This window comes from Edaphobacter aggregans DSM 19364 (assembly GCF_000745965.1).
Taxonomy (GTDB): domain Bacteria; phylum Acidobacteriota; class Terriglobia; order Terriglobales; family Acidobacteriaceae; genus Edaphobacter; species Edaphobacter aggregans.
Genome location: NZ_KN050792.1, coordinates 7308 through 59694, shown reverse-complemented (window position 1 = coordinate 59694; position 52387 = coordinate 7308). Strand labels below are relative to the sequence as shown.

Sequence of the window (52387 nt, the reverse complement as noted above, 5' to 3'; positions counted from 1 at the left end):
GGCCGCCGTGCGACCTCGTCGCGGATGCGACCTGCAACTTCCGCAGTCACCCGCCGCTCGGGTCCATGCCGCCGTTGACGCACTCGCTCCAGCCGCCCGCTCCGTAGTTGCTGTTTGCGAATCTTCCGCACATACTCGAAGCTCACCGCGTAGCGCTCGGCCAGCAGTCGCAGCGACACCCCACCCCGCGCATACGCCTCTAGAATCCGGCAGCGCAAATCGTCGGAAAACGCTCGCCCCATCGTCTCGTGTCGCAGAAAACTCGCCAATACCACTCTGCCCTACGACACTACTCCCTGGGTATAACTACCTTGGAACTGCTCTAAACCTTTCCTAACGGAGCAGAACTCTACAAGCCAATAACATTCATCAAGGAGAAGCGCAATGAAGAAACGTTTAATGATTGCGGCATTGTGCGGCGTGTTCATGGCGTTTCCGGTCTCGCCGGAAGTCCATGCCAAAGGGTGAACCTCACCGGAACTTGGAAGGTAAAAAGTGATAAGGACCCCGGAGTAACAATCTTAAAGTTGAGCCAGTCAGGGGATTCTGTCTCGGGCACGTGGCAACCAGCTCAGGGCGATCCATCCGAGATCGAGAATGGCAAGGTCGTAGGCGAAACACTGACCTTCTCGTTCAGCCGCAACACCCATCCTATCAATGTGACGGGCCGGCTGAGCGGCGACACCATATCCTTCGATATCACTGGGCATAAGTGGGGCATGTGCAAAACGGTCCATCGCACCGCCACTCGAATAGCCTTGAACTAGGCTTCGAATGTTGTGGGCGAAGCTGCATGAAGCTATCGAGGCGGCGCTGACACGGATTCAATCACGAGAGGAGAATACCAGCATGCCGATTGAGAAACAGAACCAAAGCAAACCACGGGTCTGATTTTAGGAGCGACAGGGCGTACCGGGAGCAAAGTCATTGCCGAGCTTAAGCGAATTAATACCGTTCAGTTTGTCTACTCGTCCCGCAAACTGGAGCAGGTGGAAGCCCGGCGCCACGATGGGAGAGATCCACACGCGAGGAGCACAGCGAGCAACGCTCGGTCACGCTTTCCTTTCAGACGCTGACAACCGGGTGCTTGCCAAAGCGCGTGACCTTGCTCTGCCGTTAATCAGTTCCCGAGGCGCATACCTAACTTCTTCACCCCCCCCAAATCGGCGCTGAGAAGGCCGCAGTCAGCCGCTTCGTATGCGAGCCGACGCACGGCGCCCAGACGGAGATTGACGGTGCCTGGTGCGAGTTGACGAGATTCGAGATGAGAGCGGTCGCGCAAGACAACTATGCTGTTGAACGCCAATCGCGGTTCCGAGCAATACCAATCAACGAACTCATCGATGGCGTGACGATAGCCCCTCTTTGCGTCCGTGGAGTTAAGGCTGTTCAACACCGCGGCCTTGGCGTGTTCCAGGTCCGGCAGACGAAGGACGGACTTGGTGCTGCTGCGCTTTCTTCGCGAGCTGGGCTTCTGCTTCATGATCCGTGGCCTCCAAACCACCGATCAATGATCAGCGCAGCGCCAGACCTGTTAGATCAGGTTTGAACGTCACTCGGGAGCTAGATTCCGAGCCACTGCGAGTCAGCGATCTTGCAGCAGTCTCTTAGCTAATCTGGTCTCTTTACGACGTCGATCAGCGTCATAGGTCTCTTGCGCGGTTCGCACGGCAGCAGAGTATTGGCGGGTCCAGTTGTACAAGGCCGTGACCGGAGCTTCGAGCGTATCCCCTAACGGCGTAAAGGAGTATTCGACGCCGAGAGGAGAATCGGTAAGGACCCGTCGTGCGACAAGGCCGCTGCGCTCAAGCTGGCGCAGACACTGCGTAAGAGTCTTCTGGGAGATGCCGGGAACGGAGCGCTTCAAAGCATTGAATCGCGCCTTGCCTTCGTGATCGCAAAGTGCGCAGAGGATCAGAAGATGCCAGCGTCCGGCGATCTGGTCCACAAGCACACGGTCTAGTCGAACACTCATCTCGATTGCTTTACCCATGGCCAGTTACCTCGGTTCTCCTTAGTGTAGTTCAGGTGCGTAATTGACACTAGGTATTGTGCAGATACCATTATGGAGTGGTCAGAGCATGACGCGTGGAAACGATGAGGAAAGAAAATGGGCGTTTTAGACGGTAAGGTTGCACTCGTCACGGGAGCTTCAAAGGGTATAGGCGCAGGAATAGCAAAGGGATTGGCGGCAGCAGGCGCCTCCGTCGTGGTGAACTATGGCTCCAGCAAAGAGGACGCAAACCGGGTTGTGTCGGTGATTGCAGAACAGGGCGGCAAGGCGTTTGCGGCGCAAGGGGACGTCTCGAAGAGCGGCGATGTGAAACGACTCTTTGCGGAGGTAGTGCGCGAGTTCGGCGGACTGGATGTGCTGGTCAACAACGCCGGTGTGTATTCGTTCGGTCGGTTGGAGTCGGTCAGGGAGACGGAGTTTCACCGCCAGTACAACACGAATGTATTAGGAACGCTACTGGCGACGCAGGAAGCAGTGAAATTGTTTGGAGAGAAGGGCGGCAGCATTATCAACATTGGAACCGCGGGCACGCATAATCCTGGTCCAGCGATGGTTCTGTATTTGTCAACGAAGGGTTCAATCGACATAATCACCCAGGTTTTGGCGAAGGAGCTCGGGCCTAAGAAGATCCGCGTAAACTCGATCAATCCGGGCGGCACGGAGACCGAGGGTGCTCATGCGCTCGGCGTGATCGGCAGCGATTTTGAGAAGCACCTCATCTCGCAGACACCACTAGGTCGATTCGGGCAGCCCGAAGATATAGCGCCGGTTGCAGTTTTCCTATCTTCTGAAGCGTCGCGCTGGATCACAGGCGAGATCCTCCTCGCTTCAGGCGGCATGCGCTAGAAATTCAAAGAGCCTGCCTGATCGGAGTTACCTGGCACTGTTCGACGCCGGACTCGCGCGAGAGGAGACCGAGAACAGTTTCCTTAGGACGGGCGGTTGGAGATGGCGTTAGACAGAACATAGGAGAGTAAACGTGGATGAACTTCTTGATGTCGTCACCCGTGCTTACGAGTATCAACGTGTACGCCCCGCCGTAGTTGGAACGACGAGCGGCCTTGAGACGGTGCAGCTTACTTTGGAGGGTAAGCTACCGACTCCACCGATCATCGCCACGTTGGGCATCTCGCTTGTTGAGGCGGCCGAGGGCCGCGCGGTCCTTGAGGGTTCGCCGGCCGAGTGGCAATACAATCAGCTCGCAACCGTGCATGGAGGATGGCTCTCCGCGCTACTCGACTCAGCGCTCGGTACGCGGCCCAAAGCGTGCTGCCCGCAGGTCGCGGCTTCACCACCCTCGATTTGCATGTTCGGTTCGTGCGCGCCGTAACCGAGGCAGTATCTCGATTACGCACGGAGGCACATGTAACCCACGCAGGAAACCGAACTGTAACCGCCGAGGGTCGCATCGTTGGCCCGGATGGGAAGGTCTACGCCACCGGAACCACATCGTGCCTCGTGCTGAAGATGGAGCAATGAAGGGGACTTACCGCAAATATCTCCCACGGTGTTGTGTTCAGTAAAGAGTGAACAAATATGTCATGGAATCACGACGGAGTAAGCCAGGCCGACTCGATGGGCATCGAGTATCTCGACGGATTGTACAGCTACGCGCTGGTCTTGACCCGCAATCATGCAGATGCAGAGGACTTGGTACAGGAAACCTTTGTTCGTGCGTTGCAGGCGATGGGGAAGCTGCGAGCGGGCAGCAACATGAAGGGCTGGCTCTTCACGATCCTGAGGAATATATGGTTCAACCAACTGAGAAAGTTGCGCAATGGTCCTCAAATGATTGAGATCGAGATTGGTGACGGTGTTTCCAACAGTATTGCAGAGCCATCCAAAAACTCACATGATCTTTACGTGAGCAAGATGGAGACACAGCAGGTGCAGGCGGCGATTCAGGAACTGCCAATGCAATTTCGCGAGATTATCTTGCTGCGAGACTATGAAGAGCTCTCGTATCAGGAGATTGCAAGTATCTTGGACTGTCCTGCCGGAACCGTGATGTCACGTTTGTGGAGAGCACGCGCAAAACTTCGTGCGTCGCTGTCAGCAACGTTGAAGGAGTCGAATTCGTCGTCGGTGAGAGGTTCACAATGAAGGGTTGCAACGACTACGGCGCGAACATCCAGCTTTATCTTGACAAGGAATTAACTGGTCAGGATCTTGAAGAATTTCACGCTCATGTAGAAGAATGCTCCGCCTGCCGGCTGGAGCTTGAGGCGGAAGAGGAGTTATCAGGTCTCCTGCATCGATCACGGCCGTTGTACTCAGCTCCGGATGCTCTGCGCAAGCGAGTCATACGAGCGGCACAGCTGTTTCCCTCGGCCGCGACACATGCGCCTGTCCGCCTCCGAAAGCGTATCGCAAAGGTTTTAACACGACCATTGCAATCTGCTACACGTCCCTCTTGGCCGGCGCTAATCGCAGCAATTCTTCTGGTTGCTGTAGGGCTTCTCGTTGCGCCGGGAATTCTGCGGCAGTCGCGTGCAAATAGCTACATCGAAACCGCGATTGCGGCTCACCGCAGTTTTCTGAGCGGCAGTCTCCCCCTTGAGGTCCAGTCCGAATCGCCTGGCGTAGTCACCGCATGGTTTGCCGGTAAAGTGCCTCTCAATTTTCGTCTTCCCAATTCCGCAGAGGAATCGGGACATGAGCAAGTCTACCGACTAGTGGGTGGGCGTCTGGTGAACTACAAAGGTGAGTACGCTGCCTTGGTTGCTTATCAGGTGCAGCAACAAAAGATCAGTCTTCTCGTATCTTCGAATAGATCTGCGGTGGCTGCTGGAGGGGAGGAGGTCCCTTCCGGCGGGATCGTATTTCATTACAGCAAAAAAGCAAGCTTCAATGTCATTACTTGGAGCATTCACGGACTCACGTATGCTCTTGTCTCATCTTTACCTGGTTCTGGGCGGGAGTCCTGCTTGGTGTGCCACCAAAATATGGCGAATAGCGGCCACTTCAGCGCTCACCGATGAAACGCATTTAGTGATAAGTGTTGATAACCGCTCTGCCTAACAAGCACTGGCTCTCATAAACATGAGTAGAATAGTAGGAGAAACAACTTGTTAGTGACTACAACCACAATCAGGGAACGAAGGCCGAATTCGGGGATGGGGTTTGGATCGAGGTACAGGTCGCGCGCTGATTGTGAACGCTCGCGTGTGTGACCCACGCGAGAGAACCTCTTCCGTTGCGCTCGCGCTGAATCGAGAACTGGTCGTTGACGAGTCTGCAGCAACGGCTGGTGAAGACCGGAGGACGGCTGGTCAAACATGCGCGCTACGACTGGCTACTTTCAAAGGGAGGCCATTCTCGACCTCCTTCGAAAGCAACAATGCGCATAAAGGCAGACCAGCAGATGTTGAATGTGAACTGTAATGACACAGGTCTTACGGTTCAGAAATAACTGTAGTTAAAACCTGAAAGTTAAAGCAAGAACAACAGTCGGGTCGGTCCAGCCTGCATTGAAAATATATGTTGTGTAATTCAATGAACGGTAAGAGAAACCCACGGAGAATCCTCGCTGGACGTCGAGCGGTGTCTGGTATGCCTTTGTACGTTGTGCGACCAAGCCTACGTTGCACCAGTCCGTCAGCGAAAACGTTGCCTCATTCCACGAATAATAGAAGCTGTTATTACCCGGCCTATATCGGGGGTCCTATGAAACCTTCGGCTGCATTTGCACTTTTTCAGTCCTCGGCCAAGATTGAAAAAGCTGCGAACATCTTCGGTGGTGTTTATTTGATCTCCGACAAAGGCGTCTTCGAAAAAACAATTTCGGCCCGGCCTGACCCTAACGTTTTTCACGTTTACCTGGGATAGGTGTAGTGGCCACATCCAGCCGAAAACCTCCGTTAGCGTAGAGGCGCTTCTGCGAGGCGCTTCTGCAAATCATTGATTTTGTTGAGGGGCAATCAAGCAATTAAGGCAGCTCACGATCGATTCAATTGCTGATATTGAATACGAGAGCGGCGGGCGCGGCCCTTTCTGCAGCCCTTAGAATCAGAGGCTTACAAATTTTCGCAGTTCCCGGGAATGACCAAATGGAAGTTTTCGGCCGGATGTGTGACAGTACCCCATTACGTGCGCAGTAACAAAGAGCCATCTGCTTTTTGGAGCTAGTTCTAGGCTTCTGACGGAGTTTGAAATCTCCCCGCCCCGCCTGGCCTGAGGATGGACGCTCAAAGGGGAGCTGCATAAAATCAGCGTGATGAACATGGATGAAGATCTAAAGAATGGAAGGCCTGCGGCTTCCCGAGGTCGTCCACGCCAGTTCGACGCGCAGAATGCGCTGACCGCAGCTTTGAAGGTTTTTTGGCGGAAAGGTTTCGAAGGTACGTCATTAAGCGATCTCACAGAGGCGATGGGCATCAATCGAACAAGCATGTATGCCTCGTTCGGCAACAAGGAAGAATTGTTTCGCAAGGCTCTGGACCTCTACGAGAGGGAGAAGCAGGCGTTCATTCGCTCAGCCCTCGAATTGCCGACTGCGCGAGCAGTGGCCGAAGCGCTTCTGCGTGGCTCGCTCGATATCCAGACCAGCAGATCCGACCCTCACGGTTGCCTGAAGGTAATGAGCAGCGTGGCCTGTTCGGAGCAGTCTAAGTCGGTCCGCAAGGAGATCGTCGCCCGCAGGCTGGACGACGAGACCGCTTTGACCGCACGACTTCAACGCGCGCAGGCCGAAGGAGATTTGCCGGACGGGGTCGACCCGGCAGGTTTGTCACGATGCCTCTACGCAATCATCCAAGGCATGGCTGTTCAAGCTGCGAGTGGTGCCTCGCGCCACGATCTTGAACGTCTTGTGGAAACCGGTCTTTGGATGTGGCCGAGCCGATAATTACACCGATCGGTAAGAAATCAATTGACGCCCGATCTCGCCGGGGAGTATTAATGTACTGTTCGGTAAGAAATCCACAGATGGGAAACGTATCTTGAAGGGCAACATCCCACAAACACCACAAATCCTTATCGTTGGCGCGGGGGCCATGGGCTTGGTGGTCGGCTATCACTTGCAGCTTGCGGGAGCGGCCGTGGACTTCCTGGTTCGGCCCGCGAGGGTGCCAGAGATGTCCCGTTCACAGGTTTTTTACTCATACGACGACGTTTGCAGACTATAGGCTCATATCAGACGTCGCCGAGATATCGCGCAAATCCCACGACTATGTGATCGTTACGCTGGATGGTTTCACCACGCGCAGCCTTGAGGGAACAGCGCTCCTCAAATCCATCGGCGATGCGATCCGGGATTCTTCGACCGAGATTATCATCGGCGGAATCGGTGTTGGTCTGCACGACTATTATGTGCGCACCATGGCGCTTCCAGCGCGCCGCATCCTCAATGGGGCGCTGGGCTTGCTCTGCCACCAAGTTGCCAACTTCAGAGCGCTCCTACACGCTCCAACCGATCCAGTTTTGTTGTCGAGAGCGGATGTTGCGTATCGTCACGTCCACAAGTCCAGCTTCCTGCTAGACGACCGGTTCCCCGAAGCCGCGCAACGGTTTGCCGCAATCTACAATGCGTCCGAAGTATCCTCCTGCCAGATCATGAAGCGGCAGGAATTCGCAATGATGACGCTGTTCATGTTTCCGATCCTTGCGGCCAGCGAGCTGCTCAAATGGCCGCACGCGAAGGATCTGGGTAACAACAAAGAACTATGGGCCTTGACAATTCTATCGGTGCAGGAAATCCAGGGCTTTGAGGAGCATGGCGCGGCGGGCACGGCCGCCCGTGCTGCCACGACCGGAGACGGACTTCTGGAGATGTGGACGTCGCTGGAACAAGCGGCGTTTCCACTGGATTTTGCCGGGTTCAACAAATTCCATCATGGCGGCAAGGTCAGGGCACAAGATATCGAGTTGCTCAAGGACTGCGTGAAAGTCGGAGAACGGGAAGGCCAACCTATGTCCGCCTTAAAGGAGCTCTTAGACAGAGTGCAAACACAGTATTTGCGAGGCATCGTCGGTGATTTGCGGAGAATATTCCAATCTCATTACCCTTACTCCAGAAATACGGGCCGTTGCAAAACATCAGTTTTTGAGTTGCGAGCGCATTGCACGCGGCCTTCCTCCAACAAGCTGGCTTTTTGAATCTAATGTACAACTTTCGGAAGTGGTGTATTACCTCAGGCTTAGAAGCTGTTAATGACTTCAGTTGAGGATTTTGAAGATTCTGCTGAGCATGAGGCAGGCGAAGGCGAAGTAGTGAAAGGCGGCGAGGGTTTGCGAGAGGCGTTCGTAGTCTCTGGCCAGGCGGCGGAATCGTGCGGCCCAAGCGAAGCTTCTCTCGACGACCCATCGGCGCGGCAGCAGGACGAAGCCGCGTTTGGCCTCCGTGTGCTTGACGACCTCCAGTTGAATGCCGTGCCGGGCGGCCGCGCTGTCAGTGGCTTCTCCGGTGTAGCCCTGGTCGACGTAGGCAAGTTCCACATGGTCTCCGGTGATCTGCTGCACCGCTTCGGCGAGCTTCTCCACCTGGGCGCGGTCCTGCTCGTTGGCGGCGGTGACATGCAATGCGAGCAGGTTGCCCAGGGTGTCTACCGCAGCGTGCATCTTGGCTCCTTTGCGCCGCTTGGCGCCATCATATCCGGCCCGCGCACCCGACTCCGGCGTGGACTGCAGCGTCCGGCTGTCCACCACCATCGCCGTGGGCTGCGGCTTGCGCTCGGCAAACTCACGCAACAGAGAGCGCAGGTCTTCCACCATGATCTCGAAGCATCCGGCACCGATCCAGCGCCGCGTCTGCTGGTACACCGCCGGCCACGGCGGAAGATCGTTCGGCATCATCCGCCAGTGCGCCCCCGTCTTCACCAGCCAGCGCAGAGCGTTGAACACCGCACGCAAACTGTGCGACCGCTGCGCAGCGTCCTCCCGGCACAACGCCAGGTAGGGCGCCACAAACGCCCACTCCTCATCGCTCACATCGCTCGGATAACCAACCTGACCCTTATTCCCCATCCAAACTATGCTGCGCGATGACAACAACACAATCGCCGCCTTTCTACAGATGGGAATTAAAGTCATTAACAGCCTCTAGGGTCACTCACTGGGCCTTTCACGGCTATTTCATTTTTTGAGCGACGGGGGCAAGCCTATGCAGGATCGCACGCAAGATGCTTTCGGCCTGCACGGGAATTTAGGCACGTCTTCCGTGTTCTTACCAGTAAGGCGCGAACTCATTGTGAATATGGCTCGCTATGAAGAAAGAAGATTTCGAGTTAGAGATCACTCCGTTCCAGACTCGATTCTATTTGACAAGGTTTTTTATGCAATACAAAACACTGGGAAATGCCGGCTTACTGGATTCGAGGATAGGTTTGGGCACCATGACGTTCGGACATGGGCAAGATCAAATGGCCAATTTTGTCTCGAATCGTTGCCGTAACCCCTTTTCTTGTTACATCAATCCCTTTGTAGCTTCTATTCGGCGAAATTGTTGGAATATTTCAATAGATGGATTTTAGGCGCATAGGCAGGAAAAACCGGGGTTAGCGATCGTCATGAGTTGGCCCAGACCTAGAGCAATTGCAACAACGCTGATATCGGGGAAGGTGAGGACTTAGATGCCGCGAGGCTGTTGCAGTCGGCGAGGTTTCGGTCTTCGGCCGGATTTGGGAGTTTCGACAACAGCGTTGAGAGACTGAGAATCAGTTTATGCCCAGTTGTAATAATCGCACCACAGCGCACTATTTCGATCAAGATGACCTAGATAGCGCGCTCAGGCAAGGTGGAATTGCGTTGGATGTCCTTTCGGATGCGACGAATCCTCTTAACGTTGAGATTGGATTCAGGCATACGGCATGTGCTCGCGTGTTGACCGTCTCGGGAGACCCTACGCGAGTAGCTCGCGGATCACGACATGTGTCCCGCGACGATGGCGGATTTCTCGGCGTTCTCTTCCAGCGAATGGGCCACACGCTCTGCAGTCAACGAGGACAGCAACAGGTGATTAAGCCTGGTGAAATCACAGTATGGCACGGTAGACAATCCCTCGACTTTCGAATGCCGGAACGGTTCCGTAAGATGTGTTTGCTCGTACCCATCGAGCGATTCGAAGGCTTGATGCCAGACTCCGAACTCCATGTCGGAGCTCATCTCAAGGCAGGCACAAATCTGTCTAAGCTACTTGGTGCCTGTCTTAACACTCTTGCCGATAACGTGCTCATAAGCGATGAAGAGCCCGGCGATGCCGCCGTCGAGGTCACGCTAGAAATGCTCGGTGCAGCGCTGACAAGGAACAAGGAATCGCTGGACAGGAATCCCCGGACGAGCTTGTTCGAGCGTATTCGGGCATTCATTGAAAAGAGACTCGATGAACCGGATTTGTCTCCCTCCACGATTGCCGGGGCGCACGGTATTTCGGTTCGGTATCTGCATCTGGTTTTCAGCGAGCGTGGCGTAACCGTTGGAGAGTGGGTTCGATTGCGTCGTCTTGCGCAGTGTCGCGTCGCACTGACTGACGTTCGCCAGGATCGAACGATCACCGAAATCGCAATGAAATGGGGATTCAGCGACGCCGCCCATTTCAGCCGTTCGTTCAAGGCGGCCTTTGGCATTTCTCCAAACGCTTTCCGTCGCGCAAAGACATCGGCCTTGGGCGATGTTAGTCCATGTCTTGATATGTGAAGTGCGGCTCCGCGTTCAGGTAAGTGCATTGATAGACCAGGACATACCCAGATCCACATGTCCGTGCACAGTTCTTCAAGAAACACTGCGTTCCAATACAAGAAAACACACTTTACGGCGGCTAAGCTATCTTACAGCTGATTCAGCGTGCTGCATAAGCTCTCATTCATGTTCGTCTTTTGAAGAGGCATTGAGTCAGTGTCGTCGTTAGCCAAAGGAGCATCCATGTCACCTGACCATATAACCATAATCGATCGCATCTACGAAGCGTTCGAAACCAGGGATTTTCTCACCTTCTTCAATTTTTTATCTCCTACGATCCACATCACACAATGCCCTGAGGTTCCATGGGGCGGTGTCTACCATGGACAAGAGGAGACGAAGGTCTTCTTCGGAAAAGTAAACACGTACCTAGAAGATCATGTAGCCATCGAACGCGTTATCGATGGCAACGATCGCATCGCGGTAATCGGCCGAGGTCACGGCACGATCAAGGCTACTGGTCGCGGCTTCGATGTGCCAATTATGCACCTGTGGGGATTCCAGGACGGGCTGGCTGTCCGACTTGAGATTGTTCTCGACGTACCGATCATGCAGGCTGCGCTCGAGCCATAGCACAAGGCTCGTAGTGAGGTTCTGGTCTTTTCGGCCATAACGGCTACAGCGTTCCAGTAACGCCCGAATAAGTAGCCTGGTAGGTTGTTCGGGATAGTTCCAGGAAATTAGCGGAGGCACCTCTTTGCCGAAAAGTGACTACAAATTGCGATGGTCATCGCCGAAATGACTGGGCTGCGTCGATTGAACATATAGTCGTCCGTCTTATCCAACGATGCGCACAGTTTTATCGCATTGGCTAGGAATCGAGCTTCGCAATAAGGAGCCTACTGTGATTTTCCAGATACAGACGAGCATTAGTTGTGCTTTGGATAACACGGTCGACGGTAAAGCGGAGGAGCCGCGCACACCAGACAGTTACTTACAGTCGCGCAACACAGACAAGTGCCTACGGATGAGGTGGGGTGCAGTTGACGGCTCATTGTTGGCAAAGTGGGAGTTCCATAAGCCACAGTCCAAAGGACAACCTCAAGCAGGCCCACTGATCAGGTGAGCACGGCTGATCTTTCGATGAGTAGGAAGAACAAGGAAAGGACCGCCCAATGACCTCTGTAATTTCGCAACCCTCAAAGCGCAAGGTCGCTGTGCCTGCAACTAGGCTCTTGATCAACAATCGGTGGATCGCGAGCGAAACGGGTAAGACCTTTGCAGCCATCAACCCCTCCACTGGCGAAGAAATCTGCCAGGTTTCCGAAGCCGACGCCACCGACGTAGAGAAAGCGGTAAAGGCAGCGCGGACGGCGTTCGAACTTGGACCATGGCCCAAGACGCGCGCATCAGAGCGAGGACGTCTGCTCCACCGTCTCGCCGACCTTATTGAAGACAACGCCGATGATCTTGCCAGTCTTGAATCCCTGGACAACGGCATGCCATTCTCCATCGCGAAAGCCATCAATGTTGCTGCCACTGTAGCCTGCTATCGGTACTTCGCGGGCTGGGCTGACAAGGTTCAAGGCAAGACGATCCCAATCGACGGCGACTACTTTTGCTACACACGCCAAGAGCCGGTGGGCGTGGTCGGTCAGATCCTTCCCTGGAACTTTCCGCTGATGCTGCAAGCATGGAAGCTTGCACCCGCCCTTGCCACTGGGAACACGATAGTAATGAAGCCGGCCGAGCAAACGCCTCTATCCGCCTTACGCATGGGTGAGTTGATTTTGGAAGCCGGATTTCCGGAGGGAGTGGTCAACCTGCTGCCTGGATTCGGCCCGATCGCGGGCGCGGCCATTGCGCGCCATATGGATGTGGACAAGGTAGCGTTCACCGGTTCAACTGAAGTAGGTCGTCTCATCATGGAGGCAGCCGCAAAATCCAACCTAAAAAGAGTCGCTCTCGAACTTGGTAGCAAGAATCCGAATATCGTCTTCGCGGATGCCGATCTGGATGAAGCCGTCGACGGCGCACACTTCGGATTGTTCTTCAATCAGGGCCAAGCTTGTACCGCGGGGTTTCGGGTATTCGTCGAGCGGAAGATCTACGACCAGTTCGTGGAAAAGAGTGGCGCTCGAGCAAGAATTCGCACCGTGGGCGATCCGTTCGATCCTGGGACGGAACAAGGTCCCCAGAAAGATCAGGCACAGCTCGACAAGGTTATGGGCTACATCGAATCGGGGCAAAGTGAAGGCGCGAAGCTGGTTTGCGGCGGCAAACGTGTTGGAAATCGCGGGTACTTCATCCAGCCCACTGTTTTCTCCGATGTTCAAGACGATATGAAGATTGCTAAAGAAGAAATCTTCGGTCCAGTCATGAGCATCATTCCCTTCAAAGATATCGATGAGGTGATCGAACGAGCAAATCAGACGACCTATGGCTTGCTGGCCTGTCTGGACCCGTGACATCAAGAAGGCGCGCTCGGCTGCAGATAGGTTGCGTGCCGGCACGGTTTGGATGAATTGCTACAACGTCGTGAATGTCGGCGCTCCCTTTGGCGGTTTCAAGCAGTCTGGCATTGGACGCGAGTTGGGTGAATATGGACTGCAACAATACACCGAAGTGAAGACCGTCATTTCGACACTGTAAAAGCAAACGGACAATGCCCAGCCGAGCAACCATCTCCTGAAGGAATTAACAGATGGGCAAAAGCACTACAACCAGCCAAACTGCAGGCCACGCCGGTCACCGCCTACCCGTAGGTGGAGACCGCACCCGCATCGTTGTCTGGCTTCATCACAATCAGGCCCGGACCGAAGACCATCAGAAAAGTATAGAAATGCTTTTTGGCCACAACATATTTTTTGCCTGACTTCTCATTGCGTTTGTTGCTCGCGTTTGTGCCGGGCGGTCATGAGGCGGGCGGGTTTGACGTGGCACTGTTACACAAGAATCACACAATCTTTGCAGTAAGGAGTGAATCGGAATGAATGCTATTTTGGACTTACAATCGCGGAGTGAAGATAAGACCATAAGCACTTCGCAAGAGAAGCTTGAAGCGTTGGATATCATGTTTTCGCGATACCGTCGCGCTCTTTCTCTGGTCGCGTACCGCGTGCTCGGTAATCATGAAGAGGCCGAGGATGCCGTGCAGAACTGCTTGCGGACAGCTGCCGATAACGTTCCGCGGCTCGAAAATGAAGGTGCCTTCCGCTGCTGGCTGGTTAGAGTCGTTATCGATCAAGCTGTGCTACTTCTTAGAAAGCAAAGTGAGACACCTGTTACTTGGTGCGCACCATCTTGTGAAGAAGGCAACGGTCATCGGTCCCATCTTCGCCGCGAAGCTTCTGAACCGACGAGCCGTTGACGGTCAAAACGTGACTGTTTTCGCAGGGTATATGAGTCCATCACAATCGGAAGATGGGCTTACTTCCGAATTCCGATGACTCTATTGTTGAATGGCACGAGGGAATAACCTCCGCCGTTGTTTCGCGGCTACGTTTTCGAACTAAAGGTAGCGCGAGTTCAGCACGGGGGTCATAGCGAGAGGACGGTTAGCAGTGATTCTCAAGATTTGCGAAGTTGGCAATCCTGTTCTGCGCAAGGTTGCGCGTTCGTTATCTGCGGACGAGATCCGCAGCAAAGACATCCAGGGCTTGATTGAGTACATGCGAGACACCATGCGGGATGCTCCAGGTATAGGCCTGGCCGCCCCGCAGATTGGAGAATCGTTTCAGATCGCAGTGATTGAAGATAAGGCCGAATATCAGAAGGGCCTCACAGCCGAACAATTGAGCGAGCGCCAGCGAGTGCCCGTCGACCTCCATGCAATCATCAATCCGCAAAATAGATCTGCTCACACCTCCGGATGTGTCCTTCTATGAAGGCCGTCTCAGCATCCCGCGACTGATGGCAATGGTAGCGAGGTCGCGCTTCGTTCGAGTGACCTGCCTCGACGAGCATGGGGAACAGAGGGTAATCGAAGCGGCGGCTTGGTATGCGCGGATTCTGCAACACGAGATCGACCATCTCCACGGCCGGCTCTACACCAATATCATGCAGCCCGAGACGCTTACCACAATTGACAACCACCCGCGCAATAATCCGGCGTCAACCTCTGTGAAATAAACGATGGAATGGCCTGCTCATGATCTATCTATGGTTCATCGGAGAGATTCCTATCCATCGCCGTCGCACGTATCGTTGTCTTCCTTCATCACAATCGGGCCCGGACCGAAGACCATCAGGAAAGTAAGGATGCGCTCTGCCACGCGCTGCGGACCGCTACTCCTTTTGCGGATGTTCTTGTGATCTCAACTTCAGCCATCGGCTACCGTATGACACTAACGAAAAATTCCCCCAGCGCGGGAATAGATCCCAGGGTGTGTTGCTTCTTAAAGAGTGAATAAATATGTCATGGAACCACGACGGAACAGATCAAGCGAACGCCGTTGGTGTCGAGTATCTCGACGTGTTGTACAGCTACGCACTGGTCTTGACTCGCAATCAGGCGGAAGCAGCCGATTTAGTACAGGAAACCTACGTTCGCGCCATGCAGGCGATGGAGAGGCTGGCAGCGGACAGCAATATAAAGGGCTGGCTCTTGACCATCCTGAGGAATGTCTGGCTTAACCAAGTAAGAAGGCGACGACATGGTCCTCAAATGATTCAGACGGAGTTCGGCGATGATGTTGCAAGCAGCCTCATCGAGCCATCCAAAGGCCCTCATGATCTTTATGTCAGCAAGATCGAGGTAGAGCAGGTGCGAGCGGCGATCCAGGAGCTGCCACTACAATTTCGCGAAGTTATCCTGTTGCGAGAATATGAAGATCTCTCGTATCAGGAGATAGCGATCGTCTTGGGCTGCCCTATCGGGACGGTTATGTCACGCTTAGGAAGGGCACGTGCAAAGCTTCGTTCATTGCTACCAGCGACTGATTCACGGCGCTGATAATCACTTCCATTTGGTAAAGCGTCCTACCGCTGTCCCAATCTTCCTTCGATAGGGAATAAAGCGGGTGTTATGTGTCCTCTCTCTAGGCAACTTAATTTGGATGCAATGAGGAAGGGTTGAAAATGAAGCAGTGGCGGTTAGAACACTTTGGAAGCCCGAAGAAGGTATTAAGCATCCAGGAGGTTGCCTTGCCCGCCCCGTCGCCAAGTCACATCGCTATAAAAGTCAAAGCGGCAGGCTTGTCATTGCCAGATCTCTTGATGATCAAAGGCGAACATCCAATCATTCCTGCACCGCCTCTTTCACCAGGTATTGAGGTTGTCGGGGAGATCACTGCAGGAGGTGACGGTGCCGCTCCTTTCAAGGTCGGCGATCGGGTCATGACGATAACGTCCTTCCTGGAGGGATGGGGCGGACTTGCTGAGTATTGCATTGCTGAGGCTGGCAGAGCTGTTCTTGTCCCTCCGGGAATGTCGGACGTTGAAGCAGCTGGGTTTGTTGTTTCATTTACTAACGCCTACGTTGCGCTCGTGCGGCGGACTCTTTTAAGAAAGGGAGAAACACTTCTCGTCCTTGGGGCATCTGGCAGTTCGGGATCTACTGCCATTCAACGTGGTAAGGCTTTGGGCGCAAGGGTAATTGCCGTTTCTAGCAGCGACGCAAAACTAGAGTTCTGCAGAACGATGGGCGCTGAAGACGTGCTCAGTTATCGGGGTAGTGACATTGCTCCTAAAGTTAGGGATTTGACACGAGGCAGTGGAGTAGATGTAGTTTTCGATCCTGTAGGCGGAACTCTCGGCAATCAGGCTACGCAATGTATCGCACGACATAGACGGTTTGGACTTATAGGCTACGCAAGTGGCTCTTGGGTCAAGCTCAATCCGCTAGACATAGTCCTCAAGGATTATTCCGTTGTCGGTCTTCTTTCGGGCTTTTTGCCTCCGCAAGAGTTTAGTGCCGTCACCTCAGTTCTAATCGATTTTGTGAAGATAGGAAAGATCAGAACTCCTGTCACAAAAGTTCTTCCCTTTAGCGATGCTCCCAGTGCGCTTTCGGAAATGGAGAAGGGTGAACTACCGGGTAAGATCATTATTCCGTTGCAGAGTAATTGAACCTTCTTGGGAGCCAGCTCATCATTCGTCGTTGATCCTGCCTCTCCGCAGAGAGTCTTTGAACAAACATCCTCTTACGTGGGAAATAGGAATAAAGGAAGCGTCGACATGTTAATGCTCCATAGATAGGAGATTTGTTGAATGAAATCGACAACCACGACAGCTCTTAGTGCAAGCGCAGATCGTGAGCGCATTGCTGACGCATCTGATTCTGTTGAGCGAGCAGGCGTCGGCCAAAAGAGCCGCGCCACGGCTCTGAAATCCATTACGACTTCATCGTCTGCGGGTCAGGTTCTTCCGGCTCGGTGGTTGCGCGTCGGCTGGCTGAGAACCCGGCTGTCAGCGTGCTGCTGCTTGAGGCGGGTGGAAGCGACGATGTGCCCAGCGTCATGGAAGCGAATCAATGGCCTCTGAACCTTGGGAGCGAGCGCAACTGGGGCTTTTCGGGAAGTTATAACCTGCACCTCAACGGACGCTCCATGCCTCTCCCGATGGGCAAGGTGCTGGGAGGCGGTTCCAGCATCAACTTAATGGTTTGGTCGCACGGTCACAAACATGACTGGGATTTGTTCGCGGATGAGGTGGCCGATACCGCATGGAATTATGAGTCGGTCTTGAATATCTACCGCCGCATTGAAGATTAGCATGGAGTACCGGACTCGAAGTACCACGGAGACACTACACCGGCCAGGCGTGGATCTTCCGAAGTGGGAGCGTTGTCGACGATGGCCTCGGCCACAGATGAAGCGCCGACGACCTCGCTCGTCGTTCGGTTCAGTCCGAAACGCCTGAGTAGGCTCTGTGGTAGGTCGACTGCATACTTTGCGCGCGTCCACGGCAACATAGAGGAGTCGCAGCTCCGCCGCGATGCATTCCTGGTGATCAGAACGTGTCGATGGTGGACGCGTGGAGAGGAAATCGGGATCGATTTCGACGTACCCCCACTCTCTGCCTTTCGCTTTGTGTGTCGTTGAGCAGATGATCCGGGCATCCCCCTCGTTGGGAACACAACCGGCGATCGCCCTGAGCATCGTTTCTTCCCATACTCCTGGACGAGGTTGACCAGACCACGGAGGTATTCCCCCTCCGTGCGGGTGCTGAACGACATAACGTCCTTCCAGGTAGCAAAGCCCAGCAATTCAGGCGATTGTCCCGCTTGTCCCTGCTTGACGCGACGGACATCGGTCAACAACATCTCCAGGCCACTGGTTCCGCCAAGAACATGACAGGGTATCCTGCGGGAAAGGCATTTCAGAACATTCCCTATGACGCCGGCATTGGTGCGGGACAAAATGACCTGAGGATGGACCAGAGCAAGATGGGACTGTATCGCTTCCAATCCTCGCACCGGTTGCTTCGCTCCGAGTGAGCGAAGAATTGCAGTTGCAGCGGTGGCAATTGCCGGGCCGAACCGGTACGACTGGGAAAGGAGAACATAGTGAGGTGTCGCCACCTGGGCCATCGCGTTCACCGCTCCCCGCCATTCATAGATCTGTTGATAGGGGTCTCCGACATATACGACAGGACAGTCCATCCGTTTCAGGACGCCGAGCGGAACAGGATTCAGGTCCTGTGCTTCATCGACGAGGATGTTGGGGGTATGGTTCAGGTACCACTCCGTTGTCTTCCTAATAATGCGCTCTGTAACTCATACCTCTTGGATTTGAAAATCACAATGGGTGCAGCTTCCTGTTAAGTGGTCAGGGAAATGAAGGACAGACTCAGGCTAAAAGCCGGTTACGGAATTACATCTTAGCCATCTCGATCCTATCGGATTACCTAGTCTTAAATGCAAAAACGCTCGCACCGACGAGTTTAATCATCCACAAGCAGGATCTTGGCTGTAACTTGGCCAGGCCTGCCAATTGCGCTGGAAACGGAATAGACGGCCGCCTCAAGTGTTTTTACAGCAGAACAATATGAGGTGTATGTGAACACAATGTGTATTGCAACGCGGCAGATCGAGATCATCGGTGTGCCGCTTGACCTGGGACAACAACGTCGCGGGGTTGACATGGGCCCATCCGCCCTACGCGTTGCAGGTCTCATAGCAAAACTCGAAGCCCTCGGTCACACCGTCACCGACGGCGGCAATGTTCCCCTCACCGTCGCCGAAACTATGCACCGCGGCGACGACCATGCGCACTTTCTGAAAGAGATCGCACTGAGTGCGGAACAAACCTCAGAGTTCGTGCAACGCGCGCTTGCACACGGCGCAACGCCCATCGTCCTAGGCGGAGATCACTCGGTCGCAGCAGGTACCGTCGCCGGCGTGGCAAACTTCTTCCGCGCAAAGGACGAATCCATCGGTCTGATTTGGCTCGACGCACACTCCGACATCAACACACCCGAGACGTCGCCCTCCGGCAACGTCCACGGTATGCCCGTCGCCGCACTGCTTGGCATGGGTCCCGCTCCTCTGAGCGACCTTCTTGGATGGTCACCGAAGCTACGCCCCGAGCACACCGTCCTCGTTGGCATCCGCGATATAGACGAGACCGAAAAAGAGAATATCCGTCGCGTCGGCATCTCCAACATCTACACAATGCGTGATATCGACGAACTCGGTCTCCGCGTTGTAATGGAGAGGGCCACCCTCGCAGCCTCCACTGGCACAGCCGGTTATCACGTATCGATGGATATGGACTGGGTTGACCCCGAAGACGCCCCCGGCGTCGGCACTCCCGTACGAGGCGGAGCCACCTATCGCGAAGCCCATCTCGCAATGGAGATTCTTGCAGACCACGGCGGTATGCTCAGCTTCGAACTCGTCGAGGTAAACCCAATCCTCGACGAACGTAATCGCACCGCCGAACTCGCCGTGCAACTCACTTGCTCAGCCTTCGGCAAAAAAATCTTATAGAGTATTATCGGCTGATAAATAAATCGATCATAAGGTGAGCTTGTCCAAATTGATTGTTCCGACAGTAAACAAGTACTGAAACAGCGTACGAAGCTTTGCGCGTGCTCTCCCCAACCCCGACATGACGGTTCCGATAGGACAGTCCAGGACGCTCGCAATCTGCTGATACGATAGCTCTTCATATTCTCGCAGCGAAATGATCTCGCGAAACTTCACGGGTAGCTCCTGGATGGCAGTCCGCACCTGCTCTGTCTAAACCTTGATCACATAGATATCATGAGAGTCTTTGGAGAGTTCTACGATGCTATCCGCAACCGCGTCGCCTACATCAATCTCGACGATCTGGGGCGATTTCGCTGTCACTTCAACTGGTTAAGCCAGACATTCCGCAGAATCGTGAAGAGCCAACCCTTCATGTTACTGTCCGCTCGGAGCCGTCCCATTGCCTGCACGGCCCGAAGGTATGTCCCTTGCACCAAATCTTCTGCTTCCGCATGGTTGCGGGACAGGACCAGTGCATAGCCGTATAATCCGTCGAAATACTCGATGCCAGTCGCGTCCGTTTGGTCTGCTCCGGCGTGGTTCCGAGCAACGCAAAACACGCATGGCGAAACACGTCGAGCGAGCCAGCTGTGCAATTGATAACAACCACTCCCCAACTCGGGAGGTTCTTTGAGGAGATCGGAAGACCCGTCACCGCACGAGCCCCTCTGTCGCCCCCAACGCTTGATGAACTTAAACATTTCATGCGCGTAGCTGCCAAATACAACTATTGGCTCGGCAGCCCAGCAGAAAATGCCGCAATCGGGATTGTCTTGTCTTGAAGAGGTGAGACAGAGTCCAAAGACTTGATCGGCGAAGCCGGCGATGCTTGTGTAGTGCTCCTGGAACGTCAGATCGGCGCGCCTGCATACAGCTGGTCGCTGCGCACAGCCAGGTAGCGTCTCCATATCGTCGGACAACGCCCAAAGCGCCAGCAATTCGAGTTGCGCTCAATTGTTGCGTCAACCTAACACTTTCGCAATGGTCAGCCTACAAAGCCCAGTTCTGTGCAGCTGGCAAAGGCGATCAAAACGCCATGGAAATTCTGAACTGTCCCGCACCCTCAGGCACGAGCTAGGATCTCGCGTGCATCTTCCAGCAAAGTCGGAAACATGTCACGGGCCACCAGAGTCATTCCAAGTCTTCCATTCACAGTAAGCACTGACACTTTCTGCAGAGCCGGTATGATGGATGGACTACCTGTAAACAGGTTGTCGATTTTAAGATCTCCGTATTCTGTGCGCACTTTATACCCGGCATAGTTCGTCACCATCAACTCATGTACCAGGGGCCCATTCAAAACGGACCAGTATAGATCTCGTGCGCTAAGTTCGTCTGAAATCATAGACGACTGCGCACCCAAAAGATGGCGAGCTCCCTCGGCGCTCTGAGCAGGCAACATATCTTCCCGTACTGTTCTCGCAATGTCCCAGAACAGCGCCCCATCTGGAGTTAGAACGGACCCATGATGTAATGAGACCAACATGCCTACTGCATCTGGAATGTTTAGCGTCTTTCGCATATCGATCGGCGAGACGCAGCGTACCGGCCCCACATTCCACTTTTCCGAGTAACGCTTTCCTGCCAGGGTGAGCGCAGCAACCAGTGCGGCATGCACGGTAGTTCCTTCTTCCCTGGCACGCTTCAGCAAGGCCTCGCTCTCTTCCACACTCAGCTGCAGGCGCTGTGCGCTAACTTGAGGCATCTCAACGGGGACCCCGTCTTCCGGAGCAACCGATTTTCCCTCCAACTTCTTTCCATACTCAGCAGGTGTTGGCGATCCAAGCAGTTGGCCGAGACCGGGCTGCACCTCAAGCGGCTTCCCCAAATCTTCTCCTGCAACAGAAGCCAGCAAATCCTGTACGAGAAGCAGATGCGATTTTCCGTCCAGGCTGCTGTGGTGTGTCGCAAACATAACGACACAATGATCAGGAGCATGAAAGAGAGTTGCCCGCGTAAGTGGACCGCTTCCGTCTCCAAAAGGTTGCTGGAGTTCTTTTTCCATCTCCTCTTCCAACACCAGGGAATCCGTCAGAGGAGTGATTCGCAAGGGCATTGAAACTCCCTGCACCTTCTCAAAAAAAGGACGTTGGCCGGGGGTCTTCCGTATCGACGCAGACAGAAGAGGGTACCGAATCTGTATGGCATTGAGCGCGTCCTTCCATTGCTCAATAGTTGTCGCACCGTTCACTTCAGCGACAACGGCGTGAAACAGGGGAGCACTTTGCTCAAGGAGCCAGAAGAACTCCTCAAACGTGTCCAGATCGCGAAGCCTGATCGCATTCACAGATTTAGTGCGTGCAACCTCTGGGGAAAAAATGGCGGACATAAACAAAGACACCTCTTCTATTTTCAAGTGTGGTTCTGATGCGAACCAGTGGTATGAAGACATCTGGCGAAAGGTGTCTTGGTCAAAGATAAAGACCATCTTTGAACTCGGGGATCTATCGGATAACGGTCCTCTGCATTCGGTTTGAGCAAAGATAATTTCAATCATGGACAATGCATTCGTCCGTGATTGCATCGTGGATAACTATGCGCACCGAGCATCCGCACATCGCGATGTAGGTGCTCGCATGGAATAACAAGGATACCGGTCGTTTATTCCAGACACTTCTCCGGTTCTGGATGCGGCAATCGAGCCAAATTGATTTGCTTGGCTGGAAACTCCCATTTCATAAATCAGACTCACGTACGCGCTTGAACAGCTCACAAGAGCCATCGTGTGACCAGTTCCATAATGGCGACTAGTGCGTTGGAATGACGCACGCTGGATAGCACGTGAGGAAATGAAGTGGGTTCGCTTGTGTTCTGACATGCCCCGGAATATTTTGAGAGAACCGGAGGTGCAGGTTCGGGAGAGCTCTGTCTTGATCTCAGGGCTTCGGCTATTTCGGGGCCGATATGGGGAATCACAGTAAACCTCATTGGAGCTCAATGGATTTGCAACGAAGAATGCGATGGCGTATTTTTCGCTTGCATTGTCAACAAAACACCTCTATGGATCTGTTTATTCCCGAACCAATGACCCTTATAGGGTGGTGGTCCAGAGGGATGAAGCACAGCCAAGCCTTTCCGCAATCTCACGATGGCGGAACTTCGCGAAACATTCACTCCATCGTGCGGGCGCGCCAGCAACGGCTCTCGTCGCTCTCGCATTCAGCTATATGTCAATACTGCTGTCGCGCTGTACTTAACTTGTAGATAAGCGCGATTTGCTGCGCTTAGCCTGTAGATTTGGATGCCCCCGAACTGCACTGATCTTGTAGACAACCTAGACGATTCGGGAGTTCTGAGAACCGACAACGGCGGTTCAGTCCGCCACTGGCAAGTGATTGACTACACAGTGACGAGGCCAGCCCAATTTTTTTCAGTTGTGACAGTTCGTGCAGGGGACACTCCGCGATCCGAATAACTCAAAGATCAAAGATCAAGGCAGTCTACAAGTTAAGTGCAGGAAAATCGCCGCAATAATGTCTACAGGTTTAGGGCAGTAGTCTACAAATTATGTGCAGCGTCTACGGGTTAAGTGCAGCATACAAGCTGCTGAAAACACACGAATCTGGGTCTACGGGTTAAGTACAGCGCGACACCAGTCAAGTGCGGTCGAAGCAAGGATGTGTGTATCTCCACTGTCAGCGGCAACCCTGGCGAACGAACGAAGGTTGCGCGATGCATCGCGAAGTTTATAACCCAGTGTCTGGCGAAGCGACAGGTAGCGTTCTACATCTGCAATTAGCATGAGGGCACCTCCGGCCAAGGTTGCGCGATCTCTGACAGCAGTCCAAAATCCACCTTGGCATACTGAGCCGTCGTGATAGGAGATCGATGCCGCAGAACAGCACCGATCCCGGCCATAGGCGCACCCTGGCGGAGCATGCTCGTGGCGGCGGAGTGCCGCAGCACATGAGCACCGTTGATGGGCGCGTTGATCCCGGCCCGGGACAGCGCACTCCGGACGATCTGGGTGACAGCCGCACGGGTCAATGGGCGAAATGGAGCCAGAACCGATGCAAAGACTGCGGGCACCTTCAAGGATGGCCTGCCTCGCTTCAGATAAAGCAGGATCGCGTTGCCGACCTCCTGCGGCAGTGGCAGTGACTCCTGGCGGCGCCCCTTCCCGCACACAATCATGCTTCCGTTTTGCCAATCGATATCGAGAAGCTTGAGTTGAGCGACCTCGCTGGCGCGCAACCCGAGTCGGGACAAGAGCAGCAGAACTGCCCTATCGCGGAGTTCAAAAGCGTAACCGGTGCAAGATCCAATCACCCGCTCAACTTCATCTGCGGTCAGAAACCGGGGGTTGATGAGAGTTGCCAGGGGGCAAAGCCGGGAATGGCATGCTCCCTACCCGGAAGGCACCTCCCTGTCACGCCAAGAAAGCAGACAAAGGAGCGGACTGCGACGGCGATGGTTCTGGCACGGTGCATACCGTGAGGGCGTGCGCGTTCCAATACAAAGTTGCGCAGAGCCTCTGCGGAATAAGCGCCGACGTCATCGCCAAGAGCCTCTCGAAGTCCTACAAGAATGCCTTGATAGGTGTCGAGCGTCGACTTAGTCACTCCACGATGCTGATGCATCCACAAACGGAAGTCTCCCAATAGGGGCCATAGTTCGCCAGCGCATGAGGCCGGAGGGAGAGGTAGCTCACCCTGCTGTTGGAGGAAGCGGATGAACAGTGCGGCAGCCGTGATCGAATGGTGGTTGGGTCCGCGCTGGTGACGAACGCGCGGCGACTTATGAACCGCCAACTTGCACGCTTCAAGGCCGCGAAGAAAGTCACGTGCACTGAACCCGTTGGCGAGCATCCAGTCTGTCCAAGCGGCCAGAGAACGCAGCAAGCCCTCTACGGAGACGGGACGATATCCACTCAGGTTGAGCCAGTTGGCGAAGGCGTCGATGTGATCTGCGGCGAGACCCTCACGGAGCCGTCGTCGAGTTACAGGTGAATGTAGGTGTGCTTCCAGCATAGTTAACCTCCCGAAGATAAATGAGGTTAAGTATCCGCTAGGACTCTGGAAGCTTCGACGGGCTCTAAATGCTACGGTGCGGCCGGTTCAAGACACCGGAAGCGCTGATCGCTTCGCTCACCGATCCGGTATTATGCGAAGCGAAACGTCACTGATATGCAGGCCACAGCGCCACTCCACGGCTGTGGCTTCGCATAATCCCGAACTTTGCATAATGCTCAGTTCGAGAGGGAGCTGATCCGCGAGCGTCAGCGCGAGGGAATTGCGATCGCAAGGCGGGAAGGGAAGTACCGCGGCAGGAAGCCGTCTCTGACACCGGCGCGGGCGGCCGAGTTGCGACGGCGAGTTGCTGATGGCGACTCGAAGGCTGCGCTTGCTCGTGAGTTCGGCATCAGCCGGGATACGCTATATCGGTATGTTCCGGTCAAAAAGCGCCGGGCTGGGAAGCGTGGAAGATGAATTGTATGCAGGGAATCGGAGGAGAGAAACGATGAGCGCCGCCCGGAAGGATTGAGCTACCGACCCATGCCGTCTAGAGGCGGTTAATAACTTTAATTCCCATCTGTAGGAAAGCGGTGATTGTGTTGTTGTCATCGCGCAGCATAGTTTGGATGGGGAATAAGGGTCAGGTTGGTTATCCGAGCGATGTGAGCGATGAGGAGTGGGCGTTTGTGGCGCCCTATCTGGCGTTGTGTCGGGAGGATGCTGCGCAGCGGTCGCACCGTTTGCGTGCGGTGTTCAACGCTCTGCGCTGGCTGGTGAAGACGGGGGCGCACTGGCGGATGATGCCGAACGATCTTCCGCCGTGGCCGGTGGTGTACCAGCAGACGCGGCGCTGGATCGGTGCGGGATGCTTCGAGATCATGGTGGAGGACCTGCGCTCTCTATTGCGCGAGTTTGCCGAGCGCAAGCCGCAGCCCACGGCGATGGTGGTGGACAGCCGGACGCTGCAGTCCACGCCGGAGTCGGGTGCGCGGGCCGGATACGATGGCGCCAAGCGGCGCAAAGGAGCCAAGGTGCACGCTGCGGTGGACACCCTGGGCAACCTGCTCGCCTTGCATGTCACCGCCGCCAACGAGCAGGACCGCGCCCAGGTAGAGAAGCTCGCCGAAGCGGTGCAGCAGATGACCGGAGACCACGTGGAACTTGCCTACGTCGACCAGGGCTACACCGGAGAAGCCGCTGACAGCGCGGCCGCCCGGCACGGCATTCAACTGGAAGTGGTCAAGCACACAGAGGCCAAACGCGGCTTCGTCCTGCTGCCGCGCCGATGGGTCGTCGAGAGAAGCTTCGCCTGGGCCGCGCGATTCCGCAGGTTGGCTCGAGACTACGAACGCCTCTCGCAAACCCTCGCCGCCTTTCCATACTTCGCCTTCGCGTGCCTCATGCTCAGCAGAATCTTCAAAATGCTCAACTGAAGTCATTAACAGCCTCTAGGAACGTTAACACACGATTTGTGATGGTTGGTGTAGTGACCCCTAGTGTGGCGTGACGTTGATTGCATCTGACACGCAGTGTTAGTTGGGTTACCTTGGCGGGTGGCGTCGGCCAGGTTCGCCGCGCGGTCCTTAACGTGCTTTAAATTCCGTTTCGTGTCTTCTCCTCTTGTAGAGCCTCAAACTCGTTCGTAGGTTCCGATGAGGCAGCCGCGAGAGAACCGCGCCGTCCAGTTCCTTCAAGAGCTTCTTTCGATCAAAGAGGGTATGGCCCCAGCATCGGAGTCCTCCTCTGTCGAACCAAGGATGACGAGGTAGCCGAATATGCAATGAATCGACACCTATCGCCCGCGCTCGTCACCCAGTACGAGACCCAGATGATCCCGAAAGCCATACTGCGACAGAAGCTTCACGAACGGAGCCAGCTGCTACACAAATAGTCAGCTCCAAATCAATCTAGGAATAATCGTGCGAGTCGAGTGTTCTTACTTACGGAATTCGCGGTGATGCAAACCGCGAGAACCGAACTCAGTCCCTATTCGCAGTTACTCTTCGGCCTCTCAGTCTGGCAATGTGTCAATCGAAGAGGGCACGAGAACAGTGATGACTCACAACAAGTAGGAGGTTACATGATGAATATGTTTCGGCGTATTGCCCTAAGTAGTACCATGGCTCTCTCTTTGGGAGCAGTTTCGTTTGGGCAGCACTATACCCAAACCAACCTTCAGGCCAACACGTCAGGAGCTGCGGAGGCTACCGACCCGCAGTTGGTCAATTCGTGGGGTCTGACGCGTACCTCCGGCAGCGTATGGTGGGCTGCAGACAATGTGACTGGAGTCGCTACCCTATACAACGGCCCAGGAACGAAACAATCCTTGGTTGTCACTATTCCACCCGCAGATCCGAATAACAAGAAGACGCCGAACGGTTCCCCCACAGGCATCATCTCCAACGGCAGCACAACCGACTTTATGCTGCCGGGAGGGCCAGCCGTCTTCATCTTTGTCACGCTCGACGGGACGATCGCCGCATGGAACCCCAATGTTGGCTTGGCGAATGGAGCAACGCCTCCTTCCACCCACGCTATAACCGTGGTCAAGACCACCGACGGCTCGGTCTTCACGGGCCTGACCAGTGCCTTGATCGATGGTAAGCGTTACCTGTACCTCGCCAATTCCAGCAAAGGCCGCGTGGATGTTTACGACAACGCCTTTCATCTTGTAAAGCTAGACAACAACAACCCCGACCACGGCAACTTCGATAGTGATCATTTTTTACCCGGGGGGCAGTCATTTGAAGACCCTCAACTACCTCCCGATTACGTGCCCTTCAACGTGGCGGCCGTTGGCAATGACATTGTCGTGACCTATGTGCTGGCTCCCCCCGGACAACGCCCGTCCGCCGGCCCTGGCCTCGGCTATGTGGATATCTTCAACTCCAGTGGCCAGCTTGTGCAGCGCCTCGAACACGGCTCCTGGCTGAATGTCCCGTGGGGTGTGGCTCTGGCTCCGCTCGACTTTGGGCGGTTCAGCCATCACCTGTTGGTCGGACAATTTGCGAACGCCGGAAGCACCGAGTCCGCCGGCGTCATTGCTGCCTACAATCTGGCGACAGGCAAATTCGACGGACTGCTCCAGGATGCGACCGGCAAGCCACTCGCCATCCAAGGCATCTGGTCGCTTAAGCCGGGGAATGTCAGCCCCAGCAGTGTCGATCCCGACGCTTCACCTGCAGCGCAAATCTACTTCACCGCTGGCCCCAACGGGGAGACCGCTGGTCTGTTCGGTTATCTGACGGCAGTCCCGACGGAACTGACCCAAGGAAGCGACCAGTAAGCCATAACAGAGCAGAGCCAGGTGGAGTGCATTGGACCGTCAAGTTCGCTGCATTCCACCTGCCGTTCGAGTGCTCGGCTGGTAGGAGCAGTGGGTCTTTGCAGGCAATACACAGTTCTTGGAAGCTTGGACAAAAAGACCCGAGGTTGCGTTGCCGGTGGTGAAAGATAACACGCGGGTTCGTTTGGTAGTGGGCAGCCGGCAGGCGTTACGAGTCAGGGAAAGCGGGAGACAACGCGATGAGAAAAATTGCCATAGTGGGTGGCGGTCAAGCGGGATTGCAACTGGCGTTAGGGCTGCTGAAGAACAACTATGAAGTCACAATCGTCAGCGATCGCACGGCGCAGCAGATCTTCAACGGACGAGTGACGTCGAGCCAGTTCATGTTCCACGATTCTCTCCAGAATGAGCGCGACCTGGGCATCAATTTTTGGGAAAGGGAATGCCCGCTAACGGAAGGACTCGCGTTTACCATTCCTGGTCAGGACAAAATCAAAGCGCTGTTCTGGGAGGCGAAACTCGATCACCACGGGCAGTCGGTCGATCAGCGGGTGAAGTTTGCCGGCTGGATGAACGAATTTGCCAAACGTGGCGGAGATCTGGTGATTAAAGATGCAGCGCCTGCGGACGTTGACGAGTACAGCAAGACGCATGACCTGGTGATCGTGGCCGCAGGGAGGGGCGACGTCAACCGGATGTTCGAACGGGACGCGGAAAAGTCTCCGTATGACAAGCCGATGCGGGCGCTGGCGCTGACGTATGTGAAGAAGATGGAGCCGCGGGCGCCCTTCACGGCGGTGTCTTTCAATCTGGTTCCGGGCGTGGGCGAATATTTTGTCTTCCCCGCACTGACCACGACCGGCGCGTGCGAAATCATGGTATTCGAGGGAGTCCCGGGCGGGCCGATGGATTGCTGGAACGAAGTGAAGACGCCGCAGGAACACCTGACCAAGAGCAAATGGATCCTGGAGAATTTCATACCGCTGGAGGCGGAGCGTTGCAAGAACGTGGAAGTGACGGATGACAACGGGACTCTGGTGGGAAGATTTGCGCCGACGGTTCGCAAGCCAGTGAGCAAGCTTTCCGGGGGTTGCCTGGCCCTGGGAATGGGCGACGTAGTGGCGACCAACGACCCGATCACGGGGCAGGGCTCGAATACTGCGGCGAAGGCAGCCACGATCTATTTGAAGAGAATCCTGGAGCACGGCGACAAACCATTCGACGGACCATGGATGCAGGAAACATTCGACACCTTCTGGGATTACGCGCAATGGGTAGTGAGCTGGACGAATTCGCTGCTGATTCCTCCGGCGCCGCAAATTCTCAAGTTGATGGGAGCCGCTAGCCAGTTTCCGCCGCTGGCGAGCCGCATCGCAAATGGATTCAACAATCCACCGGACTACGCGCCGTGGTGGTTCGACTCCGGAAAAGCGCAGGAGGTGATCAAAGGCCTGGCAGGTGCGGCCGTCTAGTGTCGGTCCCGTGGAGAGAGTGCGAGAGCGGTGGTCGCCGGCTCGAAGTTACCCTCTTCGATGCGGTGATCGGAAGAAGGGTGAACACTGCTTGATTGTCCGATCGCCATAACAGACTCCCTGGGGCATGAAGTCGCGGCGCGGGGTTTCCAGCGATGACGAATCAAACGCGGCAACAGGGCGGCTCCACGACTGGAACCGCCGAGCCGTACAAAGAAAGTTGGGGCTGTGCGATCCTTAGCTTATTGCGTGGTGCAGTTATTAGCTCATTCTGTTGCACGCGCCTTCGCAGCCGGGCATTAGCGATTCTGGCTGCGTGATTAGACCCCCTTTCCAATCGTCTATCACGCTCGCCTATCCAAATCTAAATTGAAGCTGCCCAGCCCGACCCGTGCCGTTCAATTCGCCACTTTAGGAATTCTCCGACGGCTTGTAGGTCATAAGCCTGGCGGTTGGGTGATATCCGACGCGCTTGTACACAGGAAATCCGGCACCTGTCGCGTGCAGAATTGTTCTCTTTAGCCCCGTCGCTTCGTGGGCTGTCTGCAGGGCGTGCCGCACGACAGCCTCGGCATATCCTTTGTTGCGTGCGTCCGGCCTCGTCGCAACCAGGGCCAGATAAAGATATTCCTCATTGACGATGGCTGAAGCGGTAGAGACGGCTCTGCCGTTCTCGTAACCGAGGAAGGTATAAGCCTCTTTCCAGAGATTCGATCCACGCAGGGCGGTTTGGCCCCATTCCAAGAGAAATCCGTATGCTTCGCAGTTGATGTTTGCATACTTCTGCAACATCGCCTCGTCGATCACTCTCTCTATGCGTAGGGGTGGACGCGATAACGTTTGTAGGGGAAGGACATTGCCCGCCATGCCGGTAATAGGAATGGCGGCCTCAAGCCGTTCCTGTTCTAGAATCGCCGGGAGGTTTTCCTTAGCGGTCCCGCTTAAGTAATCTTCGCAGACGTAGATAAGTCCTGAATGACGCTTCTTCCGCACGTAGGCAGCGGCCTCTTTCAGGCGAGTCTCCAATAGGTCCGGATCCGCGAGTTGCTCGGTAAGGAAGACAGCATTCCAGAAAGGAAAGGGTTGTCTGCCCAACTTATGGATAATCCAGGTCTGTCTGCGAGATCGGCGTTGGGAAGTTCGTTGACCAGCAACTTCCACACCGATGCGTACTGCACCACCGATTCAACAATTTCACTTGTCTGTTTCATAGAGCTCTCCCGATTGGACCTTCAGTTCACTCGAAGTACTTGACTGCTTCGGACAAAATTCACGCGCGCCACCTCGTCGGCAGACAATGAGTCAGGGTAACGGCCATAAAACGCTGCCTCTGCACAGGCGTCAGAAAGTCGACAGGCATAGGTGTTCCCCGATCTCGAAAAGCTGTAGAATTTTAAGAAGTCAGGTCGATAAAACGACCGTTTCTCTGGACCTTCAATAAACGCTGCGAACACCTTGCGCCGCAGAACCGTATCAGTGCAAAATGCTCCTTAATTCTCGTCGAGAATTTGAGACTTTATCGTTCCAAATTACCTTGGAAGCAGTCCTACCGCAGAAGTCTCATTTTGAACCACTATAGATGCGAGAGCTGCCCTGAATCCCTTCGACGGGAGCTTACCGTACCATTTAGACGTTTGGTGTGTGATCCCTTAAGTCGGTTCACTGTTCCATTGATCCCCAGACCCCCTTTCCGTGAGGCCGACGAGCAGCCCCGCTTTGCGGTAGGTCTCCTTCATTGCTCCATCTTCAGCACGAGGCACGATGTGGTTCCGGTGGCGTAGACCTTACCATCCGGGCCAACGATCCGACCCTCGGCGGTTACAGTTCGGTTTCCAGCGTGGGTTACTTGTGCCTCCACGCGTAATCGAGATACTGCCCTTTCAATTACCCACAACGCGGTCGTATAGCGGAGGTCGCTTCCATGACGATCAGGACAGGGCTAAAGACCATCAGGAAGGTGAGCATATGCTTCTGACAGGTGCAGGGGTCCTCAAGCTGTTGCGCGAGAGAGCTAGTGGACGCGCCGTAAACGGATAGACATGCGAGAGATTTGAGTCAACTCCCGTCAGCGGGTTCGCCGGTCGCCCGCTATCAATGCTCAAGATCGGAGCAACTTCAATACTGGAGAAGGCGCGAATGAATGGGTTCGTGCTGGGACCGGCTGCGCCCGCATCGTCAGCATCGCCAATAGGGATATCCCAAAGCGCGCTCATCACGAACCGGTGGGTGACGGGCGACAATTAGAGTTCCCGGCCAACGACAAACAAAATTCCCGATCGACGACAATCAGGCCAAACGGAAACCGGTTCTTTGGAGCGGGGGCGATTGGTCACAGACAAGCAGGTTCGGAGGTTGTTTGCGTTGATGACATCAGGGGAGAACCGAGAGATAGCTGCTTCGAAGGCTGGGATGGATGCGAAGACGGCGCGGAAGTACCGTCGGCTGGGCAAGATGCCGAGCGAGTTGTCGTTGGCGGTGCGAGGGCGAACGCGGCCTGACCCGTTCGTCGATGTTTGGGACGAGGTTCAGGAGTTGTTTCGAGCGAACCCTGGCCTTGAGGCCAAGACGGTATTCGAGTACCTGCAGCGGCAGTATCCCGGCCGATTTCAGGACGGGCAGTTGCGCACGCTGCAGCGCCGGGTGAAAGGGTGGCGTGCGACGGATGGTCCTGCGCGGGAGGTGTTTTTCGTGCAGCAGCATCCGCCGGGTCGTCTGGGCGCGTCGGACTTCACGCACATGGAAGAGCTGGGCGTGACCATCGCGGGGCAGAGTTATCCGCACCTGATCTATCACTTCGTGCTGACGTACTCGAACTGGGAAGCCGGGACGGTGTGTTATTCGGAGAGCTTCGAGAGCCTGAGCGAAGGGCTGCAGAACGCGTTGTGGAAGCTGGGCCGAGTGCCGCAGCGTCATCGCACCGACCGGCTTTCGACAGCGGTCAACAACACGAGCAATCCCGCCGAGTTCACGGATCGCTACACGGGTCTGATGCGCTACTACGGGCTGGAGAGCGAGAAGACGCAGGCCGGACATGGCAACGAGAATGGCGATGTGGAACAGCGGCATCATCGCTTCAAGCGGGCGGTGGCGCAAGAGTTGATGCTACGCGGCAGTCTGGATTTTCGGAGTGTGGACGAGTACCGGGGTTTTCTGGATGCGATGTTCGAGCGGTTGAACGCCGGGCGCAGACAACGGCTAGCCGAAGAGATGGCGGTGATGCGGGAGTTGCCGGAACGGCGCATGGAATCGGCCAAGCGCGAGCGGGTGAAGGTGGACTCGGGCAGCCTGATCTATGCGGATCGCAACGTGTACTCGGTGCCGAGCCGGTTGATCGGCGAGCAGGTGGAGGTGCGGCTGCACATGGACCACGTGGAGGTCTGGTACGGGCAGAAGAAGGTCGAGCAGATGCCGCGCTTGCGCGGGCGGCGGAAGCATCGCGTGGACTACCGCCACATCATCGACTGGCTGGTGCGCAAGCCTGGTGCCTTCGAGCACTACCGCTATCGCGACGAGCTGTTCCCGACCAGCCGGTTCCGCATGGCCTTCGATCTTCTTCAGGAACAGTTGGGCCGATCGCATGGCAGTAAGGAGTACCTGAGGATCCTGGAGTTGGCCGCCAAGGATGGGGAGGTCAGAGTAGACGCGGCGTTGCGTGCCATGCTGGAAACCGGTGATGCGCAGATCAGCGCCAAGGGGATCGAGGCGATGCTGGAGACCGAGCACAGCACGGTCGTTCGTGATGTTCAGGTGGCGGCAGTGGATCTTCGCCTCTTCGACCAGTTGTTCGGTGCGCGGGAGGTGCTGCAATGAGCGCGGCCCCACAGATCAGAACGGCGTTGCTGGAGAACCTGAAAACACTGCATCTGCCAGCGATGCGTGACTGCTTCGAGCAGGCCGCGCAGCATGCAGAGAAAGAGACGCTCAGTTACGAACAGTACCTTCTCGAGTTATCCGAACGGGAGTGCGAATCCCGGCGGCACAACCGCATCGCCGCTCTGCTGCGTGAGTCGGGGCTGCCGCGGGAGAAGACGATGGCGAACTTCGACCTGAAGCGTCTCCCGGTAAAAGCCGGACGGCAACTGAAGGCGCTGGTGGACGGAGGCTTCCTGGATCGCAAGGAAAATCTACTTCTGTTCGGCAATCCCGGCGCAGGCAAGAGCCACTTACTGTGTGCCCTGGCCCATGAACTGATCGCACAAGGACGCAGGATGAAGTACACCAGTTGCGCCCTGATGGTGCGTATCGTGTCACAGGAAAGTTTGTATCCTGATTCCCGAAGGCCTGCTCGAAATAATCCGGTGCTCCAGCAACTAGCTTTTGCAGGGAAGAGAAAACATACAGCCCGCCAAAGCCGTCTCCAATTGCGGCGCGTTCATGAATTCGATTGATCGAAGCCCCAGTCTTGAAGAGATGATTGCCGCGCTGGATTGAGTAATCGTCACTTCCTTCATAGTGGTTCTCATGGCGTGTTCCGTTACCATCAAACGGCCTGCCCAACTTAACCACTCCGGGCACTTCGATGCCCGGTCCAGATGAATCTCCTGTCCGCAGCGTTGCCCTGCGTGCTGCGATCTGGAAACGGTAGTCATTCACGGATCGTGCATTGAGCACACTGGACAGTCCGCCAATCAGCAAGTGGCGTGGTTTGGTTTCCGAACAGAGTCAGAGTGGGCAGAGCGTGGTGGCGTTTTGCGGGCCTGGTAGTTGTACCAGTGGAAGAAGCGGCTGCGGGAGTCCGAGGCGGCGAGGTTTGTCGAAGTGCAGATACCTCTGCGGCTGCTCCGATTGCTACCGGCTGGAGCGACAGCTGCCGGGCGGGATTCGCACCCGCTGAAAAACCGTGCCTTTGCACGGATCTCGACTCTACACGTTTGGTGTGATGCCCCCAAGAAGATTCGTGAGATTTTGGTGTATGAGGTTTCCTAAGTGCTCTGAATTTAAACCCAGACTTGCGGCGAGTTCATGCACGGTCTGATGAATGTCAGCGGGGCTCGAAGGCCTGCCTAGACACTCTGTGAATGGACCATCCGTCTCCGTCAACAGCCGTTCTAGAGGCATCTGTTTAAGCAAGGCTTTTCCGCGTTCTCCCGAGATCATCTGAGCGTTCACCGAAAAGTGGCAACCGAGTTCCGAGGCTCGCCTCAATTCGGAGGCACTTCCGGTAAACCAATGGAGGACTACCGAATGTTCAGCCATCGGGAGGAAGCGCTCTAAGTAGTCGAGGACAACCTTCACCGCACTTACCGAATGGATAGAGAGTATCTTCGGTCCACTCAGTGCACAACGTTTCAGGATATGTTCAAAGACGTCTCTCTGGACGTCAATGGATTTGTAATATCTCGGTCCAGCATCCACCCCGACCTCACCAATGAAGGGGGTCTGATCGACGTACCTGGCCCACTGATCGACATCATTCGGATAATCGGCAACCAGTTGCGGGTGAAAGCCGAGCGCTGCACGGACGAACTTCGTGTCTCGCGTCAATTCGTAGTTCATGGGCCAAGACCTCGGGGTGGTGGTCACCGCCAGCGTATAGACTTGCGCGGCTTCCGCTGCTCTCACTGCGGCAGCAAAGTCTGGATAAAGGTCGAGATGGCAATGGAAGTCAACGAAGTGCACAATTCAGTATCGCCCAGCTTAGGGCTGGGTTACGACCCCCTCAGGCAGCTTTGCGAATCGAATCATCAACGTCGTACAGGGACATCGTTACCCGCCAATAGCTCTCAAATTTGCAGGTGATAGCTGTCGTTGAGGCGATCGATGCCTGGCTTCTCCCTGATAGGGCAACATAATGGCTGGCCGGATTACTTCTGGATCGCCGACTAACCAGGACTTGGCCGTTCGTCGGGGGGCAGGCCTGAACTCGCATCGGGTGAGATGGTCTGTGGATGTTGAAAAAGTCGGCGGCGCTTGGGTGTTCTGGGGTTGAGACCACAGGAGAGCGAGGCGGTGCTGCGGTTGCCCGCACCTAAGCAGTGGCAGGTATCGAGGATGTTGTTGACCCACTCAGGAACCGGATCAGTCGCTTGATGTTCTGGGCAGTGGCCGCCAGGAAGCACTGCTCCTGGACGAACTCAACCGACGCAGGCGCAGGCGCCGGAGCCGATGTAACTCTTCAGTTCTGCGAACAGTGCCTCGACCTTCTTCCGCTGTCGTTGAGCAAGCGCCGCGCAACTTGCCAACAACGTCGGGATCAGGTGTGACGCCTTACGGTATGAGCACAAACCTACAGACCGAGGTCGCTCAGTCCCGGATGGTCATCTGGACGACGACTCTGAGGCCAGTGGAAGAGCCGATCCGATTCGGCGATCCGCACATCATTGATGCTGGCATACCGATGATGCATGATGCCTTCGGGGTCAAACTCCCAGTTCTCATTGCCGTAGGCTCGATACCATTGACCGGAATCGTCGTGGTACTCGTAGGCAAATCGCACAGCAATGCGGTTATCGTCAAAAGCCCAAAGCTCTTTGATGAGACGATACTCAAACTCCCTCTGCCATTTGCGCATGAGGAACCGCACAATTTCCTCTCGCCCAGTAACGAATTCTGCTCGATTACGCCATTTGCTATCAGGCGTATAGGCGAGGGAAACTTGCTGGGGGTTGCGAGAGTTCCAGCCATCCTCGGCTCTGCGTACTTTCTGGATTGCCGTCTCGCGCGTAAAAGGCGGGACCAACTTCGATGCTGGCTGTGTCGTCATTTTCATGCTCCTGTAGATCTGTGTGAACTGCGAATGTTTTAACTATCCATGGGTGGGATCGACCACTGACGGATTTTGCTGTCCCGTGTCAACTCCTGCGGGTTGTATAACGAAAAGGAAGGTACGATGCCTCGATCCAGTGAAAAGTCGACGACCCTTTGCAGCCTCGAACGAGTGATCTAATTTCCTTAGCGTGCGATTTTTTTTGACGTTTAGTGTAGTGACCCCTACTAGGAAGATCAGGTTTCCAACTTTGCTCCTGAGGTGTCCAGTCTTCCCTGAAGAGTGCCGGTCCATTACCGGTGGCACGCTGAGTTGCTATGGATTAGCTGTGGTCACGTGATGCACGACGCTAAACAGCGATGAGCAAAGACGTAGTTCAGTTATGTCGTATTCGAGGGCTCCTTTGCGGACTAATTCTGTATCTGACTGCAATCTCGTATGGATCTCTCGATCAGCATTGCTTTGCGGGACGCGAAGGTCGGGCGATTCAGCATCGACCTGCGCTGCAGCAATGTGCAGAAGTTCCGAACAACGTTTTTGAACTTCTATTACAACTTCTCTTTGACATTGATTCCCAGACACAAGCCGGTGATGGATCAAGCCGGCTTTGAGGAGAAGCGCGGCGCGAAGCTGTGGCAAGTAGTCCCGCGTGTGCTGAAGTAGGATTTCATCGGGCAGCGCCTTCGGAAATGCTTCGAAGATAGAGACGTCGACCAGTGATCGTAGCCTCTCGAATTTGCGCATAACCGCGTCCGTTTTCCCTTCGAGGATCCTTTCATACGCAACACCCGCGTGTTCCTCAAGCCCAATGTCGAGATCCGCGATGCCCCGGACAGTACGGCCAAGCAGGCTTCGCAAGGATTCTGTCGAAGCCTTGGCCCAGAGATGGTCAAATATGAGCCACATCGCCGCAATTCCTAGAACGATTCCCAAAACGGTGTCCCGGGCGGGAACCAGCGATGGATTGATTGAAAAGCGATTGAGGTTTACCAATTCATACGCGAGAACAATCTGTGCACCACAGAACGCGATGCGTGGCCCGGACGTCGCGACCCAGGCACCCAGGAAGATAACGAAGGAAAACAGAAGCGTGTGGCTAAGAATGGAGTCAATCTGTGGCAGAATGATTGTCTGTACTGTGAAGCCAAGCGCGCACGCTCCTAGAACAACTCCCGCGAACCGCATTAATTGCTTATGCCTGGCCGCGCCCGTAGTTGGAAGAGCTGTCAAGATGCATGTGGCGATCGATGAACTGAGACCGGTCCAACCAACACTCATATAGAAGAAGTAGCATGCTATCGCACTAATGCCCCCACGAATAGCGAACTTCACGTTCTCCTTGCTGCTAAAAGTGTCTGCTATGAAGATACGCGACCCTTGACCGTTCGCCAGATCAGGAGCAACTGCCGTATCGATGCCGTCCCAGATCGGCTGCGACAAACTTTGGGCGAGGAGAGCAACCGTGCGCTCGATCTCAATGAGAATTGGAACGCCGACCACGTGCATATCGTCGATGTCGACCCACTCCGAGGTCTCCCGATGCGAAAGGCGATCTCGAATAAGCATTACATTCTTCCCAATAGCAGAAAAGAGTTCCTGATCTTGCACCGACAGAGAGGGACCCATCTCGGTTAGCGTGGCAACAAGGTCAACCAACCTACCTGACAGCGCTACCACAGTGGATAGCCGCTGGCGTTCCTCAAATGTATATCCACCTTGTTCGATCAGTTCTCGGAGCGTCCCAGTCCCTCTTTCCGAATGGCGTTTTACCGCGTATTGAGCCTCTACCCAGTCCGGATCTGAACCACGATTGACGTACCCTCGCAGTATCCTGCCGACCAAAACCAGACGCTGTTCGACCCTCTCGAGGAGAGTGTCCGGAGGGTGAGTGTGAGCAAGTAGATACTCGACCAATATTGTCACTGCACAGCCCATAAGAATCGCGAGCAAAGTGAAGAGGGTCTGTCGAATCCTCTGATCGGCTGATACCGGCTGATCCCATACAGTGATTGCGTTCGTAATCATGAGACCTAAAGCAACCGCAGCCTCGTAGACCTTTAGACAACTAATGAGATAGAAGACAGCGACGATGCTCCCGCAAACCCAAAGGAGATGCAGAAATGGAGAACCAGCGAACAACATCCCACCAAATACCACTTCACCTGTGCCAGATAGACATGTAGCTGCGATCCAGAGTGCGGAGCGTCTCGTCGAATGCAGATTATCCCTGGAGACAAGTAGAGGGTAATACGCCCCGAGAGCGGCTCCCGGTATCCTAAATACCATAATGAGGAACATCGTCAAAGTGCACGACAAGATGATTCGAAATGCAAGAAGCGGACGTCCCGGATAAGTGGAGAGCTCTGCTTGAAGTAATGTCCAAAGAGAACCAGATCTCGAGAGTGATGCAGCATCTTGAGACTTTTTATTGCCTTGGAGATTGACGATATCACTCATGATCGTGTCCTCGCACCCCGACGAGTGCAACTTCGCCAACTCTTAGGCCTCCTGGGGGAGGGTCAACGATCTTAATTCGGACTGGATAACGCGATGCGAGGCGCACCCAATTAAGCGTCCTCTGAACATCGGGAAGGCCTTGGGAGAGCTTGCCGACAACATCCGGATCGGGGGTTACGCCATACCCGGCGCTTTCGACGGTACCGTGCATTTTTTGCCCTAGGTTTGCCATGAGATAGATATCTGCCGGTGTTCCAACCTGGAGCCGTTGAATCTGTGTTTCACGAAAGTTCGCCAGGACCCACCACGTCCGGGTGTCGATCAGCGTAAAGAGCTGCTGGCCGATCTTGGCATACTCTCCTTCGGATATGGTCAGATTTGTGACACGAGCGTCGAACGGCGCCACGACACTGCATTGCTCATAGTTGTAGCGCGCAAGGCGAACGGCAGCCGCTCTGCTCTCCCGTTGCGCAATCAAAGGGGACAGTACCAGCACAGCTTGAGAGGATTCCTGCACTTGGGCCTCTGTTTGCGACAGCTGTGCAACGGCCTGCTGCTTCTGTGCCGTTGCAGAAAGCAGTTTGGCTTTAGCAAGGCTAAGGTTCGACTGAGCCTGTTCTACGGCAGCAGTCTTGGCATCCGCCAGCGATCGGGCACGCTGCATATCATCCGGAGTAACGAATTCTTTTGCCAGGAGGGGTTCGATCCGATGCAGATTTCCCACCGCATAGTCGGCATCGGCGTGAGCTTGTGTTAGTGCCGCGTTCGCCTGGGCAACAGCAGCCTCGCTCACCTTGATTTCATCGTCAGCCCTGGTTTCGTTCGCGACGGCATTTTGTCTACCGGCACTCGCTACGTCGACACTGCTCTCCTGTGCAGAGATGCGACGGGTTTCATTTTCGATATCGCCCTCAAGGCGCGCCTGCGCTGCTAACGCGTCCTGTAGTGCGAACAGGTAGGGGCGATCGTCGATCTTATAGAGAAGGCTCCCTTTGTGAACAAAGTCGTTGTCATGAACGGGAAGTTCGACTACAGGACCCGCTACAAGAGGTGCTATGCCGATGAGGTTGGCAACGACTTCCGCATCGTCGGTGCGTGGGTACCTTGTTACCGCATGTATGACCAGCATCCCCGTCAAAGCTGCTCCGAGAACAATGAACACGCTAATCAGGTGCCCGCGTCTACTGTACTTCGATGATTGTTTATTGTGCTCCACGCAAACCTCACTTTCAAAGGAAGATCAGCCACAGGCTGCAGCTGACAAAGCAGGTTAGAGCGAGATAAAGCAACGGCAAGGGCCAGAGCTCATCGAGGATCTTCCAGCGCGTGAAGAGCGCATGGACCGAGGCCGTTACGCCGATACCTGCCACGCAACAAACGATCCATGATGGGAAATACGATCCCATGATATTTATCGATGGGGAGAAGGAACATCCACTTAGGACAAGAACTAAACTTGAAAGTCCCGCAGCTGCGATTATCTGTCGGTCTAGTCTCATGGATTGTTTCCTTTCGGGTGTTGCGTCATCAGATCGCCAGTTCTGAATGCAAGGTTCATAAAAGCTTGGAGCACCTGAGTACGAGCGGTGACGTCTACAGCTCGCGCACGGGCAAGTTCTCTTTCCGCAGAGAGGACATCAAGAATATTTCGAACCCCGTCCCTGTAGGACTCGACAGCTGCGGAGTAGGACTCCGTCGAAGCAGTCAGAAGCGATGCCGCCGCCTTACGCTCGTGTAGTGCCGTAACCGCATTGGCATAGTCGCTCCAGACATGGTCTGCTATCTGGTCTTCTCGTTCTCTAACTTCATGTTCTGCCGCCGCGCGTTCAGCCTTGACTCGCGCTAATCGACTCTCACGTTTAAAGCCATCGAAGAGGGTCCAGGTGAGGCTTAGGCGTGCATCGTACGTGGATGTCTTTGCGTAGGTTCCGCCGAATTGTTCTTGCTGTCCCCATGCGCGAAGCCATCCCTTCGACCCATCAAACTCAAGTTTTGGGAAATAGGCGGACCGTGCGTACTTGACCTCTGCGTCTGCTGCTCGGACCCGCTCAATGTCGGCTAGAAGGTCCGGCCGGGTCTTGTATGCGCTCTCGATTGCATCCTCAACACTTTGATCCAATGCCTCTGGGATATGAATGTCTTCCAGTTCCTGGACCTTGAAAGACCTGGTTGGAGAAGCAGTCATAGTGGTTGCCAAGTCACCGTACGCAGTTCGCTCGGCACCCAGTGCACTTTGCAGATCGTAGTCCGCCTTCGCGGCCGCGGCCCGCGCCTCCAGTACGTCTGGGAGCGTGGCTAGACCATTCGCTTTTCGCTCGCTCGCTGCATCTTCAATTGCCTGGGCATCATGCACATTCACTTCTGCCGCTTCTCTCAAGCCCGTTGCGTTGAGAAGGTTGTAGTATGCCGAACTGACTTGCTGGATCAGGATTAGGTGTTCATTGTTGAAGTTCAGATTCGCTGCAAGCAGACGAGCTTGAGTTAGCGAGATTTCATCTCTGCGCGCACCAAAATCCACTAGGGTGTAGTTGAGAGTCAGAGCAGTTTCGAAGGTGCCGATGTCCTGAAGTACAAACGATTGATATAGAAGAGGAGGGTTCTTGAACGTTCTTCCTCCAGCTGCCGCCAATACGGTCGGATAGAGTTCACTTTTTGCGATGCCGACAGATGCAGCTGCTACTCGAGCTCGTTCCCATGCGGCATGTGTCGATGGGTTATTCGATTCGGCTATATCGATGAGCTGACCCAGCGTATAGAGGTTTTTCTCGTTTAGAAGAGCTTCATGGCGATAGAGAGGAATCGGGCCACTGGAAAAAATATCGTGGGCTGGTTGCCATGGCGTTTCGGGGGAGTTGGGGGCATGTTGTGCTCGGGAGGATGTGAAAGCGACGCAGTTCAAAAAAAAGAGAATTACCATGACCCGGAAATACGGAATCCATTCCCGAAACTCGTCGGCTAGGCTTTTGAACAGCGCAGATCGTTTCGGGAAAGCATCGGGACGAAAGTTCAGAAATCCGTCAATGATATCTCGCATGGTGGACCTCCTCGTCCGTACTGCATGCAGTAAGGATGGTTCTGCTGATCTATAATGTCCAAGACTTGTTCATAATGAAGTCGATTGCTATTGGCTATAGCTGAATGCCATGCTCCTGCGACACCTTCGTTACCTACTTTCGGTGGTTGAACACCATAACTTCACGCGCGCTGCTGAAGCCTTGCATGTGTCGCAACCTACTTTGTCGTTGCAGATCATGCAGCTCGAGGAGGTGTTGCAGGTGCAACTGCTGGATCGCTCCGGACGGACCGTACGCCCCACCGATGTGGGAGAGGTCTATCTGCAATATGCCCGCAATGCTTTGCGTGAACTCGAAGCGGGGCGGCGTGCAATCCATGATGTCCACAACCTGAGCCGTGGTTCGCTTCGGATTGCAATGACGCCGACTTTCACCACCTATCTCATTGGTCCCCTGATGGAGCGCTTTAGCACCCGCTATCCCGGTATCGTATTGAAAATTCGAGAGATGACCCAAGACAAGATGGAGTCTTCGCTTGGGGAAGATAGTCTGGATCTTGGAATCGCATTCTCCGAGGTGCGTTCGCCGGATATCGATGCCAAACCGCTTTTTGTCGAGAGGCTGAGTTTAATGGTCGGCACCTCGCATCCGCTTGCCAATCAAAACGCGACTCTTCCCCTCAAGGACCTGCAGACGCGGTCGCTCGCACTTCTGACTAACGATTTTGCAACCCGGCAGTATCTCGATCTGTTTTTCCAAGCGCAGGGGATCGATCCGCATGTCTCGATCGAGGCGAATTCAATCGGCGCGATCGTCGAGATCATTCGCCGGGGCCAACTCGCCACGATTCTTCCGGATCCAATTGCCCATGAGCATGTGGGGCTTCGCCGTATCTCGCTGAAGCCGGCGCTTCCAAACCGCACTGCAGCTCTGCTCAGTCGAAAAGGCGCTTACGAGACCGTGGCGGCGCGAGCGTTCCGAGAATTGCTGGCGACTGTTTGATCGACTATCGAATACTCCTGTAGCGCCAGAGACTAGCAACAGTTCGAAGCACTTCCGGCTGAATACGCTTTCCAATTCGCCAATAAAGAGCGGTCAGGCCAATATTCGAGGATCGCCGTCGCGATCGGCGTATCTCGTTCTTGATCCCCGGAATTGAGGGGAGCTCCTATCTCTCTGGGAGAATCGAGAATGTTATACAGTCGAACGGGAGAGGAGGCCGCACCCCTAATCGTGACGCGGCCCCGACTGCTTTTCAGACCTGGGTCATGCCGCCATCGACAACCAGTTCAGCCGCGTTGACGAAGCTGGGCGGATTGGGAACGATGAGTCGGCCATTGTTCGGGAATGTGATGGGCGCCAGTCGTTTAACTGGCGCATTCAGACCAGCGCTCAGCGAAGAACGTGAGGTCATTCGATTGGCTCTGTGAGCGCTCTATTCTCAAGAAGAGGAAGTGGCGCTTCGCTCGGGCTGATTCGAACTGCAAATGCAGTACTGAACGGGCGTTAAGTGCAGGGTTTTCGCTGGGAACATCTACTTACGTACTCTGCTGGTCGAGTGTGCCAACCATGTGCTCGGTCCGCAGGGGAGAGATTCGAGCTTACGACAGTGGGGTCTGCACCTGGCCACGCGCGGAGGCAAGCAGTCCCGCAATCGGGCCATCGTCGCCGTCGCTCGCAAACTGGCAGTAGGCGATGGCTCGTTCAACCTTAGGTTCGCCCACAAACCAGTTGAGGTTCGCTGCTGCCGTGATTTCCACATGGTCCCCAAGATATAGGGCTTGCGCCTCCTCAGATTATCTTCGCGACGCTTTCCGATGGCAGTTCAGCGAAACTTCCGTCTCGCAGGATGGCCTGCAGTATCTCCAATCCAGTGACCAGCCGTGGCCCTGGTCTTGAAAAGTAAGCTGTACCGTCCACTGCATACACTCGCCGGTGCCTAACGGCTGATACGTTCATCCAATCCTTCGGGAAGCAGCCGTTCCTATACTGTGCGATCGCCTCTTCGAGATGGAAGCCGCACGGCATGACAACCACCACCTCAGGATCGGACTCCAGGACCTGTTCCCATGAGATATTGGTGCTCCTCTCCCCTGGAGTCGCCAGTAGAGCATCCCCGCCGGCAATTGCCACCATTTCAGGTATCCAATGGCCTCCCTGGAAGAGAGGTGAGAGCCATTCGAGGCAAAGTACCCGTGGCGGCTTTACCTGCCTGACGTTGCTCCTGACGCGTTCGATTCGCCGTCGGAGTCCGTCGATAAGATCTCTCGCTTCGGATTGGCGGCCGATTGCCCCGCCAACGGTCTCGACACTCTGAAGGACCTGCTCAAGAGTGTGGGGCGTTAAGGAAATTACATGCGGCCGGGAAGGCAGTTCGCTTATAGCCTTTGCCAAATCGGACTCGCTGATCGCGCAGACGTGACAAAGATCCTGGGTGACAACTACGTCCGGGTGGATCGCCTTCAATTTTGGCAGATCCACGAAATAAAGACTCCCGCCTGCGGCTACCTGCCTTCTGACAGCCTCGTCGATTTCTTGCGGCGTAAGGTCACCATGGATCAATGTATCCACAATGATGGCCTTCTGCCTTGCCTCCGGAGGATAGTCGCACTCGAAGGTCACGCCGGAGACGCTTTCGCCCATTCCGAGAGCATAGAGGATCTCCGTGGCTGATGGGAGAAAGGAGCAAATCTGCATGGCAGTCCCAGAATATATGAAAGCTGGAGGATGCAGCCTTCTAGGAGGCCACGTATGAACTCAAAGTGCGTACAGAGCCGGACGGGGTCATCGGCACCAATGAGTCATCGCCTCCCTCAGTCCCATGTAACTGGATAACCTCACACGAGACCTTCCTTTCGGCATCTACGCCGATACTGCGATCGCTAGGAAACCGCACCGATGGCCGCGGAAAAATGCTGCAACATTTACACGTGAGCATGGCCGAATTGAGCATGGAAGTCGGCTTGACGGCAGATGCGGTGAGTTCTGCTTCGCTTCTCCGAGAACCCGGTTTATCGGTAACTTGAAATCACTAGAGGAGCTAGGCGTTGCTGTTGGTAGGCCAGCCTGATGTGGTTCATGCACTAGAGCAGGATGCAGAGTCGGACTAACGTTTCCTCGGCAGCCAGACTTCGAGTTGGCCCTTCGGGGAGGGCAAGCCGATCCTAACGGCGCGGGCGTTCGGATACGCCTGCTTCAATATCTCAACGCATCGATTCGCAAACACCTCATCCGAGGCATTGAAATATCTAACCTGAGCTACATCTGGCATCTTCTGGGTCGGAATCTTCTGTACCTGAGACTCTACGTTCGCTGTGGGCCATCCTTTGCGAAGCAGTTGTACGACCTTCGTACCGGCTTCGGGAGTGTCCGTTGCATCCTCCTGAACATACATATGTGCTCTGACATCGACAGACGCTGGAGAACGGTTGGGAACAGCAGCTTCGACGGGTTTCGGTGTCGTGGGAGACACAGAGGCATTCTGGCTAGTTCCGAATTCTGAAAGCAGCAGTACGATTGGCTGGCTCTCGTTGTCAGCGATACTCAGCGTCGACGAACCTGGATTGTCATTGAAGCTGAATCCGCCGATCTTTGCCAGCTGGGCTTTCACTGCAGCGGGATTATCTACCTTCACAGTGAAGGTCATCTTTCCGAGCACGGTGCCGCGGATCAGTCGCATCCCGGGGTGGCTGGAGATGAACTTCCCGCAATCGCCCTGGGCGGTGACGTGTTCCACGGACTTGTCGTCCATGATCTGAATCTGCGCGTCCGCGATCGTGTATTGGATGTTTTGCGACTGCTTGAGGTTCACGCCCGCGCTATCGAGTCCCTGAAGTGCGCCGGATCCAAGGTTTGCCGCGAGAGCGGTATCGCTAGACATCGTATAGGAAGGAAACAGATGCTGCGCCGCGAAGGGCTTAGGAAGAGGTGCGGGAACGCAATCCTCCAGATCCGCAGGGACCGAACCGGTCGCGCGGAGCAAGGTGCCCAACGGATACGCGGTTGTCGCCACGATAACGCTGAAGTCGCTGCCGCCACCAAATTGCTTTAGCACCCGATTAGCCAGGTCCTGCTGAAATTGATCGAAGTCGCCCACATTCTGCGTAGATGGCTGATCTCCATTGCGATTCGTGGTAACGAGCGGGTTCTTCGGCCGATGAGCGAAGTGCCATGCGACAATGATGGCGACCAGAACGGCTATGACAGCAATTGGTCCAACAACCTTCTTACCTGTGGAATTCATTTATCGAGTCCTCAGCAAAGCCCAACCTCACAAAAGCAGAGCCATTCCCTCATCGTCTCAGAAAAAGCGATTCGACCAGTGAGATTATTCAGCAGCAGCCCTGGACACCCTGTCGACGGGAGTCTATGCAGGTAAACCCCAGTCGGAGCGAGGGTGTACCGGGGTGAAAAGCGGGGTTTTCGGCAACCTCGATTCCTGATCCGCACCTCAAGGCAGGCGAGAAGAGGTATTTAGAAGCAAGAGCAAAGACCAGCCCCGGTCCCAATCTAAGCGCTACTAACCGGAAGCTGCATGTTGTGCGCTTCCAACAGCTCTATCTTCATCTCATCTGCGGGTAGTATGCGAAGCAAATGCACGGGCGGTCTATCAGAAGGCGATAGCCACTCCGTGTAGTCCCTCGGCTCAAGAATGACAGGCTGCCTGTCGTGAACTTCTGCCATCGCCTCGTTGGGCTCTGAAGTGATGACTGAGACCGTGGGCAGGGAATCGCCGTCTTTGTTCTTCCAGATGCTCCAGATACCTGCGAGTGCGAAGGGCTCACGGCCAGGAACGGAGATTTCATATTTCGGATTGTTCTTCTTATGGAGGCGCTTCCACTCGAAGAAGCGGTCTGCCGGAACAATGCAGCGACGATTCTCAAAAGAACTCTTCCAAAGACCAGTGTTAAGAATGCCATCAGAGCGTGTAGTGAACGTGAGTCGTTTAGGGAAGGTGAAGCCCCAATACATCAGCTCGATGTCACGCTCTCCTTCGTCGTTCGAGAAGACGACGGGCTGCATGGTTCCAGGCGTGATGTCGTCATTGGGCATGAAGTCGATATCATCGAGGCTGGCTTTCGCGTGAAAGGCCTCGGCGATCTTCTGCTTGTCGGAGCGTCTTCCGTAGCGGCCGCACATTATTCGTTGGTCTCGTCGATCCTGACGGTGGCATTCCGGTCAAGATCAGCTCTGCGCTTGGCGATGTACTCCTCGGAAAAATCGCGTTTCCGGAACATGTCCGCTACCTGGCTCCAGTCCTTGAAGCTGCCAATGATGTCGCCATAATTATCTGTCACCTCAAAGCCATGACCGGTCTTGGTGATGATTGCTGTTTCCAGTTCGTCCATTTCAGTTCCTCACATCAGTTGATGGACAGGCGCGTCGACTTCGTTGCACTTCGGACATTCTGACCGATGAGCCGTAAGTTCCTTGTGCGCGCGTATCAGGGCGTTACGCGTGGCAATCACTTCGCTCTGGTCGAGTTTATCGACTCACCGGCACGTAACAGAAAGCGGCGCGCGAGTTCCATGCCTTCATCGCAGGCGGGAAGTTCGTCGAGTTTCCAGAGCGAGAGGAACGCCTGTTTGTCGATGGCCACGTCGTTCATCTTATCTTTTTCAGCTTTCGGTATTGATCGTCGGTCAGGTTCAACCACACACTACCTCGTCCCATCTGAATCCCGTATTCAATTGCCTGCACGTCTTCCAACTTCATCTCTGCGCCGCCGCGACGTGCGAGTTCGATTATCTTCTCCGGTGCTGCCAGTGTCAGCGGCTTGCCCGCAGACGTCTTTAGATCCTGCTCCAAAAACTGACAGTGCCAGCTTTCTCCCAACATGAAATGCATATAGACCTTCCGCTTCGGAGAACACTTGGCACAGTAGGTTTCGCGGCCGGTATGCGGAGCGGGAAGGAACACTTTGCAGTTGCAGCAGATTTGCCCTGCAATGCGCATCCTCGCCGTTGATCCCCGTTCACCGCCCACAGGAGATACTATAGGAGAATAAAAGGCGAATATCGCTGTGGAAGATTAATTCCTTTGGAGTCAGGTCTCCCGAACGACTTTCTTCGGGTCTTTATCTTCGCGCAGCGCCACGAACTTGGTATGCCTGAGGTGATCGCCTCCGGTCCACTCAAGAAAATCGATCTGAGCCACCGCCTCCGGCTTCAGCCACAATGTCGAATGCCGGACTATGCCGCATCCATTGTGGGCAAACGATTTCGGAGGCAGTTTCATGGGAATCTGCAGCGGGTGGTCCTGATTTTTCGCGGCATAGTCCGTTCCTTTAAAGGTCTCGCAGAAATGACAGCAACTGATCGTCTGGCTTGAACCGTCCGACTCTGGCGTTCAAAGGCGACGTCTTCTTAAGGGCGTCTTCCTTCAACGCAAGATTCGCGTCAAGATAGATTTGCGTCGTTTCAACTGACTCATGTCCCAGCCAGAGGGCGATCACCGAGCGATCCACACCCGCCTGCAATAGTTCCATCGCGGTGGTGTGCCGCAACACGTGAGGGCTCACCCGCTTCTTTCGCAGCGTCGGGCAGGATATCGCCGCAGATGTGGCGTACTTTGCAACCAAGTATTGAACGCTGTCATGGCTCAATTGCCCACCGAGAGTGCTGGGGAAAAGGAATTTGGTTTCGTTTCTCCCCTGTTCGCGCACCCATGCCCTGAGAGCCTGTACCGTCGTCCGAGTAAGCGGAGTGCAGCGCTGCTTTCGCCCCTTACCTTCGCAACGGACGTGGGCACCGCGACCCAAGTAGATGTCACCCTGTCGGAGTCCGATGAGTTCCGACACCCGAAGCCCTGTCTGAATGGCGAACAGCAACAAGCCGCGATCTCGTCTACCAAGCCAAGTCGTTTGATCCGGTGCGGCCACGAGAGCCTCAATCTCAGGTCTCGTCAGGAAATCCACCAATCGGCTGGATTGCCGTTTTGGTGGGATCGCGAGTACGCGCTGGATTCCAGCCGAGTGCTCTGGGCACTCCATCGCCGTATAGCGAAAGAAGGACCTGATCGCGGTGAGCCGAAGATTTCGGCTGCGCGAGCCATTGGCTCGAGTTTTCTCTAGGTTGTCAAGGAACGCGCCAATGAGTGTCGTATTCAGATCGGTCATTGCGAGTTTGGATGGCGACTTCCCCAACTCCTTCTGAGCAAATTGCAGCAGCAGGCGGAATGTGTCCCGATACGATGCCACTGTGTGAGGACTGACTCGCCGTTGAGCAATCAGCCTGTCTGTGAAGAATGTCTCAAGCAATGCCGCGAAATTCGCCGAACTCATTGTGAACTCCCCCATCGTGTTTCGAGCCGCTCACAAGCGGCGCCCAGCAACTCTGGCGTGGACGTTAGGTACCAGTAGGTGTTTGCAATGTGGCTGTGCCCGAGGAAAGTTGAAAGAATCGGCAGATTACGCTCGACATCTGCACCGTTGCGGTACCAGGCGAGTAGCATCTGGACAGCGAACGTGTGACGTAGATCATGCATCCTGGGAGGAATTCCATTGCGGGTTTTCTCCAGTCCCGCCGCCCGACGGATCTCGCGGAAGCTTTCATGGGGACTGCTGATTGGCCCGCGACTCTCGCTGATAAAGAACCTAGGCGCCTCGACTTTATTGAGAAATGCATCCCTACGAGCCTTATACGCGGCCAGTGATTTTACCGTCGTGGAATGAAGCGGGACAACGCGCGACTTGCCGAACTTGCTTTCACGGATCGTTATCAGTCCCTCGGCCAAGTTCACGTCGCTGTTTGCGAGTCGAACCGCTTCGCCGCTGCGCATGCCGGTCGTGGCGAGTAATCCTATCAGATGGTAGTACGTGTGACAGCGGAGTTTGCGCGGTGAAAACAGGTTGCGTGCCGCTGCCATGAGCCGGCCGATCTCTTCCCGCGTATAGATATAGGGCCGGAGAGCGATGTCCGACCGCCGCATCGTGCCTGTTGGCGGAATTTCCGTTCGAGCATCCACCGAGCTCACGTATGTGGCAAAGGATCGAATGAAGCTCAGCCTTTCAAAGCAACTGTGTTTGTAGCCTTTCGAAGACTCCGTTGCCCAGGCGATGGCTAGTTTGGTGGTGATATGGTCGGTGCGCCTCGCTTCGAGAAATGTGATGAACTCGCTCAGCCGCGGCTCGTGTTTGCGCAGTTTATATCCAAGGGCCCGGCGAAGGTCGATGTATTCCCGCAGATTTTTTCGCAGATTTCTCATCGGGTACCTCCTGGCCACGGCTGAGCGAGGTTTCGCAACGCAGGAAAGTCTACCTTGGCGTAGATCCGTGTTGTATCTGCCTTCCGGTGACGCAACACTTCACCGATTTCACGCAAAGATGCTCCCCGGCCGAGCATCTCGGTCGCCAACGTATGGCGGAACAGGTAACCGCCTTTCCGCTCAGAGACGATGCCAGCCCTGGTCAGGGCACGGGTTACCGTCTTGACAATTGCGCCCCCGGTGGACAGGCCCGTAATCGGGGCGCGTTGGGTGACGAATAAGCGGCGAGTTGAGCAGCGCGGGCGGTCGTGCTGCAAATAGGCGGCAAGGGATTGCCCAACATCGGGCGGCAACGGCAGTTTGGACCACCTTCCGCCCTTACCCCGAACTGTGATTTGGCCGAGTTCCCAATCGAAATCTTCAAGATCCAAGCGGACGACTTCGGAAGTGCGGAGTCCAAATCTGGCGAGCAGCATCAGAATGGCGTAATCACGCCGTCCGCGCGGAGTGCTCCGGTCGGTGCACCGTAGGATTTTCTCAATGCTGCCAGCTGGCAGAAATTTCGGAACTGCGGAGAACGAATAATCCGGAACACGAGGGACACAGCCGGCGAGGTCGGTATCGATCTCGCCGCAATGCCGCAGATATCGGAAAAAGCTGCGGAGTGCTGTTACCAGGTGTTTGGCCTGTACCGAACTCAGATCAGTCGCCTGCCGTCGAACGAAGGTTGTGATGTCGCCAACCGCTAGTGCTGCAAAATCGAGATGCTCTCGCGGATACTTCTCCACAAGAAAACGATCGACGAACATCAGCATGTTGCGGAGTGAGGCGTCGGAAAGGCCGCGTTCCTCGCGCAGATATCGCCGGTACTTCTCAAGCAATATCTCCCGTGCGGTCGGTGTCGCCTCGACGTTGCGGCGGGGCGTTACGCCTTGCTCCCGCAGTAGATCGAGTAGCCGGACCAATGTGCATACATCTTCAGAACGAACCCGCTTCCGGCGCTTCAGGTAGCGCCGATAACGCTCGATTACGTCCTCGTCGAGTTGTTCTGCGGTGAGGCGCTTCTGCTCAAGCCAACGATTGAAATGCCCGACCAGCCGAAGCTGAATCCGGCTGTGGACCCGAGAATAGCCGTGGGTTGCCAGCCGGGCAGCGAGCAGATCGATGTGCCCTGCCAAAGGTCCCTGTCGTAGACGATCTATCGTGCACGAACGCTTGAAGAATGTCTGTACCAAGTCATTTCCTCCAGAGTGCGACCTGACTGAGGGACACTCGCTACGGCTCCCGATTTCTACAAGACAGACGATGGGCGTTGGGATTAAACTGGGCGCCCGGGAGTGCATTATGGCAGAACAATACAAGGGTGTTCCCGAGGGGGCCTCAGCGGTCATTCCGAGGCTGGTCTGTCGCGACGTGGAGGCACAGATCGAATTTTGCTGCGAAGCACTGGGCGCGGTGGAGGCCCTCCGCCGACCTGGGCCAGATGGGCGAGCAGCACATGCGATGCTGAAATTCGGACATGCCATGCTCATGCTGGAAGCTGAGTGGCCTACATTACCAAGCCGAGCTCCGAACACTGACGGCAGCTCTCCCGTCGTGATTTACCTGTACGTCGAGGATGTGGATGCCACGGTAGAGCGCGCCTTAAAGCGCGGTGGCAAGCTTGTGGTTCCGGTTGAGACCCACTTCTGGGGCGACCGAATGGGCTGGATTCAGGACCCCGCTGGGCACATGTGGACAATCGCAACGCGCGTCGAAGTGACAACGGAAGACCAGCGACGCGAGCGATGGTCGAAAACTATGGCGGAGAAAAGCTGATCGGAATTCAATAGATAACGGTGAGTCGCCTAGCGTTTACTGACGCGAGCAAGTGGGTACGATTCCGTTGACGCATACTCAGTCTGATTATGCCGAACAAAATGACGCTGAACGCAGTAATGACAACACTCGCAACAACCTATGCGGCATAGTCCGACATTCGACATTGTGGCTGCTATGCCGAATGCGGCATAGCAGCCAGAGGCATTCCTTCATCTTCTCGGCAGTTAGCCCCTGGCCCCATCGCCCGGCTTCCTTCTCCGGCAGATTCACGAAGGGGCACTTCTTCGTTTCGAGGTGTTTGATCTGGTTGAAGACCTGCCGGCGAGTGGCCGGGACGAAGCCAGCTCGTACGCGGGCAGCATAGTGAAGCTCCTTGCCGCGGTAGAAGCCTATGACGATTGAGTCGAGACCAAGGTTGCTGGGGATGTAACCGCCTATGACGAATTCCTGGCCGAGATTGATCCGGTGCTTACTCCAGAGACCGCTGCGTTTGCCTGGCTCGTAGACGCTGTCTGCGCGCTTCGCGATGACGCCTTCCAACCCATGTTCGCGTACAAAGGCAAGCATCTCTTTGGCTGGCCTGTTGGAGACCGCCGAGTGCTCCACGTGGTCGCTTTGCTTGACGACGGAAAGGAGGATTTCGCGACGCTTCGACAGCGGAAGCTGAGTCAGGTCCTTGTTCTTATGGATGAGAATGTCAAATGCGTAATAGTGGATATGGGTTTCGGCCGAGCGGAAATTCTGGAGCATATTGAAATTGGGCCAGCCACCTCCTCCAGAGGGGCGAGCACGTTGGACGGTGCGGTTGCTGACCGAAGAAGTGATCAAGCGCAAACTCGTTCCGCACGTCGGCCGGGAGACCATCCGGGT

At 55.1% G+C, this 52387-nt stretch carries 58 protein-coding genes and 2 pseudogenes; 29 read left to right on the top strand and 31 right to left on the bottom strand.

All coding sequences use genetic code 11. From position 1 onward, the window contains the following. The coding region (locus Q363_RS41890; protein ID WP_157468305.1) for a hypothetical protein at positions 1 to 269 on the bottom strand (269 nt) is incomplete at its 3' end. Between the two features lie 258 nt (positions 270 to 527). Between Q363_RS41890 and Q363_RS35235 the strand changes: the two genes are divergently transcribed. Next, positions 528 to 767, top strand: coding sequence for a hypothetical protein (locus tag Q363_RS35235; RefSeq protein ID WP_157468302.1), 240 nt, complete (start codon positions 528 to 530; stop codon positions 765 to 767). 353 nt (positions 768 to 1120) lie between these two features. On the opposite strand, the gene Q363_RS35230 is transcribed toward Q363_RS35235, so the two are convergent. Both Q363_RS35230 and Q363_RS35225 read right to left on the bottom strand, forming a co-directional pair. Beyond that, positions 1121 to 1483, bottom strand: coding sequence for a hypothetical protein (locus tag Q363_RS35230; protein WP_051979795.1), 363 nt, complete (start codon positions 1481 to 1483; stop codon positions 1121 to 1123). A gap of 102 nt (positions 1484 to 1585) precedes the next feature. Continuing rightward, on the bottom strand, positions 1586 to 1993 hold the full coding sequence (locus Q363_RS35225) for a winged helix-turn-helix transcriptional regulator (RefSeq protein WP_051979794.1): 408 nt from the start codon (positions 1991 to 1993) through the stop codon (positions 1586 to 1588). A 117-nt stretch (positions 1994 to 2110) separates the two neighbouring features. Here Q363_RS35225 and Q363_RS35220 point away from each other — a divergent pair, with 117 nt between their 5' ends. The 8 genes from Q363_RS35220 to Q363_RS35190 all read left to right on the top strand — a co-directional run bounded on the left by Q363_RS35220 (position 2111) and on the right by Q363_RS35190 (position 8110). Then, a complete protein-coding gene (locus Q363_RS35220) occupies positions 2111 to 2860 on the top strand; it encodes an SDR family NAD(P)-dependent oxidoreductase (RefSeq protein WP_035359839.1) in 750 nt (249 codons plus the stop codon). A gap of 133 nt (positions 2861 to 2993) precedes the next feature. Further along, positions 2994 to 3344 carry a PaaI family thioesterase gene (locus Q363_RS42580; RefSeq protein ID WP_051979793.1) on the top strand — a complete coding sequence of 117 codons (351 nt, stop codon included), beginning with the start codon at positions 2994 to 2996 and terminating at the stop codon, positions 3342 to 3344. Continuing rightward, the gene (locus Q363_RS47440; RefSeq protein ID WP_084081074.1) at positions 3233 to 3493 is read left to right on the top strand and encodes a PaaI family thioesterase; all 261 of its coding nucleotides are present in this window, start codon (positions 3233 to 3235) and stop codon (positions 3491 to 3493) included. The genes Q363_RS42580 and Q363_RS47440 overlap by 112 nt, the downstream gene beginning before the upstream one ends. Positions 3494 to 3550: 57 nt before the next feature. Further along, positions 3551 to 4117 carry a sigma-70 family RNA polymerase sigma factor gene (locus tag Q363_RS35210; RefSeq protein WP_035359838.1) on the top strand — a complete coding sequence of 189 codons (567 nt, stop codon included), beginning with the start codon at positions 3551 to 3553 and terminating at the stop codon, positions 4115 to 4117. Further along, entirely contained in the window at positions 4114 to 4995 is an 882-nt protein-coding gene (locus Q363_RS42575; RefSeq protein WP_035359837.1) for a zf-HC2 domain-containing protein, read from the top strand. Before Q363_RS35210 ends, Q363_RS42575 begins: the two co-directional genes overlap by 4 nt. A gap of 1235 nt (positions 4996 to 6230) precedes the next feature. Then, positions 6231 to 6860, top strand: coding sequence for a TetR/AcrR family transcriptional regulator (locus Q363_RS35200; RefSeq protein WP_211256500.1), 630 nt, complete (start codon positions 6231 to 6233; stop codon positions 6858 to 6860). A 94-nt stretch (positions 6861 to 6954) separates the two neighbouring features. After that, entirely contained in the window at positions 6955 to 7140 is a 186-nt protein-coding gene (locus Q363_RS47435) for a ketopantoate reductase family protein (protein ID WP_035359836.1), read from the top strand. Between the two features lie 46 nt (positions 7141 to 7186). Next, the gene (locus Q363_RS35190) at positions 7187 to 8110 is read left to right on the top strand and encodes a hypothetical protein (protein WP_035359834.1); all 924 of its coding nucleotides are present in this window, start codon (positions 7187 to 7189) and stop codon (positions 8108 to 8110) included. 60 nt (positions 8111 to 8170) lie between these two features. Here Q363_RS35190 and Q363_RS35185 read toward each other — a convergent pair whose 3' ends face one another. Then, positions 8171 to 8977 carry an IS5 family transposase gene (locus Q363_RS35185; RefSeq protein ID WP_035359832.1) on the bottom strand — a complete coding sequence of 269 codons (807 nt, stop codon included), beginning with the start codon at positions 8975 to 8977 and terminating at the stop codon, positions 8171 to 8173. A gap of 903 nt (positions 8978 to 9880) precedes the next feature. Here Q363_RS35185 and Q363_RS37370 point away from each other — a divergent pair. The 10 genes and pseudogenes from Q363_RS37370 to Q363_RS45225 all read left to right on the top strand — a co-directional run bounded on the left by Q363_RS37370 (position 9881) and on the right by Q363_RS45225 (position 18065). Next, complete coding sequence (locus Q363_RS37370) at positions 9881 to 10645, top strand: helix-turn-helix domain-containing protein (protein WP_051979792.1); 765 nt, start codon at positions 9881 to 9883, stop codon at positions 10643 to 10645. 225 nt (positions 10646 to 10870) lie between these two features. Next, on the top strand, positions 10871 to 11260 hold the full coding sequence (locus Q363_RS35175; RefSeq protein ID WP_035359830.1) for a nuclear transport factor 2 family protein: 390 nt from the start codon (positions 10871 to 10873) through the stop codon (positions 11258 to 11260). A 542-nt stretch (positions 11261 to 11802) separates the two neighbouring features. Beyond that, positions 11803 to 13279, top strand: a pseudogene (locus tag Q363_RS35165) (aldehyde dehydrogenase family protein). 337 nt (positions 13280 to 13616) lie between these two features. Next, positions 13617 to 13997, top strand: a complete 381-nt coding sequence (locus Q363_RS47430; protein WP_084081072.1) for an RNA polymerase sigma factor — start codon at positions 13617 to 13619, stop codon at positions 13995 to 13997. Between the two features lie 193 nt (positions 13998 to 14190). After that, positions 14191 to 14514: a peptide deformylase gene (locus Q363_RS45815; protein WP_281176135.1), complete on the top strand. Its 324-nt coding sequence runs from the start codon at positions 14191 to 14193 to the stop codon at positions 14512 to 14514. A gap of 25 nt (positions 14515 to 14539) precedes the next feature. Continuing rightward, the gene (locus tag Q363_RS45810; protein ID WP_281176134.1) at positions 14540 to 14758 is read left to right on the top strand and encodes a peptide deformylase; all 219 of its coding nucleotides are present in this window, start codon (positions 14540 to 14542) and stop codon (positions 14756 to 14758) included. Between the two features lie 283 nt (positions 14759 to 15041). Beyond that, complete coding sequence (locus Q363_RS35150) at positions 15042 to 15581, top strand: sigma-70 family RNA polymerase sigma factor (RefSeq protein ID WP_035359825.1); 540 nt, start codon at positions 15042 to 15044, stop codon at positions 15579 to 15581. Positions 15582 to 15706: 125 nt separating this feature from the next. Beyond that, positions 15707 to 16696: an NADPH:quinone oxidoreductase family protein gene (locus Q363_RS35145; RefSeq protein ID WP_035359823.1), complete on the top strand. Its 990-nt coding sequence runs from the start codon at positions 15707 to 15709 to the stop codon at positions 16694 to 16696. A gap of 260 nt (positions 16697 to 16956) precedes the next feature. Next, positions 16957 to 17340, top strand: coding sequence for a GMC family oxidoreductase N-terminal domain-containing protein (locus Q363_RS35140; RefSeq protein ID WP_084081071.1), 384 nt, complete (start codon positions 16957 to 16959; stop codon positions 17338 to 17340). A 512-nt stretch (positions 17341 to 17852) separates the two neighbouring features. After that, positions 17853 to 18065, top strand: coding sequence for a hypothetical protein (locus tag Q363_RS45225; protein ID WP_035359817.1), 213 nt, complete (start codon positions 17853 to 17855; stop codon positions 18063 to 18065). A gap of 102 nt (positions 18066 to 18167) precedes the next feature. Here the strand turns inward: Q363_RS45225 and Q363_RS47425 are convergent. Next, positions 18168 to 18305: pseudogene (locus Q363_RS47425) on the bottom strand (UvrD-helicase domain-containing protein); the annotation flags it as partial. A gap of 330 nt (positions 18306 to 18635) precedes the next feature. Here Q363_RS47425 and rocF point away from each other — a divergent pair. Continuing rightward, positions 18636 to 19559, top strand: coding sequence for an arginase (gene rocF / locus Q363_RS35120; protein ID WP_035359815.1), 924 nt, complete (start codon positions 18636 to 18638; stop codon positions 19557 to 19559). A 27-nt stretch (positions 19560 to 19586) separates the two neighbouring features. On the opposite strand, the gene Q363_RS46010 is transcribed toward rocF, so the two are convergent. The 5 genes from Q363_RS46010 to Q363_RS43565 all read right to left on the bottom strand — a co-directional run bounded on the left by Q363_RS46010 (position 19587) and on the right by Q363_RS43565 (position 24571). Next, on the bottom strand, positions 19587 to 19775 hold the full coding sequence (locus Q363_RS46010; RefSeq protein ID WP_342667489.1) for a sigma factor-like helix-turn-helix DNA-binding protein: 189 nt from the start codon (positions 19773 to 19775) through the stop codon (positions 19587 to 19589). A gap of 143 nt (positions 19776 to 19918) precedes the next feature. Beyond that, positions 19919 to 20302: an RNA polymerase sigma factor gene (locus Q363_RS46005; RefSeq protein ID WP_342667490.1), complete on the bottom strand. Its 384-nt coding sequence runs from the start codon at positions 20300 to 20302 to the stop codon at positions 19919 to 19921. Positions 20303 to 20664: 362 nt separating this feature from the next. Further along, positions 20665 to 22029: a condensation domain-containing protein gene (locus tag Q363_RS35110; RefSeq protein ID WP_035359813.1), complete on the bottom strand. Its 1365-nt coding sequence runs from the start codon at positions 22027 to 22029 to the stop codon at positions 20665 to 20667. Positions 22030 to 23336: 1307 nt separating this feature from the next. Further along, a complete protein-coding gene (locus tag Q363_RS41875; RefSeq protein WP_051979791.1) occupies positions 23337 to 23870 on the bottom strand; it encodes a tyrosine-type recombinase/integrase in 534 nt (177 codons plus the stop codon). Between the two features lie 20 nt (positions 23871 to 23890). After that, positions 23891 to 24571 (bottom strand): hypothetical protein, encoded by a 681-nt coding sequence (locus Q363_RS43565; protein ID WP_211256499.1) that lies wholly within the window; start codon positions 24569 to 24571, stop codon positions 23891 to 23893. Between the two features lie 207 nt (positions 24572 to 24778). On the opposite strand from Q363_RS43565, the gene Q363_RS39890 reads away from it, so the two are divergent. The 5 genes from Q363_RS39890 to Q363_RS35090 all read left to right on the top strand — a co-directional run bounded on the left by Q363_RS39890 (position 24779) and on the right by Q363_RS35090 (position 29314). Next, positions 24779 to 25030, top strand: coding sequence for a helix-turn-helix domain-containing protein (locus Q363_RS39890; RefSeq protein WP_157468299.1), 252 nt, complete (start codon positions 24779 to 24781; stop codon positions 25028 to 25030). A gap of 152 nt (positions 25031 to 25182) precedes the next feature. Next, entirely contained in the window at positions 25183 to 25989 is an 807-nt protein-coding gene (locus Q363_RS35100) for an IS5 family transposase (protein ID WP_035359811.1), read from the top strand. A gap of 164 nt (positions 25990 to 26153) precedes the next feature. Beyond that, positions 26154 to 26447 carry a PDDEXK nuclease domain-containing protein gene (locus tag Q363_RS47530; protein WP_084081068.1) on the top strand — a complete coding sequence of 98 codons (294 nt, stop codon included), beginning with the start codon at positions 26154 to 26156 and terminating at the stop codon, positions 26445 to 26447. Positions 26448 to 26636: 189 nt separating this feature from the next. After that, the gene (locus Q363_RS35095; RefSeq protein WP_245632678.1) at positions 26637 to 27842 is read left to right on the top strand and encodes a TIGR03118 family protein; all 1206 of its coding nucleotides are present in this window, start codon (positions 26637 to 26639) and stop codon (positions 27840 to 27842) included. A 365-nt stretch (positions 27843 to 28207) separates the two neighbouring features. Next, on the top strand, positions 28208 to 29314 hold the full coding sequence (locus tag Q363_RS35090; protein WP_211256498.1) for a styrene monooxygenase/indole monooxygenase family protein: 1107 nt from the start codon (positions 28208 to 28210) through the stop codon (positions 29312 to 29314). 411 nt (positions 29315 to 29725) lie between these two features. On the opposite strand, the gene Q363_RS35085 is transcribed toward Q363_RS35090, so the two are convergent. Next, on the bottom strand, positions 29726 to 30340 hold the full coding sequence (locus tag Q363_RS35085; RefSeq protein ID WP_157468296.1) for a GNAT family N-acetyltransferase: 615 nt from the start codon (positions 30338 to 30340) through the stop codon (positions 29726 to 29728). Continuing rightward, complete coding sequence (locus Q363_RS41870; RefSeq protein WP_157468293.1) at positions 30325 to 30525, bottom strand: hypothetical protein; 201 nt, start codon at positions 30523 to 30525, stop codon at positions 30325 to 30327. The genes Q363_RS35085 and Q363_RS41870 overlap by 16 nt, the downstream gene beginning before the upstream one ends. A gap of 1153 nt (positions 30526 to 31678) precedes the next feature. On the opposite strand from Q363_RS41870, the gene istA reads away from it, so the two are divergent. Both istA and Q363_RS35075 read left to right on the top strand, forming a co-directional pair. Then, positions 31679 to 33124 (top strand): IS21 family transposase, encoded by a 1446-nt coding sequence (gene istA, locus Q363_RS35080; RefSeq protein WP_051979796.1) that lies wholly within the window; start codon positions 31679 to 31681, stop codon positions 33122 to 33124. 26 nt (positions 33125 to 33150) lie between these two features. Next, positions 33151 to 33702 (top strand): ATP-binding protein, encoded by a 552-nt coding sequence (locus tag Q363_RS35075; RefSeq protein WP_169747255.1) that lies wholly within the window; start codon positions 33151 to 33153, stop codon positions 33700 to 33702. Positions 33703 to 34177: 475 nt separating this feature from the next. Here Q363_RS35075 and qatD read toward each other — a convergent pair whose 3' ends face one another. The 6 genes from qatD to Q363_RS35050 all read right to left on the bottom strand — a co-directional run bounded on the left by qatD (position 34178) and on the right by Q363_RS35050 (position 41511). Next, complete coding sequence (gene qatD, locus Q363_RS35070) at positions 34178 to 34933, bottom strand: Qat anti-phage system TatD family nuclease QatD (RefSeq protein ID WP_211256497.1); 756 nt, start codon at positions 34931 to 34933, stop codon at positions 34178 to 34180. A gap of 607 nt (positions 34934 to 35540) precedes the next feature. Next, entirely contained in the window at positions 35541 to 36017 is a 477-nt protein-coding gene (locus tag Q363_RS35065; RefSeq protein WP_035359806.1) for a nuclear transport factor 2 family protein, read from the bottom strand. 318 nt (positions 36018 to 36335) lie between these two features. Next, positions 36336 to 38477 (bottom strand): FUSC family protein, encoded by a 2142-nt coding sequence (locus Q363_RS35060; RefSeq protein WP_157468290.1) that lies wholly within the window; start codon positions 38475 to 38477, stop codon positions 36336 to 36338. Next, complete coding sequence (locus Q363_RS35055) at positions 38470 to 39606, bottom strand: efflux RND transporter periplasmic adaptor subunit (protein WP_084081066.1); 1137 nt, start codon at positions 39604 to 39606, stop codon at positions 38470 to 38472. Before Q363_RS35055 ends, Q363_RS35060 begins: the two co-directional genes overlap by 8 nt. 100 nt (positions 39607 to 39706) lie before the next feature. Continuing rightward, complete coding sequence (locus tag Q363_RS47420; RefSeq protein WP_084081065.1) at positions 39707 to 39976, bottom strand: YtcA family lipoprotein; 270 nt, start codon at positions 39974 to 39976, stop codon at positions 39707 to 39709. Further along, entirely contained in the window at positions 39973 to 41511 is a 1539-nt protein-coding gene (locus tag Q363_RS35050) for a TolC family protein (protein ID WP_051979786.1), read from the bottom strand. The genes Q363_RS47420 and Q363_RS35050 overlap by 4 nt, the downstream gene beginning before the upstream one ends. A gap of 109 nt (positions 41512 to 41620) precedes the next feature. Between Q363_RS35050 and cynR the strand changes: the two genes are divergently transcribed. Continuing rightward, entirely contained in the window at positions 41621 to 42493 is an 873-nt protein-coding gene (gene cynR, locus Q363_RS35045; protein ID WP_035359800.1) for a transcriptional regulator CynR, read from the top strand. Between the two features lie 253 nt (positions 42494 to 42746). Here the strand turns inward: cynR and Q363_RS41865 are convergent, their stop codons facing one another. The 12 genes from Q363_RS41865 to Q363_RS35000 all read right to left on the bottom strand — a co-directional run bounded on the left by Q363_RS41865 (position 42747) and on the right by Q363_RS35000 (position 50931). Continuing rightward, on the bottom strand, positions 42747 to 42905 hold the full coding sequence (locus tag Q363_RS41865) for a hypothetical protein (protein WP_157468287.1): 159 nt from the start codon (positions 42903 to 42905) through the stop codon (positions 42747 to 42749). Between the two features lie 187 nt (positions 42906 to 43092). Next, a complete protein-coding gene (locus tag Q363_RS41860) occupies positions 43093 to 43251 on the bottom strand; it encodes a hypothetical protein (RefSeq protein WP_157468284.1) in 159 nt (52 codons plus the stop codon). A 31-nt stretch (positions 43252 to 43282) separates the two neighbouring features. After that, complete coding sequence (locus Q363_RS35040) at positions 43283 to 44188, bottom strand: cobalamin-binding protein (protein ID WP_035359799.1); 906 nt, start codon at positions 44186 to 44188, stop codon at positions 43283 to 43285. Between the two features lie 409 nt (positions 44189 to 44597). Further along, positions 44598 to 45734, bottom strand: a complete 1137-nt coding sequence (locus Q363_RS35035; RefSeq protein ID WP_035359797.1) for a hypothetical protein — start codon at positions 45732 to 45734, stop codon at positions 44598 to 44600. A 266-nt stretch (positions 45735 to 46000) separates the two neighbouring features. Next, positions 46001 to 46630: an SOS response-associated peptidase gene (locus tag Q363_RS35030; protein ID WP_035359796.1), complete on the bottom strand. Its 630-nt coding sequence runs from the start codon at positions 46628 to 46630 to the stop codon at positions 46001 to 46003. Next, the gene (locus Q363_RS35025; protein WP_035359794.1) at positions 46630 to 46839 is read right to left on the bottom strand and encodes a hypothetical protein; all 210 of its coding nucleotides are present in this window, start codon (positions 46837 to 46839) and stop codon (positions 46630 to 46632) included. Before Q363_RS35025 ends, Q363_RS35030 begins: the two co-directional genes overlap by 1 nt. Positions 46840 to 46955: 116 nt before the next feature. After that, on the bottom strand, positions 46956 to 47099 hold the full coding sequence (locus tag Q363_RS41855; RefSeq protein WP_157468280.1) for a hypothetical protein: 144 nt from the start codon (positions 47097 to 47099) through the stop codon (positions 46956 to 46958). Continuing rightward, on the bottom strand, positions 47096 to 47338 hold the full coding sequence (locus Q363_RS45220) for a hypothetical protein (protein WP_035359792.1): 243 nt from the start codon (positions 47336 to 47338) through the stop codon (positions 47096 to 47098). Before Q363_RS45220 ends, Q363_RS41855 begins: the two co-directional genes overlap by 4 nt. Positions 47339 to 47536: 198 nt before the next feature. Then, a complete protein-coding gene (locus Q363_RS35015) occupies positions 47537 to 47809 on the bottom strand; it encodes an ATP dependent DNA ligase (protein ID WP_281176137.1) in 273 nt (90 codons plus the stop codon). Then, positions 47778 to 48773 (bottom strand): tyrosine-type recombinase/integrase, encoded by a 996-nt coding sequence (locus tag Q363_RS35010; protein WP_035359851.1) that lies wholly within the window; start codon positions 48771 to 48773, stop codon positions 47778 to 47780. The genes Q363_RS35015 and Q363_RS35010 overlap by 32 nt, the downstream gene beginning before the upstream one ends. Beyond that, positions 48770 to 49696, bottom strand: coding sequence for a tyrosine-type recombinase/integrase (locus Q363_RS35005; protein ID WP_035359788.1), 927 nt, complete (start codon positions 49694 to 49696; stop codon positions 48770 to 48772). The genes Q363_RS35010 and Q363_RS35005 overlap by 4 nt, the downstream gene beginning before the upstream one ends. Then, on the bottom strand, positions 49693 to 50931 hold the full coding sequence (locus Q363_RS35000; RefSeq protein ID WP_064742787.1) for a site-specific integrase: 1239 nt from the start codon (positions 50929 to 50931) through the stop codon (positions 49693 to 49695). The genes Q363_RS35005 and Q363_RS35000 overlap by 4 nt, the downstream gene beginning before the upstream one ends. A gap of 109 nt (positions 50932 to 51040) precedes the next feature. Here Q363_RS35000 and Q363_RS34995 point away from each other — a divergent pair, with 109 nt between their 5' ends. Next, on the top strand, positions 51041 to 51514 hold the full coding sequence (locus Q363_RS34995) for a VOC family protein (protein ID WP_035359849.1): 474 nt from the start codon (positions 51041 to 51043) through the stop codon (positions 51512 to 51514). An 87-nt stretch (positions 51515 to 51601) separates the two neighbouring features. Here the strand turns inward: Q363_RS34995 and Q363_RS34990 are convergent, their stop codons facing one another. Beyond that, positions 51602 to 52267, bottom strand: coding sequence for an ATP-dependent DNA ligase (locus tag Q363_RS34990; protein ID WP_051979783.1), 666 nt, complete (start codon positions 52265 to 52267; stop codon positions 51602 to 51604). Positions 52268 to 52387: the final 120 nt, after the last annotated feature.

Coding starts and splice junctions, on each gene's coding strand:
- Q363_RS35230 (WP_051979795.1), bottom strand. CDS start 1,483: ATGAAGCAGAAGCCCAGCTCGCGAAGAAAGCGCAGCAGCACCAAGTCC.
- Q363_RS35225 (WP_051979794.1), bottom strand. CDS start 1,993: ATGGGTAAAGCAATCGAGATGAGTGTTCGACTAGACCGTGTGCTTGTG.
- Q363_RS35220 (WP_035359839.1), top strand. CDS start 2,111: ATGGGCGTTTTAGACGGTAAGGTTGCACTCGTCACGGGAGCTTCAAAG.
- Q363_RS47440 (WP_084081074.1), top strand. CDS start 3,233: ATGGCTCTCCGCGCTACTCGACTCAGCGCTCGGTACGCGGCCCAAAGC.
- Q363_RS35210 (WP_035359838.1), top strand. CDS start 3,551: ATGTCATGGAATCACGACGGAGTAAGCCAGGCCGACTCGATGGGCATC.
- Q363_RS42575 (WP_035359837.1), top strand. CDS start 4,114: ATGAAGGGTTGCAACGACTACGGCGCGAACATCCAGCTTTATCTTGAC.
- Q363_RS35200 (WP_211256500.1), top strand. CDS start 6,231: ATGAACATGGATGAAGATCTAAAGAATGGAAGGCCTGCGGCTTCCCGA.
- Q363_RS35185 (WP_035359832.1), bottom strand. CDS start 8,977: ATGGGGAATAAGGGTCAGGTTGGTTATCCGAGCGATGTGAGCGATGAG.
- Q363_RS35175 (WP_035359830.1), top strand. CDS start 10,871: ATGTCACCTGACCATATAACCATAATCGATCGCATCTACGAAGCGTTC.
- Q363_RS47430 (WP_084081072.1), top strand. CDS start 13,617: ATGAATGCTATTTTGGACTTACAATCGCGGAGTGAAGATAAGACCATA.
- Q363_RS45810 (WP_281176134.1), top strand. CDS start 14,540: ATGGCAATGGTAGCGAGGTCGCGCTTCGTTCGAGTGACCTGCCTCGAC.
- Q363_RS35150 (WP_035359825.1), top strand. CDS start 15,042: ATGTCATGGAACCACGACGGAACAGATCAAGCGAACGCCGTTGGTGTC.
- Q363_RS35145 (WP_035359823.1), top strand. CDS start 15,707: ATGAAGCAGTGGCGGTTAGAACACTTTGGAAGCCCGAAGAAGGTATTA.
- rocF (WP_035359815.1), top strand. CDS start 18,636: ATGTGTATTGCAACGCGGCAGATCGAGATCATCGGTGTGCCGCTTGAC.
- Q363_RS46005 (WP_342667490.1), bottom strand. CDS start 20,302: ATGTTTAAGTTCATCAAGCGTTGGGGGCGACAGAGGGGCTCGTGCGGT.
- Q363_RS35110 (WP_035359813.1), bottom strand. CDS start 22,029: ATGGTCTTTATCTTTGACCAAGACACCTTTCGCCAGATGTCTTCATAC.
- Q363_RS43565 (WP_211256499.1), bottom strand. CDS start 24,571: ATGCTGGAAGCACACCTACATTCACCTGTAACTCGACGACGGCTCCGT.
- Q363_RS35100 (WP_035359811.1), top strand. CDS start 25,183: ATGGGGAATAAGGGTCAGGTTGGTTATCCGAGCGATGTGAGCGATGAG.
- Q363_RS35095 (WP_245632678.1), top strand. CDS start 26,637: ATGATGAATATGTTTCGGCGTATTGCCCTAAGTAGTACCATGGCTCTC.
- Q363_RS41870 (WP_157468293.1), bottom strand. CDS start 30,525: ATGAAACAGACAAGTGAAATTGTTGAATCGGTGGTGCAGTACGCATCG.
- istA (WP_051979796.1), top strand. CDS start 31,679: ATGACATCAGGGGAGAACCGAGAGATAGCTGCTTCGAAGGCTGGGATG.
- Q363_RS35065 (WP_035359806.1), bottom strand. CDS start 36,017: ATGACGACACAGCCAGCATCGAAGTTGGTCCCGCCTTTTACGCGCGAG.
- Q363_RS35060 (WP_157468290.1), bottom strand. CDS start 38,477: ATGAGTGATATCGTCAATCTCCAAGGCAATAAAAAGTCTCAAGATGCT.
- Q363_RS35055 (WP_084081066.1), bottom strand. CDS start 39,606: ATGCTGGTCATACATGCGGTAACAAGGTACCCACGCACCGACGATGCG.
- Q363_RS47420 (WP_084081065.1), bottom strand. CDS start 39,976: ATGAGACTAGACCGACAGATAATCGCAGCTGCGGGACTTTCAAGTTTA.
- Q363_RS35050 (WP_051979786.1), bottom strand. CDS start 41,511: ATGCGAGATATCATTGACGGATTTCTGAACTTTCGTCCCGATGCTTTC.
- cynR (WP_035359800.1), top strand. CDS start 41,621: ATGCTCCTGCGACACCTTCGTTACCTACTTTCGGTGGTTGAACACCAT.
- Q363_RS41865 (WP_157468287.1), bottom strand. CDS start 42,905: ATGACCTCACGTTCTTCGCTGAGCGCTGGTCTGAATGCGCCAGTTAAA.
- Q363_RS35040 (WP_035359799.1), bottom strand. CDS start 44,188: ATGCAGATTTGCTCCTTTCTCCCATCAGCCACGGAGATCCTCTATGCT.
- Q363_RS35035 (WP_035359797.1), bottom strand. CDS start 45,734: ATGAATTCCACAGGTAAGAAGGTTGTTGGACCAATTGCTGTCATAGCC.
- Q363_RS35030 (WP_035359796.1), bottom strand. CDS start 46,630: ATGTGCGGCCGCTACGGAAGACGCTCCGACAAGCAGAAGATCGCCGAG.
- Q363_RS35025 (WP_035359794.1), bottom strand. CDS start 46,839: ATGGACGAACTGGAAACAGCAATCATCACCAAGACCGGTCATGGCTTT.
- Q363_RS41855 (WP_157468280.1), bottom strand. CDS start 47,099: ATGAACGACGTGGCCATCGACAAACAGGCGTTCCTCTCGCTCTGGAAA.
- Q363_RS45220 (WP_035359792.1), bottom strand. CDS start 47,338: ATGCATTTCATGTTGGGAGAAAGCTGGCACTGTCAGTTTTTGGAGCAG.
- Q363_RS35010 (WP_035359851.1), bottom strand. CDS start 48,773: ATGAGTTCGGCGAATTTCGCGGCATTGCTTGAGACATTCTTCACAGAC.
- Q363_RS35005 (WP_035359788.1), bottom strand. CDS start 49,696: ATGAGAAATCTGCGAAAAAATCTGCGGGAATACATCGACCTTCGCCGG.
- Q363_RS34995 (WP_035359849.1), top strand. CDS start 51,041: ATGGCAGAACAATACAAGGGTGTTCCCGAGGGGGCCTCAGCGGTCATT.
- Q363_RS34990 (WP_051979783.1), bottom strand. CDS start 52,267: ATGCTCCAGAATTTCCGCTCGGCCGAAACCCATATCCACTATTACGCA.